Source organism: Catenovulum adriaticum (genome assembly GCF_026725475.1).
In the GTDB taxonomy this organism is placed as follows: Bacteria; Pseudomonadota; Gammaproteobacteria; order Enterobacterales; family Alteromonadaceae; genus Catenovulum; species Catenovulum adriaticum.
This window is the reverse complement of record NZ_CP109965.1, coordinates 1,786,991-1,844,661: the sequence shown is the minus strand read 5'-3', so window position 1 is coordinate 1,844,661 and position 57,671 is coordinate 1,786,991. Positions and strand designations below refer to the sequence as shown.

At 39.4% G+C, this 57,671-nt stretch carries 36 protein-coding genes, 2 tRNA genes, 3 rRNA genes and 1 pseudogene (2 of these 42 running past the window's edge); 21 read left to right on the top strand and 21 right to left on the bottom strand.

The window, feature by feature from the left end:
* Positions 1-914 carry the end of a xanthine dehydrogenase family protein molybdopterin-binding subunit gene (locus OLW01_RS08110; RefSeq protein WP_268073343.1) on the top strand. The gene continues 1,339 nt to the left of window position 1, outside the view, so only the last 914 of its 2,253 coding nucleotides appear in the window; the start codon falls outside the window, past its left edge; the stop codon is at positions 912-914.
* Positions 915-1,049: 135 nt separating this feature from the next.
* On the opposite strand, the gene OLW01_RS08105 is transcribed toward OLW01_RS08110, so the two are convergent.
* Positions 1,050-3,863: a carbohydrate-binding protein gene (locus OLW01_RS08105; protein WP_268073342.1), complete on the bottom strand. Its 2,814-nt coding sequence runs from the start codon at positions 3,861-3,863 to the stop codon at positions 1,050-1,052.
* A 1,083-nt stretch (positions 3,864-4,946) separates the two neighbouring features.
* Here OLW01_RS08105 and OLW01_RS08100 point away from each other — a divergent pair.
* Positions 4,947-5,900, top strand: a complete 954-nt coding sequence (locus OLW01_RS08100; protein WP_326498566.1) for a DUF1186 domain-containing protein — start codon at positions 4,947-4,949, stop codon at positions 5,898-5,900.
* Between the two features lie 144 nt (positions 5,901-6,044).
* Here OLW01_RS08100 and OLW01_RS08090 read toward each other — a convergent pair whose 3' ends face one another.
* The 6 genes from OLW01_RS08090 to OLW01_RS08065 form a co-directional block, all read right to left on the bottom strand.
* Complete coding sequence (locus OLW01_RS08090) at positions 6,045-7,148, bottom strand: glycoside hydrolase family protein (RefSeq protein WP_268073341.1); 1,104 nt, start codon at positions 7,146-7,148, stop codon at positions 6,045-6,047.
* Positions 7,148-8,665: a sulfatase-like hydrolase/transferase gene (locus tag OLW01_RS08085; protein ID WP_268073340.1), complete on the bottom strand. Its 1,518-nt coding sequence runs from the start codon at positions 8,663-8,665 to the stop codon at positions 7,148-7,150. Before OLW01_RS08085 ends, OLW01_RS08090 begins: the two co-directional genes overlap by 1 nt.
* 355 nt (positions 8,666-9,020) lie before the next feature.
* Positions 9,021-9,767, bottom strand: a complete 747-nt coding sequence (locus tag OLW01_RS08080; protein WP_268073339.1) for a phosphoadenylyl-sulfate reductase — start codon at positions 9,765-9,767, stop codon at positions 9,021-9,023.
* Entirely contained in the window at positions 9,760-11,457 is a 1,698-nt protein-coding gene (gene cysI / locus OLW01_RS08075) for an assimilatory sulfite reductase (NADPH) hemoprotein subunit (protein ID WP_268073338.1), read from the bottom strand. Before cysI ends, OLW01_RS08080 begins: the two co-directional genes overlap by 8 nt.
* Positions 11,457-13,259, bottom strand: a complete 1,803-nt coding sequence (locus OLW01_RS08070) for an assimilatory sulfite reductase (NADPH) flavoprotein subunit (protein WP_268073337.1) — start codon at positions 13,257-13,259, stop codon at positions 11,457-11,459. The genes cysI and OLW01_RS08070 overlap by 1 nt, the downstream gene beginning before the upstream one ends.
* A gap of 254 nt (positions 13,260-13,513) precedes the next feature.
* The gene (locus OLW01_RS08065; RefSeq protein WP_268073336.1) at positions 13,514-16,279 is read right to left on the bottom strand and encodes an ATP-binding protein; all 2,766 of its coding nucleotides are present in this window, start codon (positions 16,277-16,279) and stop codon (positions 13,514-13,516) included.
* Positions 16,280-16,487: 208 nt separating this feature from the next.
* Between OLW01_RS08065 and OLW01_RS08060 the strand changes: the two genes are divergently transcribed.
* Together OLW01_RS08060 and OLW01_RS08055 are read left to right on the top strand one after the other, a co-directional pair.
* Positions 16,488-18,602 carry a TonB-dependent receptor plug domain-containing protein gene (locus OLW01_RS08060; RefSeq protein ID WP_268073335.1) on the top strand — a complete coding sequence of 705 codons (2,115 nt, stop codon included), beginning with the start codon at positions 16,488-16,490 and terminating at the stop codon, positions 18,600-18,602.
* A complete protein-coding gene (locus OLW01_RS08055) occupies positions 18,602-19,594 on the top strand; it encodes a hypothetical protein (RefSeq protein ID WP_268073334.1) in 993 nt (330 codons plus the stop codon). Before OLW01_RS08060 ends, OLW01_RS08055 begins: the two co-directional genes overlap by 1 nt.
* Before the next feature lie 224 nt (positions 19,595-19,818).
* Here OLW01_RS08055 and xylA read toward each other — a convergent pair whose 3' ends face one another.
* The 11 genes from xylA to OLW01_RS08000 all read right to left on the bottom strand — a co-directional run bounded on the left by xylA (position 19,819) and on the right by OLW01_RS08000 (position 32,253).
* On the bottom strand, positions 19,819-21,150 hold the full coding sequence (gene xylA, locus OLW01_RS08050; RefSeq protein ID WP_268073333.1) for a xylose isomerase: 1,332 nt from the start codon (positions 21,148-21,150) through the stop codon (positions 19,819-19,821).
* Between the two features lie 107 nt (positions 21,151-21,257).
* The gene (locus OLW01_RS08045; protein WP_268073332.1) at positions 21,258-22,742 is read right to left on the bottom strand and encodes a xylulokinase; all 1,485 of its coding nucleotides are present in this window, start codon (positions 22,740-22,742) and stop codon (positions 21,258-21,260) included.
* 427 nt (positions 22,743-23,169) lie between these two features.
* Positions 23,170-23,793: a bifunctional phosphoribosyl-AMP cyclohydrolase/phosphoribosyl-ATP diphosphatase HisIE gene (hisIE, locus tag OLW01_RS08040; RefSeq protein ID WP_268073331.1), complete on the bottom strand. Its 624-nt coding sequence runs from the start codon at positions 23,791-23,793 to the stop codon at positions 23,170-23,172.
* Positions 23,787-24,563, bottom strand: a complete 777-nt coding sequence (gene hisF / locus OLW01_RS08035) for an imidazole glycerol phosphate synthase subunit HisF (protein ID WP_268073330.1) — start codon at positions 24,561-24,563, stop codon at positions 23,787-23,789. The genes hisIE and hisF overlap by 7 nt, the downstream gene beginning before the upstream one ends.
* Entirely contained in the window at positions 24,545-25,282 is a 738-nt protein-coding gene (gene hisA / locus OLW01_RS08030; RefSeq protein ID WP_268073329.1) for a 1-(5-phosphoribosyl)-5-[(5-phosphoribosylamino)methylideneamino]imidazole-4-carboxamide isomerase, read from the bottom strand. The genes hisF and hisA overlap by 19 nt, the downstream gene beginning before the upstream one ends.
* A complete protein-coding gene (gene hisH / locus OLW01_RS08025) occupies positions 25,279-25,899 on the bottom strand; it encodes an imidazole glycerol phosphate synthase subunit HisH (protein WP_268076188.1) in 621 nt (206 codons plus the stop codon). Before hisH ends, hisA begins: the two co-directional genes overlap by 4 nt.
* Positions 25,899-26,969, bottom strand: a complete 1,071-nt coding sequence (hisB, locus tag OLW01_RS08020) for a bifunctional histidinol-phosphatase/imidazoleglycerol-phosphate dehydratase HisB (protein ID WP_268073328.1) — start codon at positions 26,967-26,969, stop codon at positions 25,899-25,901. The genes hisH and hisB overlap by 1 nt, the downstream gene beginning before the upstream one ends.
* 30 nt (positions 26,970-26,999) lie before the next feature.
* Entirely contained in the window at positions 27,000-28,064 is a 1,065-nt protein-coding gene (hisC, locus tag OLW01_RS08015; protein WP_428980185.1) for a histidinol-phosphate transaminase, read from the bottom strand.
* Entirely contained in the window at positions 28,058-29,383 is a 1,326-nt protein-coding gene (gene hisD, locus OLW01_RS08010) for a histidinol dehydrogenase (protein WP_268073326.1), read from the bottom strand. Before hisD ends, hisC begins: the two co-directional genes overlap by 7 nt.
* 16 nt (positions 29,384-29,399) lie before the next feature.
* Positions 29,400-30,584, bottom strand: a complete 1,185-nt coding sequence (locus OLW01_RS08005) for a hypothetical protein (protein WP_268073325.1) — start codon at positions 30,582-30,584, stop codon at positions 29,400-29,402.
* A gap of 445 nt (positions 30,585-31,029) precedes the next feature.
* Positions 31,030-32,253, bottom strand: a complete 1,224-nt coding sequence (locus OLW01_RS08000) for a multifunctional CCA addition/repair protein (RefSeq protein WP_268073324.1) — start codon at positions 32,251-32,253, stop codon at positions 31,030-31,032.
* Between the two features lie 91 nt (positions 32,254-32,344).
* Here OLW01_RS08000 and OLW01_RS07995 point away from each other — a divergent pair, with 91 nt between their 5' ends.
* Both OLW01_RS07995 and OLW01_RS07990 read left to right on the top strand, forming a co-directional pair.
* Complete coding sequence (locus OLW01_RS07995; RefSeq protein WP_268073323.1) at positions 32,345-33,976, top strand: ExeA family protein; 1,632 nt, start codon at positions 32,345-32,347, stop codon at positions 33,974-33,976.
* Positions 33,976-34,905 (top strand): general secretion pathway protein GspB, encoded by a 930-nt coding sequence (locus tag OLW01_RS07990; RefSeq protein ID WP_268073322.1) that lies wholly within the window; start codon positions 33,976-33,978, stop codon positions 34,903-34,905. Before OLW01_RS07995 ends, OLW01_RS07990 begins: the two co-directional genes overlap by 1 nt.
* Before the next feature lie 103 nt (positions 34,906-35,008).
* On the opposite strand, the gene OLW01_RS07985 is transcribed toward OLW01_RS07990, so the two are convergent.
* The 3 genes from OLW01_RS07985 to OLW01_RS07975 form a co-directional block, all read right to left on the bottom strand.
* Positions 35,009-35,887, bottom strand: coding sequence for a DUF3014 domain-containing protein (locus tag OLW01_RS07985; RefSeq protein ID WP_268073321.1), 879 nt, complete (start codon positions 35,885-35,887; stop codon positions 35,009-35,011).
* Between the two features lie 183 nt (positions 35,888-36,070).
* Positions 36,071-36,799 (bottom strand): esterase family protein, encoded by a 729-nt coding sequence (locus OLW01_RS07980; RefSeq protein WP_268073320.1) that lies wholly within the window; start codon positions 36,797-36,799, stop codon positions 36,071-36,073.
* A gap of 28 nt (positions 36,800-36,827) precedes the next feature.
* Complete coding sequence (locus OLW01_RS07975; protein ID WP_268073319.1) at positions 36,828-37,793, bottom strand: acetylxylan esterase; 966 nt, start codon at positions 37,791-37,793, stop codon at positions 36,828-36,830.
* A gap of 241 nt (positions 37,794-38,034) precedes the next feature.
* On the opposite strand from OLW01_RS07975, the pseudogene OLW01_RS07970 reads away from it, so the two are divergent.
* The 15 genes and pseudogenes from OLW01_RS07970 to OLW01_RS07900 all read left to right on the top strand — a co-directional run.
* A pseudogene (locus OLW01_RS07970) lies at positions 38,035-39,041 on the top strand (response regulator).
* Positions 39,041-40,015: a sensor domain-containing diguanylate cyclase gene (locus OLW01_RS07965; RefSeq protein ID WP_268073318.1), complete on the top strand. Its 975-nt coding sequence runs from the start codon at positions 39,041-39,043 to the stop codon at positions 40,013-40,015. The pseudogene OLW01_RS07970 and the gene OLW01_RS07965 overlap by 1 nt, the downstream one beginning before the upstream one ends.
* A 148-nt stretch (positions 40,016-40,163) precedes the next feature.
* Positions 40,164-41,828 (top strand): alanine/glycine:cation symporter family protein, encoded by a 1,665-nt coding sequence (locus OLW01_RS07960; protein ID WP_268073316.1) that lies wholly within the window; start codon positions 40,164-40,166, stop codon positions 41,826-41,828.
* A 13-nt stretch (positions 41,829-41,841) separates the two neighbouring features.
* A complete protein-coding gene (locus OLW01_RS07955) occupies positions 41,842-42,168 on the top strand; it encodes a zinc ribbon domain-containing protein (protein ID WP_268073314.1) in 327 nt (108 codons plus the stop codon).
* Positions 42,168-42,446, top strand: coding sequence for a YeaC family protein (locus tag OLW01_RS07950; RefSeq protein ID WP_268073312.1), 279 nt, complete (start codon positions 42,168-42,170; stop codon positions 42,444-42,446). Before OLW01_RS07955 ends, OLW01_RS07950 begins: the two co-directional genes overlap by 1 nt.
* Positions 42,436-45,249, top strand: coding sequence for a DUF349 domain-containing protein (locus tag OLW01_RS07945; RefSeq protein WP_268073310.1), 2,814 nt, complete (start codon positions 42,436-42,438; stop codon positions 45,247-45,249). Before OLW01_RS07950 ends, OLW01_RS07945 begins: the two co-directional genes overlap by 11 nt.
* 310 nt (positions 45,250-45,559) lie before the next feature.
* The gene (locus tag OLW01_RS07940) at positions 45,560-47,374 is read left to right on the top strand and encodes an arylsulfatase (protein WP_268073308.1); all 1,815 of its coding nucleotides are present in this window, start codon (positions 45,560-45,562) and stop codon (positions 47,372-47,374) included.
* Between the two features lie 13 nt (positions 47,375-47,387).
* The gene (locus OLW01_RS07935; protein WP_268073306.1) at positions 47,388-49,799 is read left to right on the top strand and encodes an agarase; all 2,412 of its coding nucleotides are present in this window, start codon (positions 47,388-47,390) and stop codon (positions 49,797-49,799) included.
* Between the two features lie 591 nt (positions 49,800-50,390).
* Positions 50,391-51,922: ribosomal RNA gene (locus OLW01_RS07930) — 16S ribosomal RNA — on the top strand.
* A gap of 192 nt (positions 51,923-52,114) precedes the next feature.
* Positions 52,115-52,191, top strand: a tRNA-Ile gene (locus OLW01_RS07925).
* A gap of 110 nt (positions 52,192-52,301) precedes the next feature.
* Positions 52,302-52,377 (top strand) — tRNA-Ala (locus tag OLW01_RS07920).
* A 206-nt stretch (positions 52,378-52,583) separates the two neighbouring features.
* A 23S ribosomal RNA gene (locus OLW01_RS07915) occupies positions 52,584-55,465 on the top strand.
* Positions 55,466-55,598: 133 nt separating this feature from the next.
* Positions 55,599-55,713, top strand: a 5S ribosomal RNA gene (gene rrf, locus OLW01_RS07910).
* Together the 16S, 23S and 5S rRNA genes with 2 tRNA genes alongside form the textbook arrangement of a ribosomal RNA operon.
* A gap of 157 nt (positions 55,714-55,870) precedes the next feature.
* Positions 55,871-56,587, top strand: coding sequence for a sulfite exporter TauE/SafE family protein (locus OLW01_RS07905; protein ID WP_268073304.1), 717 nt, complete (start codon positions 55,871-55,873; stop codon positions 56,585-56,587).
* A gap of 62 nt (positions 56,588-56,649) precedes the next feature.
* Positions 56,650-57,671, top strand: the 5' portion of a protein-coding gene (locus OLW01_RS07900; RefSeq protein ID WP_268073302.1) for a M14 family zinc carboxypeptidase. 4 nt of this gene lie beyond the right edge of the window; only the first 1,022 of its 1,026 coding nucleotides appear in the window; its start codon is at positions 56,650-56,652; its stop codon lies off the right edge, out of view.

The following is a 57,671-nucleotide window of genomic DNA, read 5'->3' as shown; positions in this document are numbered from 1 at the left end:
TTGAAAATATAAAAGCGGGACTTGATGAAAATGGCAATATTACCGCTTGGCATCAACAAGCGGCCTATCCCAGCATAGGGTCAACCTTTAATCACCAAACTAATACGCCACAAGATTTTGAATTGAGTTTAGGCTTTGGTGATTTTGCTTACGATATTGATAATGTATTAATGGAAAAAGCGGAGGCCAAAGCACCGGTGCGTATTGGCTGGATGCGTTCAGTTTGTAATATTCAACACGCATTTGCGTTAAACTGTTTTCTTGATGAAGTGGCTCATGCCGCTAATATACCCACAGCGCAGTTGATGGTGCAGTCGTTAGGGGCTGATCGGGATATTAACCATAAACAAGTTTATGATTTTAACTTTACTAATTATGGTGAAGAATTAAGTCGTCACCCTTATTCAATTGCGCGTTATCGTCATGCTTTAGAAACATTAATCGCAAAAACGCCAATTAATGAAGCATTACCAAAAGGGCAAGGGTGGGGTATTGCGGTACATCGTAGCTTTGTCAGTTATGTTGCTGTGGCAAGCAAAGTGCAGGTGGTTGATAATAAGTTAACTGTTAAAGAAATTCATTGCGCAATTGATTGTGGCTTAGCCATTAACCCTGACCGAATTAAATCGCAGATGGAAGGGGCAATGATTTTTGGTATGTCGATAGCGCTAATGGGCCAAATTGATATTAAAGATGGAGCAGTGGTGCAATCTAATTTTCATGATTATCCGGTGACTCGAATCAATCAAGTCCCCAAAATTGTTGTGCACTCAATTAACCCTAATGAAAATCCGCCGAGTGGCGTTGGTGAGCCAGGTGTACCACCTGTAGCACCTAGTATTGTTAATGCGGTATTTGCTGCGACAGGTGAGCGATACCGCACGTTACCATTAAATCAGCATTTAATGGTTTAAAGGTATTGCGGTTATGGTTTTAATGTAATTAATTGCCAATGAGTCAAAATAAAAAAAAGCCCGATAAATTTCGTTTATCGGGCTTTTTTGTAAACTCAAGGGCTAATTATTTGGCTCTTGAGTTTAACGATTAAATTAGTGGCCTAATTCTAAAATCCCCCAAACTTCAAGGTTGTTTACTGGTAACAGGATATCACCATTTGCATTGGTTGAAACCGCTAGGTTAGTTGTTGTTCCATCGGGTAAATGCAAGGTTGCAGTGGTGATAGTATCAGGGAAGTAACCTTGCGGAATGGCTATTTCAACGCCATTTAAGGTAGGTGTTACGCCACCAGAAAATGGACGGTTAACTAAGTGCACAACATAGGGCGCATTAGCATTTGTTTCATGAATGCGAGATACCGCCGATACTGTTTCGTTTGAAACCACTCCGTTAATACTTACATTAATATCAATGCCCGTTATGCTACCGCGTTGGCCGATATGTCGCACTTTACTGCCTTGCTGATCTAAGAGCGATTGTTGTTCTGTGGTTAAGTATTGTAGGTCACCGTCATAGAAAATATGCTCAAACTGAGCAAAATCTTCATTACGAGGTACGACAGGGTAACCTGCGTCACCAAACACCAGCATATCAAAGTTAATATTATCTTCTGTTAGTAGTTTGACACTTGATTGCACTTGATTTCCACCATCAATAAAACCCGCTTTCATTGATGAGTACATTGCATGCACTAAACCGACTTTAGAGTAAGAAGTGTAGTTATCTAACAAGGTTTCTTTTGCGCGAACAAATTGGTAAAGGTCTCGGTAATTATCTGCACCGGGCGACCAGGTAAATACTTCTCCGCCTACCCATACATTTGCCGGAATGGCGAATAAGCCTCCGTAAGCATAAGCTTGAGCGACCCAACCACGGCCAAAGCGAGGCGCATCTTGAATACGAAGCTCGTCAAACTCCCAAGGGTATGGAAAGTAAGCTAAGGTTTTATCAACCGCTTGCGCGCCTTTTAAGTGAACCAATATATTGGTTGGCAATTCAGCAATTGTGGTTCTTGCACCTAAGTTTAATTCACCTGATAAAAAGGTGATGTTTTCGTTAAAAATATAACCTCTAGATTCGAACAATTGTGTACTCGCACCAATTTCAATGTCTGGGCGTTGTAAACGAATGTAATCTAATACCTCGGCAAATTTTTGATTCCATACATCGCGATTAAAGTAAATAAAATCTTCAAGCAAAGGTACGTTACCAGACAGAGTATCTGCCGCATTTGAGAATGAGGTATGTGTTACGCCTGCATTCAGTAAATGCTGTTTATAGTTAAAGGTACTGATATCGTTAATACCCATAGCGAAAAGGGCTGAGCTACTATACTTTTTATCTAACCAGATGCGGAAATTTTCCATTGCATAAGGTGAGAAATCACCACCAAACGTACGCATATCAGTTGAGCGAGTCGAGTTAGTTTGGGTATCAAACATTAATTTATCTGGATTCGCTTTTAACAGCTGATCAACTTGCGATTTAAGAAAAGGCACAAATGCAGGGCTATGGTTACTTAACCAATGATTGTTATAACCATTGTGGCTTAAGTAGCCCATAAAGGTCATTCGTACATTACGATCATCAAGTGTTTGTACATAGTGTGGTTGCGGGTTAGTTACGTATTCTGTAAACCAACCGTAGCCCCAATCAAACTCACCACGAGCTGTGTATTCAAACCCTTCGCTTTGAAACACGTCAACTACATTGACGGCCCAGTCCATGATTACCGTTTCGTCGTAAAAATCGTGCTCTGGTGGGTGTCCCCAAAACGCACCTGTTGCACCAAAGTTATCATATCCGTCTAGCTCGTGGTTTTGTGGATAGGTGTACCAAACATCTGATTTTAAAACCTGTTTATTAGCCGGAATGTCAACTGGCTTTTTAAGATAGGTTAGTGTTGTTTGAGGGCCTTTAACTTCGGCAACAAAATGATCATTTGGGTTATAATGGCGCGCTGGTACATAGGTGCTGTCATTCACTCGAGTGAACCTGACTTTATCGCCGCCCCATTGCCAATCTGAGCCCCCGATTGCTTCCACTCGGATAGTGGCTGCCCCCGATTGCTCAACCACAAAGTTGCCTCCATAAAGTTCTATCTCTTCAGATACGTCCCAGCTACCTGTTTCGGCAAAATATCCCCACGCCATTGGCTCACCATTTAAATCAACACGAGCGCCATAACTGCCTGCATTTTCTGCGGCAATGGTAATGTAGGCTTTATAAGTACCTGGTTGGGTAAATGTAACATTGTAATCCCCCCAGTCACCGTTCGTTACCCAGTTAACGCCCGTGCTAGTGTCTCCAAAACCTTCGACACTGTCACCACCAACACGGCCTGTTGTACCTGTGGTAACAAAGTCTTCTAGTTCTATTATTATGTCACCTGCTGCAGGTTCAGGCTCAATGGGGGTGACTTGAGTTAATTTGAACGAGTCCATATTCCATTGCCAAGCGGATCCAATAGCATGTAACCGGATGGTGGATGATCCAGCAGGCAAAGTGACTGTATGAGAAGGGGTTAGGGGTTGAAAATTGTTCCAGCTACTTAAAGGTACATTAACAACACCTTGACTGACCCAAGCACCATTTGTATTCACTAGTACTTCAATACTAGGGCCAGATTGAACACTTGTCCCCACAAGGTATTCAATGCTGTATTCACCACCTTCAGCTGTAATGTTGTAATCAACGAAATCTCCAGCGTTAATAAAATTAATGGCTTCAAGACCATTGACACTATATGTACTGACGGGATTAGGTTGACCATCGTTGAAAGTGCCGCCTGAATTATCAAACGACTCAGCTTGTAACACTAAGGTATCCGCGTAGGCCTCTGCACTAAGTAAAGCAATTGACAATGCAATGCTTGACCTTAGCCATGAGCGTTTAGCTTTAAACATCTTAATCTCCTATTGTTTATTTAATACTTCCTAGATAATTGTTTAACCTGATTACCAGATATCAGTGTTATTTTATTAATTACACTCAACTGGTGATGGTTAAAAATTTACTGTTAATTGATAACAATATTTTAGTGCACAAAAAAATTGCCCTCGCGTTTTGAGAAACCTCAAAATGCGACGGCATATAAAACGGAAAAAATTTACAAACGATATTTTTGTGAATTTTTTGTTTTTATTGTTTGTTTTTTTTGCATAATTAGGTTAGATCATGAACGTAAATTAAACAATGATACTTATGTAATATTTCTTAAATATTATATATATAATTGATTTTAAATGATTAAATTATAATAATTTCATTATTTGCATAATGTTAATTATTTTTTGATTTTTGTTTACATTATTTTGGAGGTGAATTGCTTGTTACAAATATAAATTGCCAATAATTTGTGACTTTGTTTCTAATTGTGATCTGGGTCACAAGTTTTATAGGCTGGATAATTGAAGCTAAGATGATTTTATAATCAGGGGTTAATAGTTAACTTGATAAAAAAAGCTAAATTTTCATTAATAAAATTCAGTATAAGTGTAGCTATAACACGGTTGTTAAGCGATTGAGCGTTAGCAAATAAAGAATTTTAAAGGCAATTTTTATACCATTTTTTTAGGTTTGGTTTTTTATAACTTATAGGGTTTATATATAAATTTAATTTGTCTTTAAACGCAATAAAAATGATTTTAACAGTCACGATTAAGTAATTGCTTATATACCCGTGAAGCTTCCGAAGGGCTGGGTTAAAAATGCCTGATACTGAGTCAAATTATTTTTACGTACGACTGCATGGGGGCGGGAGATAGAATAACGTAGGAGCAGTTATCGAGAATGACTATATTGACAACAATTTTTCTTGCCTCATGCATTTTTTCTCCGGCTGCAATCAGTATTTTGAAGTAACACGGGTATATGTGCCAGAAGAGATTAATTTAAAGTTGTTGTATTACAATTCACTCAGTAAACTAGTACGCATTTCTGGTGAGCTTATGCTCACCGCATTTTTAATGCGTATTTTGGGATAAGCAATGAATTTAGAACAAATCTTAAATGCTTTAGTTAATGTACAGGCTGAAGATGACTTGCCCTTGGTAGGGTTAGAGGCGGCAAAAGCTAATTGGCCTTTATTTTATCCTGAATTAATAAAAATTATGGATGAATTTATTGCCAACCCTAAAGCAGTCACACCTGAAAGACAAAATATTTTATTTTATGGCACTTGGCTGTTGGCTGAGCTTAAATATACCCCGGCATTAGATAAAGTTTTAGAGTTATTTGCTTGCCAAGATACTTTTTTAACGCCGATTGAAAGCGTATTTGGGGATGCATTAACTGAGCTGGTACCGAGCCTATTTTATATTTTAGCAAATGGTAATCCAGAAGTTTTATCTGATTTTGTTTTAGGCGACCATTTTGCTATGTATAGCAAAGGCTCAGCAATAGAGGTAGTATTTGCCCAATATGAAGCGGGTATTGTGAGCAAAACCGAATTAACAGACTATGTGTCGCTGTGGCAAACTTCATTTTTAGCATCGCCCGGGATGACAAGCAGCTTTTTATTAAGTGTATTGGCAACATCTTGCATTGATTATCAATTAGATAGCTTTAAAAACGAATTTAATGCGCTATGTAGCAAAAATGTGTTTGATGAAGATAGAGCTTCATTAGACGAGATTAAAGCTTGGGCTAGTATAGATGGCGGAAAGTTACTTGAAGCGGGCTTAATTCAAGAAGATTTCAATGTTGTTGAAAGCTTAACTTATTGGGGCATTCAAAAACCTGATCATGAAGAAAAGAGTGCGCAAGTAGAAGCAGACATCGCTCAGATAATGTCTGAAAACGGGCTGTTAGATAATATAATGTATGATGAACAATTTATTTTAGAAAACAGTGTGCCTGTGACCAGTTTAGCTAAAGTCGGGCGTAACGATCCTTGTCCTTGCGGTAGTGGCAAAAAGTATAAAAAATGCTATTTGCATTAGGATGTGGGAATCTTTGTACTCTTTTTTAGCAATTGATGCTTGGTAAGGGTAGTAAGCTGCTGGGTAAGTATCAATAAATCATCTAGACCATCTATTGTCTAAACCCAGCGGCTTGGCTTTAAATTAGCTTAGGTGAACTTATATTTATTGCGCTTTTTCAAGCGGGATAACAAATCCGCTTGAAGTATTATGCTTTCCACCCATTAAAGCTAAAAATAAGTAGTCAGGCTGACCTTTTTCCATTAGTACCTGTGGTCTTTCCATGCGTTCAATTTTTTCTTCATTTGTATAAAATGTATTAGTACGATAACCCAGTAAAGGTTTAGACCAATTAATACCATCGTCAGATTCAAGCATTAAACCAACATGGGGATGAATAACCCCCATGTCCCTCATTACCATATAAAATTTGTTGTTTGAGTGATAAACAAAGGCATCTTCAACCTGCCGTTTTATATCAGCAAAACTTACCAGTGGATTGTTAGGGTGTTTGATATAAGGGCCTTTAATATTTTTTGCGATAGCGACGCCCATTTTTCGCATACCATCGTTATATTTATCCCAAGCTTTGTAATAAAGCCAATACTCACCATTTGGATGTTGAAGTAAAGCAGGGTTAGTTGTGAGGTAACTGTCCCAGTCGGTTTTATTTTCACTAATCTCTAAAATGGGGTCTTCGCTTACCCGGGTAAATGGGCCATAAAGGCTGTCTGATAGGGCTAAACCAATGCGTTGTGTGGATGCATGATGCCCATCATATTTCTCTGCATCAGATAAGTTATTACCAATAAAAAATAATGCGTATTGGTCGCCTACCTTTTGAATAGTTGGATTGTGAATGGTATCAGCATCCCAGTGTGAGCCGCCACGGCCAGTTAATACTGTGCCTAATACGGTATAGGGGCCTTCGGGTTTATCGGCGACTGCATGTGCAATTTCACTATGACTGAGCCAATGATGATGTGTGCCTCGCCAGCGTGAGAAAAAAACATGAATTTTACCGTCGTCACCTTTTATTGGCGAAACGCCCCATACATTCCAATTTTTATGTTCTAAAATACGTTTGCCAGATTTAAGTGATTGACTAAAGTTTGATTCAACAATGTCTGTTTTTGATAAATCATTAGGCAAAGCCTGCTTTGAGTTGGCTTGACTAACCGCCGGATTAAGCAGTAAAAGGCATGCAGAAACTGTTAGGTTCATCAGTGGCTTTAGCAAACTGGTCGATATTTTTTTTATTAGGTGCATTATTTAGACTCCGGATAAAACTGAGCAAGTAGCGGATCGTTTGTAGCTAACATTTTATCGAAAATAAGATTGTCAAAATGGTTGATGATGACTTGTAGTTCAGGATCAGCGGTTTGAATTAAATTAGTAGATTCGGCTGGGTCTTGCGTTAAATCATAAAACTCATCACGGCCTTTATTTAGGTAATCTTTAATTAATTTATAGCGTCCGTCACTATACATGCGCATTCCGCTAATAGACTGATGTTTAGTGGTATAAGCTGCGTAATAATCTGTACTGGATACATTTTGGTCGCCGATTAATACAGGCAATACATTTTGTCCTCGAATTAAAGTATCGTCTGATTTATTAACTTGGGCAGCTGCAATTAAAGTGGGGAACCAATCTAAATTTGATACCGTGGAGTAATTGGTGCTGTTGGCTTTAATCCGATTTGGCCATCTGACAATTGCAGGTACTTTAAGTGAGTTGTCGTACATGTTAGGTCGTTGATTATCTGGCAAATTAGGTGATTGATTTGTCACTGTATTTTTTAAAATCCAGTGGCCGTTGCCTTTGTGCCATATTCCATTGTGGCCCATGTTGTAACCATGATCTGAGGTGAAAATGACTAAGGTGTTGTCAGTTAAATTTAACGCTTCTAACCTTTGCATTAGCACACCTAAATTACGGTCGACACTGCGCACGCTTGATAAATATTCTGCCATGTAACGCTTAACTTTTTTTGTATTTAAATTAGGGTAATTTGGGTTGGGGATTTCTATTTCTCGGTTTGTATAAGGGGCTTCATCTTCTGGTGCTACAGGTAGCCAAGCGGTATGAGGCGCTCTAAAGTGCAGCGATAATGCAAATTTTTTATCTTTATTTTGTTCTAAAAACTCAACCGCATAAGCTGTTAACACATCGGCGGTATAGCCTTTTGTTTTGGTTGTTTTGCCATTTATTTCAATCACAGGATCTATTGGTTTTGCGCCGCCGCTTCTAAAACCGATAAATTCATCGTAGCCCTGTTGTGTTGGGTGGTATTTATCTTTGATACCTAAATGCCACTTACCAATTAACCCAGTATGATAACCCGCGCTTTGCAATAATTCTGGCCAGGTTTCATATTGAGGATCTAATCCCAGCTCAGGTTCCAGCGGGTTTAAACCAAATTTTGCATAATTGGTATTGATCCAGTCATCTATACCTAATTCATACCCATACCTTGATGTCATTAGTCCTGCTCGTGAAGGGCTGCACACTGGGGTTGTAGTATAGGCGTTCGGTAGCTTCATACCTTGTGAGGCGAGCTTATCCATATTAGGCGTTAATGCTTGCGCATTGCCTGAAGCGCCTAAAGCCCAACTAGCTTGATCATCGGTGTAAATAAATAAAATATTTGGTGTATCGGTTTGAGTTTGTTGATGATTGTTAGGCTGAACACAGGCTAACATGAGTAATGGCGTTGAGATTAATGCCAGATAAAGTTTTATTAATTTTGGACATTCTTTTATTCGGTTTTTTATTTTTACCATAGCGGGCTATCCTTAACTTGGTAGAATTCTTTGATTTATCTTGTTGTAAATTTAACCTAAGTGTAACAGATAAGTAAACTGTTATATATAAATTTATATAATCACATGTAAAATTTAGGCTTGGGTATAATTAAATGTTTGTATATGACTAAGTACGTGAAGTGATCAATATCGAAAAAAACGCTGCAATTAAATTATCTAGGTGTGAACCTTTTAGTTTGAAAAAACGTTTAGTTTTAAATTATTTTAAGCTATGTCGCACTCTAATATTGAACCATAAACCAATATAAACAAAAAAGCCTATGCAATTGCATAGGCTTTTTGAGCTAAGCTTAAATTCGATTGAACAGGCTGTTTAAATACCGCTGCCGCCTTCGTGTAGACCGCATTCGCGTTTTAAACCAAAGAAGCGTGTTTCTTCTTCTGTCATACCTAATTCAAGTGGACGAGAGGTGTGCCAGTCACCAACTGAGACATAACCCATATCCCATAAAGGGTGGTACGGTAAATTATGCTCTTTTAGGTAGTAGTGCACATCTTTATTGGTCCAGTCGATAATAGGATAGAACTTATAACGGCCACCACTAATTTGTAGAACTGGTAAATTAGCTCGTGAGCTAGACTGGTCACGGCGTAAACCGGTAAACCAGACTTGGGCATCAAACTCTTCAAGCGCGCGTTTCATGGGTTCAACCTTGTTGATTTGATTGTATTTTTCAATCCCTTCAACACCTTGTTCCCATAATTTACCAAAACGCTGCTCTTGCCAAGCGGTGCTAATATTGGCCTGGTAAACTTTTAAATTTAAGTTTAATCGCTCAGTGAGTTGATCGATAAATTCATAAGTTTCAGGAAATAAATAACCTGTATCGGTTAATATAACCGGAATGTTATTTACTTCACTGTTGACCAGATTAAGCATAACTGCAGCTTGAATACCAAAACTAGACGATAATATTTGCTTGCTAGGTAAATGCTTAGCTGCCCACGCAACCCTTTGTTGTGGGGTGAGTGACTCTAGCTCAGCATTTACGCTTGCCAGCTTTTCGTCTTGCTCTGATTTTTCTGCTTTAAGTAACGCATTAAAATCTATATCAGGCATGAAACTCCCGACCATCATAAACTGCTTTAACAGCGCCAATACGTACAACATAATCACCGAATCGTTCGCCTGATTCGCGCTCTTTGCTGTAACGCTCGAATAAACCGTCTAATTCAGATAAAATTTCGGTTTCACCAATGTTCTCTTTGTACATCTGGTTTAAGCGAGTACCTTTACCGTCTGCGCCCAAATACAGGTTATATTTACCCGGACCTTTACCAACAAAGCCAATTTCAGCTAAGAAAGGACGGCCACAACCATTTGGACAACCTGTCATTCGGGTGACGATTTCTTGATCTGCAATGCCGTGTTTTTCGGTTAATACGTCGATTTTTTCAATTAATCTTGGTAAATAACGTTCTGATTCAGCCATTGCTAATGCGCAAGTCGGTAGCGCAACACACGAAATGCTGTTTAGCATCATAGGCGATAATACTTTGCCTAATAAACCAAATTTGCGTGCCAAGCCTTCAATTTCAGCTTTGTTTTCAGGTGCTACGTTGGCAATCATAATATTTTGATTAGCCGTCATACGGTATTCACCTGTGTGTACTTTTGCAATTTCGCGAAGTGCTGTTTTAACGGTACGTGTTTCGTCATCGACGATACGGCCAGCTTCTAAAAATACAGTTAGGTGCCAGTTGCCGTTAATGTCTTCAACCCATCCAAACCGGTCTGATTGACTGGTGAATTCAAAATCACGTGCTGGTTCAAAGGTTTTGCCTGCATGTTTTTCAGTCGCGGCGCGAAATGCTTCTACGCCCATATCGTCAACTGTGTACTTGGTACGAGCACGTTTTCGATCGTAACGATTACCGTTGTCACGCTGAGTTAGCATAACGGCTTGGGCAAAGTCTAATGTGTCTTCAGGTTTACAAAAACCTAATACACGAGTTAGCTGTGGGTAAGTGTTAACTTCACCATGTGTTGAACCCATACCCCCGCCAGCTGCTACGTTAAAACCAGCTAATCGGCCATTTTCGTCTTCAATAGCGATAAAGCTTAAATCGTTAGCGCTAATATCAACATCGTTGTATGGCGGTACCGCAACCGCTATTTTAAATTTACGAGGTAAATAAGTTTTACCGTAAACAGGTTCTTGCTCTTGATCCGCTGGTGTTTCAACTTTTTCTTCATCTAACCATAGTTCGTAATAAGCACGCGTTTTTGGTAATAAATGTTCAGAAATTTTAACTGACCAGTCGTAAACATCTTGCTGTAATTGAGACTGGATTGGGTTAGTGGTTGCCATTACATTACGGTTAACATCACCACAAGCTGCAATTGAGTCTAATTTAACCTGATATAAACCTTTAATAAGCGGTTTTAAATCACGCTTTAAAATACCGTGGTATTGAAAGGTTTGACGAGTGGTTAAACGAATCGAGTTATAATCGGTTAACTCTTTGGCAATATCATCAATGGCTAACCATTGTTCCATACCAATTACACCACCCGGTATACGGGCACGTAACATAAAGGTATGTTTAGGTTCTAATTTTTGCTTTTTACGCTCATTGCGAATATCACGGTCGTCTTGCATGTAAAAACCGTGAAATTTGGTTAATTGAGTATCGTCATCTGCAACCGCACCGGTAATTTGATTCGCTAGGCTTTCTTCAAGCGTACCGCGCAGATAGTTACTGTTAACTTTTAAATATTCGTTGGCTGCTAGTTTCTTTTCGCTCATTAGTAAACATCTCTCTGGTAACGTTTGTTTTTACGTAGCTCACTCATATAAGTTTCGGCATCTTCACGTGACTTACCACCTTGCTCTTGCGCAATTGTGATTAAGGCCTCGTGTACATCTTTAGCCATACGAGTTGCATCGCCACAGACGTAGAAATAAGCCCCGTTTTCTAACCATTGCCATAAGCTTTGAGCTTGCTCTAACATTCTGTCTTGAACATAAACTTTTTCAGCTTGATCGCGCGAGAAGGCTAAATCGATTTTGTTTAGCGTGCCATCTTTTAAGTAACCTTGCCATTCAACCTGATATAAAAAGTCTTCAGTGAAGTTAGGGTTACCAAAGAATAACCAAGTATCGTTTTCACGTTCAGCAGAATCGATTTCTTGCATGAAAGCACGGAATGGTGCGACACCAGTACCTGGACCAACCATGATAACGGGTGAGTTATCTTCAGGTAAACGGAAATGGCTGTGTTCAACAAACACGTCAACTTTGCCGCCTTCCTCTAAACGCTCAGCCAAAAAGCCAGATGCGCCGCCAAAGTGTTCTTCACCAAAAGCTTCATAACGAACAACGGCAATTGTTAGATGAACTTCTTCATCTACTTCTGCTTGGCTTGATGCAATTGAATATAAACGTGGCGTTAAACGACGTAAACAAGTGACAAATTGCTCAGCTGATAAGCTAGCTGCATGTTCACGGATAATATCAATGAGCTGACGGCCATCAATATATTCACGTAAAGCGGCTCTGTCTTCTGCTAATTTGGCAAGCTCTGCGTTGTTAGTGAGCTCCGCAAATTTGCTAACAAAAGCAGGGTGGCTTAATGTCAGTTCATAGTGGCGAGTTAATGCCTCTTTTAAACTAACTGTGTCTTCATCTACTTTAAGCTGGGCGTTTGCATCTAATGATAATTTTTCAATGATTTCGTTAACGATTTTCTCATCGTTTTTAAACCAAATACCTAAAGAATCACCCGGCTGATAAGTTAAGCCAGAACCTTCAAGTGAAATTTCAAAATGGCGGATATCTTTACCCGAATCACGACCAGTAATTTTTTGGTTGGTTTCTAACGTGGCCGTAAAAGGATGTTTTTTACTATACGCAGAGGTCGTCGCTGTTGGTGTTGCCGCAGCTGATACGCTTACTTGTGCGGCACCTGATTGCATATCGGTTGCCATTGCGGCGACTGCGCGCTCAATCCAAGCGCTTGCATCTGCTTCATATTCAACGTCGCAATCTACTCTAGGTTCAATTGCAGTTGCGCCTAGTTTAGCTAAACGTTCGTCGAAATCTTTACCGGTTTGGCAGAAAAATTCGTACGATGAATCACCTAAAGCTAAAACAGAGTATTTTACGTCTGCTAATTTAGGAGCTTTTTTACTTGCTAAAAATTCATGAAAATCAATTGCATCATCTGGTGGATCGCCTTCACCTTGGGTGCAACTGGTCACCAATAAATGCGTTTCTGATTTTAGCTCTTTTGGTTTATAGTCGCCCATTGAGACGCAACGAACTTGTAAACCAGCGGCTTGTGCAGCTGCCGCAGCTTGTTCAGCGACACCTTTTGCATTACCGGTTTGAGAACCAAATAAAATTGTTAAGGTTTGTGCTTTAGCTGGTGCGGTTGAACCGCCAGCAGGCGCTGAGCCACTTTGGCCATTACCGGCTTGTGACAAACCATATAAATAACCACTAACCCAAGCAAGTTGGTTAGTGGACATTGAAGCTGTAATCTGATTTAACTGGCTTAATTGCTCATTTGCCAGTGGGCTGGTTAGCTCTGTATTTTGCGAAGACATAATCCCACATTATCCTAAACATATTTTCAGGTGGGTATTCTATTGGGGATAAGCCAAACTGGAAAGAATAAATACTCATTTTTTATTCGATAAAAGTATATTAATAACTTAAAGCTATTAAAAACTAATATTTATACCTTTAAGTTATTAATAAAAGAGCGCACTTTTGTTTAAATTTATTTTTTTATCGCCAATAAACTAACTTTTGTTTGTTTTGTGCACTCATTTTTTGCATTTGTCTGATCATTGGGTGGTTAGCGGTAATTTTGCGACAATTTAGTCACTAATGCCATTTCGTTAAATAGTTCGTTAATTAGCTCATCTAAATTAATATAAATAGATTTTTTTAATTGCAGTTCAATATTATTGGCTAAATATTTTAAGTAGGGCACACCCGAGTAACAAGTAGAGCCATGAAATTTATGAATCGCGGCTAATAAAGCTGAATGATCATTGGCTTGATGAGCCTGATTAATTTCGGTGATGACCTCGTCAAAAGTATCTACCAGCATAATTAGCATTTCAACCGCAATCTCGTGTTGATTACTTGCGCGCGCAAGTGCGAGTTGCCAATCAATACCGTGGCGTGGCTTTGAATTATCGGTCGGTAAGTTTTCTTCGTGTATTGAGGCGCTTTTTGAACTAGAGAAGACCCATTTGTTAACTAGACGATTAAATTTTTTGATATCAATCGGTTTTGCTAAATAATCGTCCATTCCGTTTTTTAGCAGCTTTTCGCGTTCTTCTTTAAATGCATGTGCGGTAAATGCGACAATAGGCGTTTTTTTATTTAAATGGCCTTGTCGGATTTTAACGGTTGTTTGAATGCCATCCATTTCAGGCATTTGTACATCCATTAAAATTAAATCAAATACGTTTTCTTCAACACTATGACAAGCTTCAATACCACTTGTACAGCAAGTGAGTGATACATTTTGATCTTGCAATATTGCCGTTAATAACTTGAGGTTGGTTTCATTATCATCGACCGCTAAAATATGAATTTGACTACTATCTGTTGTCGGAGTGGTAATAATATTGGGTAGTGCTTTGGGTTTAGTTTGTGCCAACTGGCATTTTTGATTGTAAAGTAGTTCAAATTTTCGGTAAGTAAAAGGTTTTTCTATAACAGGCCAATCGCCTAATAAACTTTGTTGTTCACGTGATAAGCAGCTATACAGTGGCAAGCATAAAACCACATAACAGTTTTCCTGTTGTTTACGAGCAAACGCCGCTTGTAAAGGCAGTAACTCAAGAGATTCTTCATCACTTTCACTGGCGATAATCATTAAATCATAGTCGTCGGATTGATATAATTTGCTTTCCCATTCTTCAGTTGTGCCGCAAATATCAGCTAATACACCCAATGGATGAAATAATCGATCGTAACTTTTATGGGTTATTATTTTGCTATCTAAAATTAACACTTTATCAATGTCTTTAGGCTTGTCGAATTGATTTGATTTTGAGGTGGTAATAGGGAGTTTTAAACTGAAAATAGACCCTTTGCCTAACTCACTTTTTAAGCTAATGATACCGTTCATTTTTTGAACTAAGCCATGGGTAATCGCTAATCCTAGGCCAGTTCCTCCGTATCGTCGTGTGGTACTCGCATCGGCTTGATTAAAAGCGCTAAAAAGCTTGCTTTGTTTTTCTTTGCTAATCCCGATACCTGTGTCTTCAACATCAATAATGAGTTGATGTTGCGTTTGTGATATTGAGCTGAGCGATAAACGCAAAATGATATGCCCGTGCAGTGTAAATTTAATGGCATTAGACAATAAATTAGTGAGTATTTGTTTAAATCTGTGTTGGTCGCCAATTGCAGAAATAGGTAAAATATCAGATTCTAATGAAAACTCTAGACCTTTGCTAAAGGCTTCACGAGACATTAGCTTACTAACGTCTTCTACCATTTGGTTTAAATTAAAAGCTGAATAGTCGAGCTCGATTTTACCGGCTTCAATTTTTGAAAAATCCAGAATATCATTCACAATGGCAATTAAGTTATCGGCCGAGGCATTAATTGTGGTGACATAATCTTGATATGGGGTTGGTAAATTTGCTTTATTTAGCTCTTTGGTAAAGCCGACAATTGCATTGAGTGGAGTACGTACTTCGTGGCTCATGGTAGCTAAAAATTGTGATTTAATTTTACTGGCTTCAAGCGCTTCTTTACGGGCAATATCAAGCTCGGCATTTTTTTCTTCAACTAATAGTAAGTTTTGTTGAAGATCGTGAGTAGCGACCTCAATTTCAGATTCAAGTTTAGCTTGATGATGCTGCAGTTGCTCAGCCATCACATTAATGCCGTCTTTTAAATCATTAAATTCATATTGAACCAGCATATTTAATCGATATTTTAAATCACCGCTTCCAATGCGTTTTACTGCATCTACAAAGGTTTGCACTGGGCGTACAATCCGATTAACCAAAGCCAACATTAATATCGCTGAAACTAACGCAGATAAACCAATTAGCAAAAATAACGTAAAATTAGTTAAAAATCTTTGGTAAGAGTCAGTTGATAAATTTACGATGAGTAAGATTTGACCGATTGGCTTTTGTAAAGTTTGGCTGCTGCTCCATTGCGAGGTTTGGCTAAAACTATTATCAAAGGCATATATAGGCGCTATTAAAGCCATGCCTTTATCATCCCGGTTAATAATTTTAACGCCTGCTGTTTGCTGCTCTTCAAATTTATATTGAGTATCCTGATAATTTGACGCTGCAAAAATTTCACCGGCTTCATCGTACACAATAATATTTTTAATCGATAAAGATGAGGTGGTATGTATATCTCGTAATTTATTTTGCAGGCCAACTTTGTTTAAGCTGACCAAATTAAACTCACTAGCGTAAGCTATTGACTCGACCAGTGTTTTTGCTTGTTCGTGAATAAGCTCGTTACGCTCTTTAGCTGTAACATGCACAATAAATGCTGAAATACCAACGGTCATCAAAATACTGGGGATAATGGCGTAAACAATTGCATTAAATAAAATGCTGGGCTTGAACATATTGGATCTAAACATAATAAAGGTATTTATCCTACTTCATCAGCTGGCAAGCATAGTACAACATTCAGGTTTTAAAACTGCCTAATAGGCTTGACGCTAGCGAGATTTCCAATTGATTAAATATCATAACTAAGCGTTTATGACTCAAGCATAATGTAGAAAAATATGATTTAATAGCGTTTTTTAATTTTAGTGTTCTATATTGCTAATGTTTAACTCAAGTTTCAGTTTACAAACAAAGTCAAAATCAATTATTTGTTGGATGTTGCTTGGTGTTACGCTCCAAGCTTTTAGTTTTCCTCTTTATGCTGAATATGATTGGCTATTAGAGGAGCAGCCGTTGTTAGCCGCGGCAATTACCCCAACCCGAATTAATAAATCTTTATTGGAACAACCCGTCGCCGTTAGTGTCGTTGATCGCCACTTTATTGAATCATCTGGGGCGGTTAGCATTTCAGAGCTGATGGCATTTGTGCCTGGCATGGCGCGTGGATTTCGCCCAAATCGAGAAACAAGTATTGCCTATCATGGTTTAAACTCTTTAAATCCTAGACGCATGCAAGTATTAATTGATGGAATGTCTATCTATGAACCGGGTTTGTCTCAGGTTGATTGGCGACATATTCCGTTAACACCAAATCAAATTGAACGTATTGAAGTGACTCGCAGCCCAAGTGCTGCGGTTTATGGGAGTAATAGTTTTAATGGCATCATTAATTTTATTACGCGTAAAATACCGGAACAAGCAAAACTGAATGTGCATCTGTATCAAAACAGCGAACAAACTAAACAAGTGAATGTTTCTGGCAAATTAGGAGATGCGGATAACGCAATTGCGATGCATTATCAGTATCAAGCTCATCAGGGATTTGATGACGTTGAGGATAACTCACGCCAACATAGGTTTAAAGCGCAACATCAGTTGCAAAATCATCATTGGCAAAGTGTGACACAAATTTCGTATGTAAAAGATAATTTTGATGGCGATAAACCTGAAGAAGTTGAACAGTCTGCTGCTCAAGCAGAAGATTGGTATATACAAAATCAAACTAATTGGCAAATTAGCCAAAATTTAGAATTACAACTTAATCAGCATATTTATAAAAAAAACCAACAAACTGATTGGCAATCTTGTTTCCACCCCAGTTTTTTATCAACTGAATTTGCCCAATTACATCAAGCTGAGCCCAGCCTTTTAAACGGCTTGTTAGCCGGTGAAATTAAACTTGAACAAGTTAATGAGTTATCAGAGTTAGGTCAGGCTGCGGTAATGAATTATTTATCGTATGGTGGGCCTCAGGCTCAATCTGTTTGTGGACGAGCGAATAATTATACTGAGCAAATGCGTAAGCAAATTGAACTGCAAATGACCTGGGTAGTAAACCCTAATCTAAAAATGGTGACAGGCGGTTATTGGCGACAAGATAAGGTTGATTCAAATGTTTATTTACAGCATTCAGGCTGGCAAACCTTTGATTCGTTTGTGAGCTTCGCTAATATTGAATATAGAGCTCACCCAGATTTACTAATTGATGTTGCGTTAATGAACGAAAAACATCAGCAAGGGGCTGACAGCTTATCCCCTAGAATTGCGTTTAATTACCAAGCCTGCGAAAATTGCTCGTTTAGATTTAATTATTCGTATACTGAGCGTCTTCCGGGCGAGTTTGAGCAAAATGGGCAATTTAAATACCATATTTATCAGCTTGACCCTAATCCTTATGAACTGACTGAAGGACAGTATTTTTTATCTTCGCTTGCACAACAGCGTTTGAACGCTGAAAAAATGAAAGCGGTTGAACTAGGTTTTCATTACTATAATTGGCAAACAGGCTTAGATTTTGATGTTAGTTTTTTCCACCAATCAATGACAGATTTAATTAACCAGAGTGCGCAGTTGGATAATTTTCATTTTGAAAATGATTTAAATGCTGATTTATCCGGTATAGAGATTGAAATGAATTGGCAGTTCAACCCACTAAATCGAATTAAAGTGAGCGGCTCAGCACTTAATTGGCGGTTAAAACAAGCAACGTCAGCAAACGATAATATGTTTTCACCTACGGCTAGTTTTGCGGTTTTTCATGCCTATAAACCCCAAAATTGGCGTTTAGGGTGGGGCGGGGTGTTTCAACATGTAGAAGAAGCCGGCGATTTAAGTCAACTACAAATGTATGTTGAACGACCACTGACCTTGTTTAAACAAAATGTGACTGTAGGCATTAATAGCTTTTATCGAATTGATACGAGTCGAAAGACTTATCAATTATCTGAATATAATAATGATTGGCTAGTGGCATTGAATTTGGAGCTAATTTGGTAATGATGCCATTTTTAACGCTAAGGAAAGCAGTTAACTGCCATTTTATGCGGGTTGCCATCGGCTGTTTCTTTTTATATTTGTTGCCATTGCAAAGTGTCATTGCGCAGACATCTTTGATGGCCAACCCTCAAACCCTCAAGCAGGTCCAGCAAAAACTAAAAAATAAGCATCAACACAGTAAAAAGACCGTTGCTTTGTATTTTCCGCCAAAGCAATTTTCCAAGAGTATGTTTGAATATACCCAAGTTATGTTATCGCCAGAATATGAATTGCAAAGCTATCAACCAGATTTACCCGATGATACTTTGGTTATTATTACAGGTTATGATAAAGCTTATCGTTTTATTGCGAACAAATATCAGCATGATGCTATTGTGTTAGGGGTTTCGAGCCAGCAGCAAATAATGCTTGAAGAAGCACGTTGTATTCAATTAAAACACTGTGCCGTTTGGCTGTATTTAAATAACCAAGCGTCTCCGTTACGGGTTAAAGCGTTACAGGAACATTTTTTTAAAACCAAGCGATTAGGAATAGCGACCATTGATTGGCCTATGTTGCCTGTTTGGCAGAAAACACTACCTGATTTGTCTTGGGTTGAAGGTTCACAACAAGATAAACCCTTTAATGTAATGAAAAAAAGTGTAGAAGAAGCGGATGTATTTGTTTTATTACCTGACCGATATATGATTAATAACACAACGGTGCGAGCAATATTACAATATTTATATCGTCAAAAAATACCAACAATTGGTTATTCAAACTCAAGTCATGTCGCGGGATCTTTACTATCTAGCTATGCCAATTACACCCAATCGTTATTGTCAGTGAAATACTATTTATCTCAGCCTCAGTCTAACTGGCCAAAAAGTAGTTATGTGTGTTATCAAAGCTATTATTATAACGAGCGCTTAGCCCGTTCACTTGGTGTTAATATTTCAGTTGAAAAGCTGAATCAGTTAAGTGAACAGTTAGATGATATGTGTTATCAATAAGTAGGTTTCATTTAGTTTGAACGAAAATAGTTAATCTCAACTCGGATTAAGGTTAGTTATAAAAAAGCCAGCTTAGTCATAATCGATAAGTTTAAGGGTTATGACTAAGCTGGCTTTTTGTTATTTCAATTAGATTTATTTTGATTCAGTTAAAACTGAATCATGATTGGCGAGCGAGCTACTAAACATTGCCGATATTAACTTTCGCCAATCTATCTATTTAATTAAATGTATTGGTTAACTATGTTTTCAAACAATTCTTGCTTACCAGACATTTGCTCTGGTTCACCAACAGCAGCCCCGATTTCAGCTAACTCTTCTAGTGAAATTTTACCTTCAGTGAAATCTTTACCTTTACCAGATTGGAATGTCTCGTAACGTTGAGCGCGTAACTCTTTATAGCGAGATTTAGTTAAGATTTCATCTGCGATAATTAAACCACGTGCAAATGTATCCATACCACCAATGTGGCCTAAGAAAATATCTTCCATATCAGTTGATTCACGACGTGTTTTAGCATCAAAGTTAACACCACCCCCTTGAAGGCCACCCGCTTCAACAAATACCAACATTGCTTCAACGGCTTCGTTTACGTTGTTAGGGAATTGGTCAGTATCCCAGGCATTTTGATAATCACCACGGTTAGCATCAATTGAACCTAATAAGTTGTTGTCGGCTGCAACTTGAAGTTCATGTTGGAATGTGTGATTAGCTAATGTCGCGTGGTTAACTTCAATGTTTACTTTAAAGTCGTCCTGTAAACCATATTTGTTTAAGAAACCAGCAACGGTAGCAGTATCAAAGTCATACTGGTGTTTTGTTGGTTCCATTGGTTTTGGTTCAATGAAGAAGTTACCAGTAAAGCCTTGCTTACGAGCGTAATCTTTAGCTGTGTGTAACCAAGCAGCTAAATTATCTAGCTCTTGTTTCATATTAGTGTTTAATAGTGAAACATAACCTTCACGGCCCCCCCAAAATACATAGTTTTCACCATTAAGCTTAATCGTGGCATCAATGGCTAATTTTAATTGAGCACCTGCACGCGCTAATGTTGGGAAGTGTGGGTTAGTACCAGCGCCATTCATATAGCGAGGGTTGGTGAATAGGTTTGACGTACCCCATAATAATTTTACGCCTGATGCATCTTGCTTTTGTTTTGCGTAATCTGTAATAAAATCTAATTTTTTACCAAACTCTTCAACTGATGAATCTTCTTCGTCAATTAAATCAACGTCATGAAAACAGTAGTAAGGCAAGTTCATTTTTGTGAAGAACTCAAACGCTGCATCCATTTTTGCAGTAGCACGGCTTTTTGCGTCTGAAGGGTTATTCCACTCAAAACGTTGTGGACCTGGACCAAATGGGTCATGGCCTTGGCCACAGAAAGTGTGCCAGTAACAACCAGAAAAACGTAACCATTCTTTCATGGTTTTACCCGCAACTACACGGTTTTCATCATACCATTTAAATGCAAATGGGTTATCAGAATCACGGCCTTCATATTTAATTTGGCCTACTGATGGGAAAAACTCTTTATCACCTAATACTACGCTCATAAAACACCTCTGTTAGTCAATGTTTGTTTCAAATGATTTAATTTATAAACTGAAGTCATATTGAATTTTTTGTTTAAATCAAAATGACTTTAGTTATTCTTTAGCTATTACAGCTCTAAATATTGCTTCCAATCTTGATAAGCTTTTGCATATTGTTCAGATTTATCAGCTTGAGGTTCAAATCGCTCAACCAGGGTTAAGCCATTAAACATTTCGTCTCGGTTTGTGAAATAACCTAACCCTAAACCAGCAGCACGTGCTGCGCCTTCGGCGCCATCTGTATCATATAATTCGACACTGGTTTGGCAGCTATTTACAAATGCTTCAACAAATATTGGACTTAAAAACATGTTGCCTTTGCCTGCTCGAACAACTTGGCTGCTTACACCCATTTCAGTTAATACGTCAAAGCCGTATTTAAGCGCAAATACGATACCTTCTTGCGCGCCACGAACTATGTGTCCTAACTGATGACGGTTAAAGTCGATATTACGCATATGACCGCCCATATTTTTATTTTGTAGAACGCGCTCTGCGCCATTACCAAATGGATGTAAAACTAAACCGTCTGAACCTATATTTACTTTTTCAGCCATCGCATTTAACGCTGGGTAGCTAGGGGCGCTATTTTGGGTATTTAATAAGCTTCTAACCCAGCTATATAATCGACCTGTACCATTAACGCAAAGGAGTACCCCGTTACGTTTTTCTTGTTCAGTGCTTGAAACATGTTGGAATGTGTTCACTCTTGATTTTGGATCGTAGGCATTTTTATCAGTTACGGCATAAACGACGCCAGATGTACCAGCTGTGGCAGCTACTTCGCCTGGTTCCATGACATTGAGTGACATGGCATTATTAGGTTGGTCGCCGCCGCGGTAGGTCACTTTAATGCCGGCACGTAGGCCAAGCTCTTGCGCGGCACTTTGGCTAACCGTGCCTTGGTCAGCAAAACTAGGCACTATGTTGGGAATTAGGTTTGATTCAAAACCGTACTCTTCTAATACGCTGTGGGCAATGGTATTTTCGGCAAAATTCCATAATACACCTTCACTTAAACCGGATGGAGTCGTGGTAATTTCACCGGTTAATTTCATGGCAATAAAATCGCCTGGCAGCATGATTTTATCAATTTGTTGATACAGATCGGGTTGATTTTCTTTCACCCATTTTAATTTTGAGGCGGTAAAATTGCCGGGGGAGTTAAGTAATTGAGATAAGCAGGTTTTTTCACCGATAGATTTAAAGGCTTTATCACCAATTTCAACGGCACGGCTATCACACCAGATAATGGCTGGGCGAATAACTTCTTGTTGTTTATCAACACAAACTAATCCATGCATTTGATACGAAATACCAATGGCTTCGATTTGTTTAGGATCAAACTCGGCATTATCAAATAGTTCAGCACAGGCCGCTTTTACTGCCGACCACCAACTATTAGGATCTTGCTCAGCAAAACCCGCTTGTGGTGCATTAATTGCTAACTCTGTTTTAGGATAGTGAGTCGACGCTATACTTTTACCTGTTTTTGCGTCCAGCACAGATACCTTACTTGATGAGCTGCCAATATCTAAACCTAAAAAATACATGTTGCTTAACCCTTTGTAATTTTAATGAATGCATTTTTATGTAAGCAACCTGCTTGCAATAAAAATGTTTAATTAATGTAAACCAAGTATCACTACGTTGGAGAGATTCTAGGTGGGATTATGAAGGACAACAAGTATTAGATTTTGTTATCTTGTTATAATTTTTCATAAGTTTAGTTTTGTGGGAATAAAATCAAATTTTGGCTGCACTGACTGAGTGCAAATAAGCTGGTTAGGTGAAGATTATTTAATCTCAACTCGGGTTAAGATGTATTCTAACTAATTGGATTATTTATCTAGAGCCGAAGTGATATAACAAAAAAGCCAATCTAAATTAGATTGGCTTTTAAATAAAATTATTAGATATTAAACAGCTGCACTTACTGTATTTAAACCATCCGAAGACATAACTGGCTTGAATATTAGCTTATTTAGCGTGGCGCTCTTTTAGTTTATTAATGACATCGTTTAATTCTAAATCCATTGATTGTAATAAAACCGTTAAGTGGTATAACAAATCAGCAGATTCACAAATAAGTTCGTCTTTATCACCTGAGGTGGCGGCTAGTGCAACTTCAACACCTTCTTCACCTACTTTTTGTGAAATACGTTTTACCCCTTTTGCGTACAGGCTAGCTGTGTAACTAGAGTCTGCATCAGCGCCTTTACGGCTGGCAATCACATTTTGTAAGTCGGCTAAAAAGCTTAAATTAGGTTGAGCGTCACCATCCCAACAAGTTTCTGTGCCTAAATGGCAAGTTGGGCCTGCCGGTTCGGCAAGGGCAATTAAGCTGTCTTTATCACAATCGGTTGATAGTTCTTTTAAACTTAAGGTATTGCCAGATTCTTCACCTTTAGTCCATAAACGGTTTTTGCTGCGGCTATAAAAAGTCACATGACCGGTGGCGAACGTTTTTTCAAGGGCTGCACTGTCAGCATAACCTTGCATTAATATTTTGCCGGAAAATACATCTTGAACAATCAGCGGGAGTAAACCGTTGTCTGCTTTATCCCAAGCAAGTTCGTTAATATTTTGCTTTGTAATTAGCACGGTCTGATCTCCACTTTGTTATCAATTAATACTTTTTTTAGTTCTGCCATTTCAATCACTGACTTATGAAATACACTGGCGGCAAGCGCGCCATCAACGTCTGCTTGCTGATATACATCAATAAAATGCTCAATGCTACCTGCGCCGCCTGAAGCAATTAACGGCACCTTGCAAACTTCACGTGCTTGCTTTAATTGGGTTATATCATAACCTTGACGAACACCATCTTGGTTCATACAGTTTAAAACTATTTCACCGGCACCCATTTCTTGTACTTTTTTAATCCAATCAAAAGTACTCCAATTCGTTTTTTGGGTACGTTTTTCATCACCGGTAAACTGGTAAACTTCGTATTGGCCTGTCTCTTCATTAAAAAATGAATCAATGCCAATTACGACACATTGCTGACCAAATCGACGATTTAACTCAGTGATTAGCGCAGGGTTAGCCAGTGCAGGGGAGTTGATTGATATTTTGTCAGCACCCATTTCTAAAATAGTGCGAGCATCTTCAATGGTTTTAATACCACCAGCAACACAAAAAGGAATATCAATTTTTTCGGCAATGCGAGATACCCAGCTTTTATCAACGACTCGGCTGTCGCTTGATGCGGTAATATCGTAAAAAACCAGTTCATCTGCGCCCATGGCTGAATATTTTTCAGCCAAAGGGACTATATCGCCAATAATTTCGTGGTTGCGGAATTTTACGCCTTTAACTACTTTTCCATCTTTAACATCCAGACAAGGAATTATGCGTCGTGCCAGCATTGAATTGCCTCCTCAATATTAAATTTCCCTTCTAATAATGATCGACCTAAAATAACGCCACTGACGTTGGTTGGTTTTAATGCTGCGATGTCGTTTAGGTTTCCGATACCACCAGACGCTTGCCATTCAATATGAGGAAACTGGCTGACGACTTCTGAATATAAATCAACATTAGAGCCTGCTAATGTACCGTCTTTAGAAATATCAGTGCACAATACGTGACGAACACCGACCTCTGCATAGTCTTTTAACATTGCTTCTAAAGTTACACCTGAGTTTTCTTGCCAGCCGTGGGTGGCAATAAACTTTTGGCCATTTTCATCAATATTAATATCAAGTGCTAATACAATATGTTGAGGGCCATAAGTGTCAATCCAGTTTTTAACTAGCTCAGGTTGTTTTACCGCTAATGAACCAATTACTACCCGTTCAACACCAGCTGCGAGTAATTGCTCGACATCTTGTTTTCGACGAATGCCACCACCAGCTTGAAAGCGCATTAAGCCCGTATCAACCATAGATTTTATTAAATCTAATTGGCGCTTGTCAGTATCTTTTGCGCCAGTTAAATCTACAATGTGAAGCCATTTAGCGCCGCCTTTGGCGTATTTAGTCAGTACGTCAATTGGGTCAAATTGGTATTCAGTTTTTTGGGCATAGTCGCCTTGGTATAAACGAACGACTTTACCATCAATTAAATCAATCGCAGGGATGATCATGCTTTCATCTCCAAAAAGTTTTGAATGACACGAGCACCAGCAGAACCAGAACGCTCAGGGTGGAATTGCACCCCCATAAAGTTGCCATTACAGAGTGAGGCTGAGAATGCTTGTCCATAATCGCATTGCGCTAATGTATAATCAGACGGCGCAACGCATAAGCTATGAACAAAATAAAAATAATCCTGTTTTGTGATACCTTCAAATAATGGGTGATCACTAATATGCGACAGGGTATTCCATCCCATGTGCGGTAATCGCAAATTTTCTGCTTGAATTGGATTAACTTGGCCGGGGATTAAGCCTAAACAATCAACATTACCTTCAGCAGAAAACTCTGTCATTAATTGCATCCCTAAACAAATCCCTAAAACAGGTTGGGTTAAGTTTTTAACAATATCAGGGATGCCTTTTTGATTAATAATTTCCATTGCGGCACCTGCAGCACCAACACCCGGTAAAAATACTTTATCGGCAGCTTGAATAACGTCTGCTTGGTCGCTAATTTCAACTTGGTAGCCTAAACGTTCAATCCCAAATTTAAGCGATGCTAAATTGGCGCAGCTGGTGTCTATAATGACAATTTTACCTGCATTTGATGACGTGGTTAATGACATCATAGAACTCCTTTACTGCTAGGCAATTCTGAGCCTTCAATTCGGATGGCTTGGCGAAGCGCTCGGCCAAATACTTTAAATAAGCTTTCCACTTTGTGATGGTCGTTATCGCCATCAGTCGACAGATGTAAAGTAATTAACATGCTATCAGCTAATGAACGGAAAAAATGTGGCACCATTTCAGTCGCCATTTCACCTACTTTTTCAGTGGTAAAGTTTGCTTCAATTTTAGAAAACGGACGACCTGAAATATCCATAGTACATTGGGCTAAACATTCATCCATTGGCAAGCTAAAACCAAATCGACCTATGCCGCGTTTGTTGCCTAATGCTTGTTTCAACGCTAAGCCGAGCGCAAGGGCCGTATCTTCAACTGAATGGTGATCGTCAATGTGCAAATCGCCATTGACTTGGATATTCATATAAAACCCACCATGCGTTGAAATTTGATCCAGCATATGGTCAAAAAATCCAACACCGGTATGAATGTCCGCTTTGGCTTGTTTATCTAGGTTTACTTCGACTGTGATTTGAGTTTCGCTGGTATTACGTTCAATTTTAGCAGTACGCGCTTGTACTGTTAAAACTTCAACAATGTGCTGCCAGTCAATACCTGGTTGACCAAATTGAAAGCCAGGAAGACCCATATTAGCTGCTAGTTGCATATCGGTTTCTCGATCGCCAATCACATATGAGTTTTCAAAATTCACTTTACCTTGTTGTAAATATTCAGCCACTAAACCCAGTTTAGGTTTACGGCAGCTACAGTTATCGGTTGGAAAATGAGGGCAAATGAGCACATCATCAAAAGTTACGCCTTGAGATGCGAAAATATCCATCATTTTATTATGCGCTAAATCAAAATCAGCTTGTGGAAAGCTGTCTGTGCCCAAACCATCTTGATTGGTGACCATGACTAATTTAAAACCAGCCGCTTTTAGCTTTAGCATGGCTGGAATTACATTTGGCTCAAAAACCAATTTTTCTAAAGAATCTAATTGGTAATCTACGGGCGGCTCTTTTACTAAAGTGCCGTCTCTATCGATAAATAAAATATCTGCTCTTGCCATTGTGGTTAACCTAAAATTATTTGTAAACGTTTATGCGTTAAATGCTTTCATCACAGACAATAAAGCGTCTGTTTCTTCTTTATTGCCAACAGAAATACGTAAACTATTGTCTAGCATCACTTGGCTTGAGTAATCTCTAATTAAAATGCCTTGTTCGATTAAAGTATCAAATAAGGCTTTTTTATGTTCTGTTCTAAACATAATAAAGTTTGATGCACTGGGTAGCACTTCATATATGTAAGGTAGCTCTGTTAAGGCTTGTGCAATTCGAGCCTTTTGTTCGTTGATGCAGCCTAATTGCGATTGCATGCGCGCAATACCGTCAGCCGATAACGCTTGGCAGGCAATTTGTGCCACAGGCCAGCTAATTGGGTAGGGCGGAATTACTTTGCTCATCGCTTCAATAATATGCTGATTTGCTAGGGTAAAACCACAGCGAATCCCAGCGAGTGCAAACGCTTTTGACAATGTCCGCATCACGGCTAAATTGGGGTACTGAGATACCCAACTGGCGACGCTGTTTTCAGGTGAAAACTCTATATAAGCTTCATCAATTGCTACTATGGCTTGTCCTTCAAACATGTCTAAAACCGCTTTAATTTGTTCGTGCGATATGACACTGCCAGTTGGATTGTTAGGGGTGCAGATAAAAACAACTTTCACCCCAGATTTTTGCTGAGCCATGGCATCCAAGTTTAATGAAAAATCAGCATTAAGCGGGACTTTTTTTGTATTGATATTGCTTGTTTCTGCACTGATAGCGTACATGCCATAAGTAGGCGGACAAATCATAATAGATTCATCGTTTTCACAAAATGTACGAATCAGCAATTCGATGGCTTCGTCTGCGCCGCGGCTCGCTATAACTTGATTGGTTTGAACGCCAGCAAATTGAGCATAACTTTTAATTAGCTCAGGTGGCTGAAAATCTGGGTAGCGATTTAAAACTGAGCTATCAAGTTGATAGTCGTTGGCAAATGGCGATTCATTTGCATTAAGCCAAATACGACCACCCGACATGCTGCGACGAGCAGAAGCATAAGGTACTAAACCTTTAATATTTTGGCGCGTTAATTGTTCGGCTAAACTCATGATTGTGTTCCACCTGTAGACTGCTTAGCTAAATGTTGTAAACGAACGGCAACTGCATTTTTATGAGCATCAAGGCTTTCTGCAGCGGCTAAATTCATAATGGCAGGGCCAATTGCTTGAATACCTTGTGCGGTTAATTCTTGCACTGTATAGCGTTTGGTAAAATCGGCCAAACTTAAACTGCTATAGGTGCGGGTATAACCATAAGTTGGTAATACGTGATTGGTACCACTAGCATAATCGCCCGCCGATTCAGGAGAATATTCCCCTAAAAAGATAGAACCGGCATTTTCAAGTTGCGGCAGTAAAGCTCTTGCATTTTGAGTTTGCACAATTAGATGCTCAGGTGCATATTGGTTGCTGACTTTAATTGATTGCTCAATTGACTCGGTAATGATTACCCGGCTATGCGATAGCGCTGCAGTAGCAATTTCTTGTCTGGGTAGCAAAGCAACCTGACGGTTAACTTCGGCTTCACATGCTTTAGCTTGCTTAGCTGAATTGGTCACTAAAATCACTTGAGAATCTCGACCATGTTCAGCTTGAGATAGTAAATCGGCAGCAACAAATTCAGGATTTGCGTTTTCGTCTGCAATCACTAACACTTCTGACGGGCCGGCAGGCATATCAATGCTAGCACCTTGATGATCTTGACTCACTTGTTGTTTGGCTTCGGTCACAAAGCTATTACCCGGACCAAATATTTTCAATACTTTTTGAATGCTTTGCGTGCCGTAGGCTAAAGCTGCAATGGCTTGTGCACCCCCAACCATATAAATTTCGTCTATTTGACAAATTTTGGCTGCGTAGCGTATTTCAGCTTTAATTTTACCGTCTTTACCCGGCGGGGTGGCTAATACTAATCGTTTACAGCCTGCGATACGAGCAGGGGTGGCTAACATTAGCACGGTTGAAGGCAAAGGCGCTGTTCCACCTGGAATATATAAACCAACCGATTCAATCGGTTGCGTGTGAAGTTCACACACTACACCAGGGCTGGTTTCAACTTTAATCACGGGCGCAACTTGTGCTTGGTGAAATTTATCAATTTGATCTTTTGCCAGTTTGATTGCCTGTTTTATCTCGTCGCCGAGTTCATCTTCCGATGCATCAATTTCGGCTTGACTGACTTGTAAATGAGGTAGCTCTAACTGGTCAAATTTCGCCGTTAGTTCACGCAGTGCATCATCCCCTGTACTTTTAACTTGGGCAATAATGTCGCTCACTAAAGCGCTTAATTTAGCGCTGTCACCCAAAGCAGGGCGGGCTAAAATTGCATTTTGTTGACTGTTATCCAGTGCGTTCCAAACAAGCGTTTGCATGATTTACCTCTAAATCTTAAAGCCGACCATTAATAACGTCGGTGTATATGTCTTGCAACTGATTTAATGAGCTTTCTACAAATTGAAAAGCATCGTCTCGTTTATAGCTGTCTGAAGGTGTCCAATAGCGCGTTTTTAAGCTATAAGGCCTTAACCCTCTAATGGCATCTTGTTGGCTACAAAAAATATCAGTAATTTCGGGTTTGTTTATCCAGTTGTCGGCCAAGTTTTCTTGCAGGGCGTGATACCAAAATGCAAATTGCACGAGGCGTTGCTCTTCAAAGTAACCAACCGGACCTAACATGTCTAATAGTTGAATTAAGCCTTCATCGCTTTTCTTATTATATTTATAATAATCAACTACATATAAACTTTCGGATAAAAATAATGGTGCGCCCAATAAAACTAAATTTTTGCGTCTAAGGGTTGAGCCAGTTTGAACAATTTCTAAACCTACATCGCCGGTTTGGCTATCGTTCACCGCATCTTCAACATCGTGCACAGGTTCAATATTGAGTTTTGGATAGGTTTTATGGACTTTTTCTGCGTAACGACCTTTTACAAAAACTTTATTTTTATGATGTTCTAAATGTTGCAAATAGTCTTTTGGATAGCTGCTGTTTACCCCATCTGGCTTTTGTTTGGCAATTAAGAAAAAACCAACCATATCCTGTACCGGGCGACCTATTACATCGTTAAATCGCGTTAGCATCGCTGAGCCAGCAACACGCACTTTATGTTCTTTTTTTAAATTATAATTATACATGCCCCATTTAGTGGCTGAGGCGTTTAACGAATTATGAGTAACGGCTAGTAGTTCATCTAAACCTGCTACGGCAATATCGGCTTCACCTAAACCAACCAATGACGAGCAATTATGTGGTTCATCACCTTCAACTCGAACATTTAGCCCTTGGATATTAACATCAGCACCTAAAAAACCGACTCGGTAAGGTCGTTCTTCACGTTTTCTGTCAATAAATAATCCAAGATGATTTGCAACTGGGCTGGTTTTTAATTCTGATAAGTACTGGCTTGCCACTGCATAATCTTGATCTTTTCGTTTTTTGCCTGCTTTTACGGCTTTGATTAGCTCAGACGGTTCAACTAAGCCTGTGGCTTTAGTACTAAGCGTATCAATAAAATTTTCAAATGTTCGGCCACTTCTTGGAATGGCCATAACAGCGTCGTATATTGACATCTGTTGCTACCTTTTTTATTCAACTGTTTGTGTAAATTAGCAAGCCGCTTTTTTGATAATGGCGTTAACTTAAATTATCAGCACATCGAACAATAAAGCGTTTAGGCTGCAATTATACCTATCAAGTATGAAAATGCAGCTTTATTGACTTGGTTTTGCATGATTCGCTGTATTTTCTTGTTTTATCGAGCGTTTTTTAACCAGAGTAGGGCTGTGTTATTTATTGGCCCATAAAAAAACCCTCGAAAGTTTCCTTCCAAGGGTTTATGTATTTTTACGCTCTGGAAGGCTTAAACGAGTTAACCTTCCATATAATCTGAAGGTTATATAGAAACTAAATGATGATGGTGTGTCGGTAATGCCTTCAGTATATTCATATAATTTAAATGCTTTGATTAAAAAATTGAGAGAACAGCTCATAAACTACCTTAATTAGCGGCTAAAATCAATTTTTTTGCTGGCTTTTCTTAACGGCATCAACTCGAGCATCAAACATGGCTTGTTTGATTTGAGCGCCTTTTATACCAGATTCAACAAAGGGTTGAGCTGTAATATTTTTGCAAATGGCATAATAATTTTCTATAGCCGATTTTTGCGGGTAGGGTTTATCGTTAAAGTTAAGTCTGCCCTGAAAATCCGCTTGGCAGCAGATTAAAAACGCTTTGAATCGCTCGGGTTTACGCCAAGCATCTATTTTATCCAGTAGTGTGACAATCTCGTCAGCTGATAATCCATCGAGTTTATGAATTTTGTTGTGAAAAGCACTCACAATCTTGGCTAAATCTTTACAGTTATTTGGTACTTTTAATCGTTTACAAACCGCCTCAATGATAGCGATACCTGCGTCACCATGGCCCGGATGCGACGGCCACTTGGCTTGTGGGGTTGCTGCTTTGCCAAAGTCGTGACTAAGCGCTGCAAATCGAATCGCTAAATCATCGCTGAGCCTTGATGCCGTTTTAAGCGCCATCATAGTATGTACGCCTGAGTCTATTTCAGGATGCCATTTTTTAGGGTTTGGTATCCCCCACAATTGGTCGAGTTCAGGTAAAAAACAATTTAGCGCGCCAACTTGTCGTAAAACTTCAAAATAGATTTGTGGGTTTTGGGTTGAGAGCGCTTTTTCAGTCTCTAGCCATATGCGTTCTGGCGTTAGATAATCTAGCTGTTGGCTTTGCGCGATTTGTTGCATTAAATCAAGTGTTTCATCGGCAATGGTGAAGCCTAAATGATAAAACCTAGCGGCAAATCTGGCGACCCTTAATACTCTAAGTGGATCTTCTACAAACGCGGGGGAAACATGGCGTAAAATGCGCTTTTCAAGATCGGCTTTGCCATGGTAAGGATCAACATAATGGCCACTTTGATCTTGGGCAATGGCATTAATGGTTAAGTCTCGGCGTTGTAAATCTTCTTCTAAACTGACGGTTTCATCTGCTTGACAAATAAAACCTAAATAACCATCACCTTGCTTTTTTTCAGTTCGGGCGAGCGCATATTCTTGTTTTGTTTTTGGGTGCAAAAATACAGGGAAATCTTGTCCCACTTGCTGGTACCCCATCTCTAACATGGCTTTAGTATGGCTGCCTACAACCACCCAATCTTGGTCTTTTACCGGTAAATTTAATAGCTGATCTCGTACCGCGCCACCAACTAAATAAATCTTCATATTAACGCCTCTTATGATTGCCTCTTGGAATTTGTCTCGTTCCGGCCTACTATTGTGCCACTTTGTTTTCAGCAAGCCTAATCATTATATTATGTATCAAAGCTTTTTTGGTTTAAAAGACATTCCATTTTCTATCGCGCCCAACCCAGATTATTTATATATGAGCGAGCGTCATAAAGAAGCGCTCGCCCATTTAAGCTTTGGTTTACATGAAACGGGCGGCTTTGTGTTATTAACTGGAGAAGTGGGTACCGGTAAAACGACAGTGTCGCGTTGTTTATTGGCTCAAATTCCTGAGCAAACCCAAGTGGCTTTTATTTTAAACCCTACTTTGACTGAACATGAATTACTGGCAACTATATGCGATGAATTTAAAATACCCTACAATAAAACTCAAAGTAGTATTAAAGATTTAACAGACGCGATTAAAGCGTATTTGCTGGATAACCATCAATCGGGTAAAAGCGCTCTATTGATTATCGACGAAGCGCAACATTTAAAAGCTCAAGTTTTGGAGCAGCTTAGGCTGCTAACGAACCTAGAAACAAATACTAAAAAATTGCTACAAGTTATTTTAATTGGTCAACCTGAATTGCAAGCTTTATTAAAGCGCCAAGAACTAAGACAGCTTGCTCAGCGCATTACAGCTAGATATCATTTGTTGCCACTTAACCAGTCTCAGGTATCGTCCTATATAAATCACAGATTACAAGTGGCAGGTTGTCAGCAAGCTTTATTTACAAAAACGGCGGTAAAACGCATTCACCAAATTAGTCAAGGCATCCCTAGGGTCATTAATTTACTTTGTGATCGGGCTTTGATGGGCGCTTATGTTAAGCAACAAGACAGGGTAGATGTTAAAGTGGTTGAGCAGGCCGCTACGGAAGCATTAGACTACGAATTTAAAAAAGTGGGTTTAACCGAGTATAAAAAACCTGGCTTGATATTGGCCGGTATTTTTGTCATGGCCACCTTAGGTGCTGCTTATTTATTTCTTTTTGCAGACCATAGCTCACCTGTTGCTATACCAAAAAAGGATGGGCAAGAAGTTCAAATAACGTTACCCGAAAATGCAAAGCCTAAGCAAATTAATTTGCCAGCACAGTCAGTGCTGACATCTTTAACCGCGGAAAACGAACATTTAGTTCAAGCTTTTTCCCGTTTAGCCCAGCTTTGGCATTTGCCTGAAAATCAAGCTTGGCAATCGCCTTGTGTTGATGTTGTTGATTATGATTTAGCTTGTTATCAATTTAGCGGCAGTTTCAATCAGCTTACAAATTTAAATACGCCCGCGTTATTAGAATTTTATCAAAGCGATGGGCAAGTTTTTTATGGCGTTTTAACTGTATTAAATGACCAATTTATCGTACGTTTTTCAAATGAGACACTGACACTAGAGCTTGATTGGCTGGAACAAGCTTGGCGAGGCAAAGCACTCTTGTTATGGCATCCGCCTGCAAATTTATCACTTGAGCAAACCGTTCTTAAAATTGATTCAAATAGTAAACTGACACAATTGCAGTGGCTTGATAATCAGCTGTCTGTACTATTGGCTAAACCTCGTAAAAAAGTTGAACGTTTTGACACCCAACTTCAAGCTAAACTTAATCAATTTCAAAATAAGCATAAATTAGCATTAACCCCATTTGCTGATACTCAAACGTTGATCTTAATACAGCAATTAACGTCAGCCACGGCGCCAAAATTACATGAGGGTAAATAATGTCATTTTTAATGGATGCGTTGAATAAACAAAAACAAAATGAAGCGGGTGATGCGAATCGACCCGTATTTGCAGAAGACTCGACACAAGAGCGTTTGCATAAAAGCATCAAATCGGGTGCGCTAATGGTATTGGGCTTAATTGCCACCTTTATTGCCGGTTTTTATCTTGCTTCATTTTTAAATCAATCAAGCCAACAGCCAGCAGAAAACTTAGCGAATAAGCAAAACCAACCAAGCAAACCGTTAATCACTCAATTAGCTGATGATAACGCCAAGCAAACTGAAATTGAACAAGTGCCGTTAGAGCATGCTGAAAAACAAACTGAAAGTCAGACTAAAGCTTTTATGACTTTGTCTGAACTCACTATGCCAGTTATAAAAAAAGAGCAGGCTAAAACAAATCATCAGCCTAAAGTTCAAAGTGCTGAACTTGACAAGCTTGCATCCAATCAAGCCAACAAGAGTTCTCAAGAAAAGGATATTAACGGCACGGGTGATCCTAAAAACAATGCACAGACTGAAAACTCGGTCGCGTTAGAGCAATCTCAAACAGATTTTAAACAGCTTAATTCAATTGATGATGAAAACGAAATTTCGGCAGATTTGTTGGCTAAATTTAATGCCGCAGTTGAGCAAACCATGGCGCTAAGTGATAGTGAAATATCTCAACAATCACCATCTCCATCTCAGATCGTGAAATTAACTGAATTAGATGAGTCATTTCAAAGTCAAATTCCAAGTCTTAACTTTCAAACGCATATCTTTTCAAGTGAAGCTAATAAAGCTTGGGTTAAAGTGAATGGGAATATTGTTAAAGAAGGGGATAATATAGCTCAAGGTTTACGCCTGAGGAAAATAACCCCTCAAGATGTGATTTTAGAATATAAGCAAAAAACATTTTCGTTACCTGCATTGTCAACTTGGTAAGTTAGCTTAAAAAATAACAGCTTGCAGGTGTTAGTGGTATATAAATGATACCTAAAAGCAGTGAGTAGCGAGGTAGCAACTCACTGCTTGAAGATACATGACACTAGCGTTGTTTAATGAGCTCTTTTCTGACTTTTTCTAATGCCGCTTGCACTTTCAACTGATTTTCTGGTCCCATTCTAATTAATAATTTTTGAATCGGTTTTAAGGCCTCTAAATCCTCATCTGCAAATTTATACATGGCCGAAGGGGCAACCAGGCGAATTTCTTTATCGACTAAAGGCGTTGCCAAAGCCACATCAATAGCATCAATTAAACTTTCCTCAAAATCTCTGTCTTGATAGCCGATTTCGGTATAAGCCTGAGAAATGAGAGGTTCAAATTTTTTAAAATAATCAATTAAAGTTTGAGCATTTAATAACGTGAGCATATTCACGTAAGAGTCGTAACGTTTATATGATTCTGGATCGAGTATGTATTCATTATCATCAACTGGGATAACTTTAAAATCGGATTCAGGTAGTTTAACTGGGCTGTGTTGCTGAGTTAACGTACCTTGGCCTGCATTATCAACAAAAACCACAAACTTTCGAATAAGATCTTGTTTATCAAACAAAGATTCAATTTGTGGTTTTTGATAAGCTTGTTGCAAATCTTCTTTAACTAAATTATCACTTTCGTTTAATGATGGTAGCGGTGGTGGCGCAGGCTTTTGTGGCTCGGCCACCGGATTTGACTCTGGTTTTGTTGATGAGTCGGTTTGAGATTCTAGTGTTGGCCGTTCAGATTCAGGATTTGGTGCGTCTGGCGTCTCTACTTTGGGCACGGGGACAGGCGCAACCGTAACTGGTTGAACGGGCATTTCAGGTTTTATTGCATCTTCATCGTCGGATGCAACCCAATAAATAGCGCCAAGTCCGACAATGACAGCGGCAGCAACCGCCGTGTAAATACCTGTTTTGCTGGTGCTTTGTTCTGACATAAAAGGCCTTTTGGTTATTAGACTGTTCAATTAGGATAGTTGATTTTGCTAAAAAATACTAAGTTTATAGCTGCATTTTGCGTACTGGTTGACCACTAGCTATAAAATTAATTTTGTGATCTCTAATATAAACTTGGGGCTTGTTGGAAGCATATTCAAGTTTAAGTCGTCAGGTATACTGACTTAAAGGTACAAAGGCGCCATTCGACGCCAATAATAACCTCGGTGAGCTCGTTCTTTCCACACATACAATTTATGCGCAATTTGTTTGTGAGTTAAAATATCGCATAAATGACGGTTGTTTGGATAGAAAGGATCCTGTTCACCAATAACAAGTGTAATTTCCATTTGCCTTAAATGCGTTAAGTAATATGCGTTTTGTAAATTGGGTAAAAAATGAGTCGGGGTATTAAAATAGACAGCTTCGTTGTAAAAACCGTCAAATAAATCTTTAAAATATTCTACATTCAATGTTAAATCGAAGCGTCCACTAAATACCACTAAACGTTTAAAGTGTTGTGGGTGTCTAAACGCTATATTTGCAGCGTGAAATGCGCCTAAACTGCAGCCATGTGCGACTAAAATAGGGTGGGGATTTTTTCGATGAATAAATGGAATGGCTTCGTTTAAAATATAGTTTTCGTATTGCAAATATCGCTGAATGCGACCACTCGGATGAGCCCAAAAGCAATAAAAGGATTCACTATCAACGCCGTCGACGCAGAATAATTGCAACTGACCTTGCTCTATTTTAGTGGCAAGATGCTGGGGAATTCGTAAATCTTCATATTCATAAAAACGTCCGCCTCGAGTTGGAAACACTAACACTTTTTGACCTGAGTGGCCCAGTATTATCATTTCCATATTTCGCTCAAGTTCTGAGCTCCATTGCTTGTGGTATTCACGCTTCATCCCAACATCCATCTAATGTTTAGTGGTTCTATAAACGACTAAAGTATTGTTCCAATTGATTTAAGAGTGTTTTTTCTTGTACTTGTTGTGCACTATATTCTGTATGGCCTGCGTCTAAAATAAACAAACTTTTATTATTATCAGGAAGCGCATTGTAAATTGAAAATTGGCTAGGCGGCGCGACAACAGGATCGTATAACGCGGCCGCAATATGTACTGGCATTTGAATGTATTTGGCTGCTATGGCGGCATCGTAATAGGCTAAAGTATCTAAAACGTTGGGGTGTTTAAGCGCATACTCTTGTACCGCATTTGCACTACCTGTGGTTTTTAGTTTCATTCTGAGCCAATGGTGGCCAAAACTAGGTACATTAAAGTGCGCTTTTTGAATTCGGTTTTCCCATGCCAGCGCTAACGCGCCTATGCCGCCTGAAAAGCTAATTCCTAAGTAGCCTAAATGTCCACTTAACTGCGGAAATAATCTAAGTAAACAACTAGTTGCGATCCAAGTATCTTCAACGCAGCCAGCTAAAATATAGTCTTTTGGTTTGTCAATATCGTGGAGCACGTGAAACGCTGGGTTAGATGAAAAAGGGGCGCTTTTACTACGTGATATACCGCGGCAGCACAAAAATAGACAAGCCGCGTTTTTAAACGGTAGGTGAGTATCTGGTGCATCACGCCCGCCATAACCATGACCGACAATAAAACCACGCTCTACTTGGCCTGAATCAGGTAACGTTAACCAGCCACCGATTGTTAAATTATCTGTTGTTTGATATTCAATATCGAAAATTCGATGCCTGTTTATGGTCTTGCCTGTGTCTTTAAGGCTAGGTTGGGGCTGAATGCTTAAAGCTGATTGGTACTTTTTTTTCCAAAATGAAACGAAATTTTCAGGCTCGCTCGGGGCGCTAATATTAAGTAATTGCGTTAAGCTAAAACCATAACTGGGATCAAAATTAAACGCTGAATCATTAATAGTGTTGAACATAGCAATTATAAATATATTATTTGAACCCTATAGCTTTACTATACTGTGTTGTAAGACTATTTTGCAAAAGCTAATTTGAATAAATTGATTAATATGATGGGCTGTTGACGATTAGGACGAACCCAAACGGCTGCAAAATTGTTCCCAAAAGTTCAACAGCCACTAGCTTGAACAAATTCTAGTTGTAGGTAAGACTAAAATCAGATAAATTCTTTTCATTGATGTTAAATAAAATAAAACTATGACGATATCTGTTTTAATCTGTGATGATTCAAGGTTTGCACGAAAACAAATGGCTCGGGCTTTGCCCGATAACTGGGATATAGAGCTAAGTTATGCCTGCAATGGTGAAGAAGCTTTATTAGCGATTAAAGAAGGCAAGGGTGAAGTTGTATTTTTAGATTTAACTATGCCTGTTATGGATGGCATTCAAACCTTAACGTATATTCATGAACATGATTTAAACTCAATGGTTATTGTGGTTTCGGGTGATATTCAGCCAGATGCACAAGCTCAAGTAATGAGTTTAGGTGCGCTTGATTTTATTCAAAAACCCATTAGCAAAGAAAAATCAACTGAAGTTTTAAAACGCTTTGGGTTGCTATAATCGCTAGGAGTGAAGGTTTGTCTGTGAAAGAACTGCATGTTTCCATTTCAGAAGATCAACGAGACTGTTACCAAGAAATTGCAAATGTCGCAATGGGACAAGCGGCAGCTCTCCTTGCTAAATTACTCGATGTGAAAATTATTTTACCCATCCCAGTTGTAAATTTAATTGAAGTCAATGAGTTGAAGATGGCATTAAGCGGTATTGAAAACTCAGATTCTGTGTCTGGCGTTTGCCAAGGGTTTATTGGTAATCGTATTTCAGGCGAGGCATTATTGATATTTAATGATACGAGTTTATCGGATATATCAGAACTACTTAATTACCCAAATGATTTAGATACCCCATTAGAGCTGGAGCTGTTAATGGATGTTGCTAATATTTTGATAGGCGCATGTCTTAGGGGTATTGGCAGCCAGCTAGATGTGAACTTTAGTCAAGGGCATCCAGTTGTTTTAGGACAACATGTTAATTTAACTGATCTTATCTCGACTAATAATTATCGCTGGCGAAAAACCTTAGCTGTTGAAATTAATTACAAAATCGAAGGTTACAATATCAATTGTGATTTGCTTATTCTATTTGCTGAAGACGCAATTGATGTCTTAAACAATAAAGTTAATTATTTACTGGAAGATTAATGTCAAACCAATCCATCGCAGGCAATGAGTTTCAAGAATTTCATTCATTTATGGGCATGCTTCAAAATTTGGATGTGGGCTTGGTTGTATTGGATAGAGCTTATAATATTCAACTGTGGAATAACTTTATGGAAAGCCACAGTGGTATTAACCCTTATGAAGTCAGAAATAAAAACCTATTTGAGGTGTTTGCAGAAATAAACCAAGACTGGTTTAAGCACAAAGCTGAATGCGTATTTCAGTTAAATACTCGGGCTTTTACGACTTGGGAGCAGCGACCCTTTTTATTCAAGTTTAAAAATTATCGCCCCATTACTGGTTCGGCGGAGTTTATGTATCAAAATATCACCATTATTCCGCTAGATTCAGCGACAGGCATTGTCGAAAAAATCGGAATCATTGTATACGATGTGACAGATGTGGCTGTTAATAAACTGGAATTAAAAGCAATTAATGCGGAATTCAAAAAGTTATCCAGAACAGACAGGTTAACCGGATTGTATAATCGTGGTTATTGGGAAGAGTGCTTAATTCACGAATTTAAACGAGATAAGCGAACTAAATCAACCAGTAGCTTAGTGATGTTAGATATTGATCATTTTAAGGTGGTCAATGATCGACATGGTCACCCGGCTGGTGATGTGGTGATTAAATTTGTTGCCGATGCGATTACCATGAATATGCGAGAAACTGACATTGCAGGTCGTTATGGTGGTGAAGAATACGCTATTATTTTAATAGATACGCCAGCGCACGCTGCCAATATATTTGTTGAACGATTGAGAGAGTACATTCAAGGCAGCGTTATAAAATATCAAGGCATTGAAATAAATTTAACGATTAGTATTGGTATTGCTGAATTGACACCTGAAATGTCGAGTTACAAAGAGTGGATTGATTGCTCTGACCATGCTTTGTATTACGCTAAAGAACATGGCAGAAATCAGGTTAAAGTTTACCAAAAAGGTGATTAGTAGGCATCAAGCTTATTTTAACTTAGAGGGTACATAAGCAATTTAATTACTTTAATATCATTCAAATATATATGGTTTCTATAAAACTTAAATCGTAAGCATCTTAAGCTTAATCTCTTACATGTAATAAAAATAAAAGGCTTTTAACGTGCAAGCAATCAATGACTTTTTACTTTTTTTAGATGGGTACTTAGGTAGCGCGTTTTATTTTCCATTTGTATTACTTGCGGTTGGTTTCTTTTTTACCCTTTATTTAGGGTTTCCTCAAATTCGCTTTTTTAGATCAGGCTGGCGTATTTTATTTGGTCAATCTGATAAAAAACATCTTGGCGAAACGTCTCATTTTCAAGCGCTAGCCACGGCTTTATCAGGTACGGTTGGCACCGGCAATATTGGCGGAGTTGGTTTAGCTATCTATTTAGGCGGCCCGGCTGCGTTATTCTGGATGTGGGTGACTGCATTTTTGGGTATGACAACAAAATATGTTGAAGTAACCTTATCGCACAAATATCGAATAAAATCTAAAGATGGGAGCTCTGCCGGTGGACCCATGTATTTTATGGATCGTAAACTTAACGCAAAATGGTTAGGAATTATTTTTGCCTTAGCCACTGTTGTTAGCTCGTTTGGCACTGGTTCAATGCCACAAATTAATAATATTGCGATGGGTATGGAATCTAGTTTTTCAATCGAGCCCATTGTCACTGGTGCCGTATTATCTTGTATTTTAGCCTTTGTTATTATTGGCGGGATCACCCGCATTGCAAAAATCACCTCAAAAATAGTGCCTTTTATGGCTGTTATCTATTTTATCGGTGGTGCGGCGGTTATTTTATATAACATAGATAATTTACTACCCGCTTTTAAGTCTGTTATTAGTGATGCGTTTAGCGGTAGTGCCGCCACTGGTGGTTTTTTGGGGGCTAGCTTTGCTTATGCGTTTAATCGAGGTGTGAATAGAGGTTTATTTTCAAATGAAGCAGGGCAGGGCTCTGCACCAATAGCGCATGCAAGTGCAAAAACAGATGAACCTGTTAAAGAAGGCATTGTCGCAATTCTTGAACCTTTTATTGATACTATTTTGTTGTGTACATTAACGGGATTAGTCATTTTATCGTCAGGTGTATGGACACAAAAATATATAAACGAATTTGATCGTGCGGATATGTTTTTTGTGCAGGGGCAATACCAACAAAACGTTGCGAAAGACAAGCAAATGTTAGGTCAATGGCTTAATCAGGCAGATAACCATCAAGTAAAGCTCTACACAGGTACTATTTTAGTCAAAAATGGGGTGATGGATAATAATGAACTAACGCTAATTAATGCGCGATCAATTGCAGAAGATGTTCATTTTGAATATATTGGTGGACATCTATATAACGGTGACATTGAAATTAAAGATGGTAAATTATTAACGCCAGATACGAGAGTAAAAGGAAAATCGTTACTGCATTCAACCACTTTAACGGCTAAGGCTTTCAGCCAGAGTTGGTTTGGCCAGTATGGCGAATACTTAGTGAGTATTTGTATTTTATTATTTGCGTTTTCAACCGCAATATCTTGGAGTTATTATGGCGACAGGGCTATCGTATATTTATTTGGCAATCAGGCCGTTATTTATTTTAGAATAGTTTACATTGCGGGCTTTTTTATTGCAGCTATTGTCGATACAACTATTATTTGGAACTTGGCAATGGTCAGCGTAGTCTTAATGGCATTGCCAAATTTATTTGCACTAGTATTATTACGCAAAGATATCAAAGCAACTCAACAAACCTATTTGGCTAAAGTAGGCCAAGAAAAAACCTAAAGAGCAGTAGTTTATGGCATTAATGCATTGTCCAAATTGTGACAAACGAATCTCAGATAAAGCAGAAACCTGTCAGTATTGTCAGCATGTGCTGGTTGCTGATCCTGAAAAAATAGATAGCGAAAGACGAATAAATCGAATTAAAAAAGCATCCAGCTTAATGACTCAATCTTTTATCGCACTTATTTTATTTATTGGCGGCTTAGCTTATTCTGCTTGGTACAGTGATACAGGTACATCAACAGATAAAATTGTTGCACAGGCTATCACGGCAATTTCATTTATTTGGTATTTAATAACTCGAATTAGAATTATGTTATTTAAGCGAGCTAAGCAATAATGGATTTTATTAAAACAATAGATATCATGCCTGAATCTGTTTATTTAAAACTAAAACAGGCTGTAGAGCTCGGGAAGTGGGAAAATGGTAGCCCATTAACTGAATCTCAAAAATCGGCTAGTTTACAAGCGGTAATGGCTTGGCAAGCAAAACATTTAGATTCACAACAACATTTTACAATAGGCTCCAATGGTAAAATAATTGAACGTAGCAAAGCTGAATTACAAAAGGAAATGTCACAGCAGCAGATAATCAGGTTATCCCACGATGATTTTTAAAAAACTTTTTAAACCTAAATGGCAACACAAAGATCCAGCAGTTCGAGCCCAAGCCTTACAACAACTTACTGACGAACATATTTTAAATGAGATAGCGCGCAAAGACGTTGAAGTTAACGTGCGGCGTAAAGCCCTTGAAAAAATGGCTTCGTTTTCTGCTTGGGTACAAGCGATGGAGCATGAGTCAGACCAACACTTAAAAAAAGTTGCTATAGAAAAAATTAAATTGGCAGTTTTAAACTCAAATGCCAATAGTATTAAAGTAACCGATGCACAAAAAAATACTTTTTTTGAAACCTGTAAACAAAATAGCTTAATAGAAGACGTGATCCGTCATAGCGCAGACACTGAATTAAGGTTAAAACTGCTTAAGCGTTTAAATAAAGAAAACCTGTTAGCAGACTTAATATTTAGAGAATCAGAACAAGAAATATCGCAATATTGTTTTGATTCAATGGAGCATCGTTATAAAGACGATTTAAAGCTACTAGAAAAAATAGCTAATAAAGCGGCCAATCATAATATTCAGCAACAAGCTCAAGTCTTATTAACAAAGTTTAAAGCCGAACTGCAGCATCCTGTTGAGTTAAAAAAAGAATTAACGTTAATATTAAGTAAATTGTTAGCGCTTAAAGACAAACAAGATTTTTTAATAGTTGAAGCTGCAAACGAAGAATTAGTAAACCAGTGGCAACAAAAGCAAAAGGCTTTTGCATGTTTATCTCAAGCTGAGCAAACGAGCTTTAAACAAAAATATGATGATATTCTAGTCAAGGTAGAATCTGCTAAAGACGTTTTAAAGCAGTCATACCTTGAACAAAAAGCGGTTCAAGATGCAATTGTGAAGCGCGAAGAAACCATAAAACAAGCAAAAGCACAACTGCAACACATTGATAGCAAAGTCAGTGGTGCAATTGAAAATTCACAAGACGAGTCACACAATGACATTTTAGTTTTGATTGAGCAGGCAAAAACTGAATTAGAACAAAGCCATGAGACAGGCCGTGAAATAGAAGCTTTATTTCATGAGTTAAATCTATACCATAATAATGTGCAGCATTTAGATGAGTTTTTTGAACAAGTTTCGCAAGCAACACGCCACCTTACACAACTTACTCAAATGCAAATTCCAACGACAGTTAGTGAATACGATGAAGTTCAAGCTGAACTTACTCAATGGCATAAAACATGGAAACAAAACCAAAAGCGTATGCTTTTTGCGCTACCTGAAGCGATAGCCACAAGTGCAGAAACGCAGATTAAAGAGTGGCGAGAAGCCATTAAATCAATTGAGTTGGAACAAAGTAAACAAACCAAGCGACTGTTTGCTAAATTACGAGAATTAAAAAGCTTAATTCGTTCAGGTAAATATAACGCAGCGTTTGGTTTATATCGCAAAATAAATGAATGGAACGATGAATTATCGCAAGTAAACAAAGCGAAATTTGAACATGAATTAGCCAGCATTAATGAGCAAATTGCAGATTTAGAAGATTGGAAAGCTTATATTGGCTTACCTCGTAAACGTGAATTGCTTGAAGAAATGCAAGCCTTAGTTGATCAGCCATTATCTGATTTGCAAGCTCAAGCCAACAAAGTTAAATTTGCACGCCATACTTGGTTATTATTGGGCAATGTGGAAAGTGAAGAAAATACCCATTTAAATGCTAAATTTGATGAATTAACAGAGCAAGCATTTGCACCTTGTCGTGCATTTTATGCAGAGCTTGAACAACAACGTAAAGATAATTTACTGAAAAAACAGCAACTAATAGAACAAGCTGTACAGCTATTGAATAATTCTAATGAATCAACGGCGGATTTTAATCAGATAGGGAAGCATTTATATCAGCTACAAAATGATTGGCGTACAGTAGGTCCAGTTGATAAGAAGATATATAAATCAATTAATGAACAATTTTATGAAACCATTGAACCGATAAAATCAAAAGTTCATGATTATCAACAGCAAAATGAACAAAAAAAATTGGCATTGATTAACCAAGCGAAGACCAAAATCGCTGAATGTGACGATTTAAATGAAGTGTCTGAAACGTTAAAATCGCTGCAAACACAATGGAAATCTATTGGTTTTGCGGGCAAGCGTAAAGAAAATAAGCTTTGGACTCAGTTTAGAGCTATTAATGACGATGTGTTTAAACAAAAACAAATGAATTATGAAAATTCAAAAGTTGAAAAAGCACAGGCGTTTGAACAACAAACTAACGTTTTAAAACAATTAGAAAGTGAAATAAATGCTGGAAGTTTAGATTATGCTAGTTTGACTGAACAAATTAATGCGATTGATTTATCTGATTTAAATAAAAATCAGCAGATCAAACTCAGTAAATGGCAAAATAAATTGTTAAACATGCTCAGCAAAGCCAAAAATCAGCAAAAGCAAGCGAAGGAAATCCAAGCACACACACAATTGTTTGAATTATTGTCTGAAATAACGGCATCAACCAAAGAACATGAGCTAGACTTGGATAAACTCAGTTCAACTATTCAAAATCCGGATTGGGTACAGGCGATTCGTTTTGGAGCACAAGTAAATGCAGGTGACAATAAGGACCAACAAGCCGAACTAACAACTCAAATTGAAATTGTTCAAAATGTACCTACCCCCGAACTATTTCAAACCCAGCGGATGCAACTTCAAATGAAAATGCTTTCCGAGAAAATGAATTCCGGTAGTTATCAAGCCGCAGATGAGATGCTCCTCATATGGTTGAAATTGGGTTTAATCGATTTAGATAGAGAGTTGTTAGAGCGAACTAAAGTGGCATTTACCCAACAATAAAAATAAACCTAACTTTTTAAAACTTGATAGTATTTGATTTAAAAGCGGCTCCGGCCGCTTTTTTGTTTGCTCATTGACATTGGTTACCTCGTTAGGTTGAACTCAATTTGAATCCGCAGAAACAAGGGAGTGATGGAAATAATTTAAGTTTCAGGTCGTAACGAGCTAACGGTTAATTTAATTTTTTAAGGCATCGTTTAAAGATACTCGTATTCTTTGGCTGATAAATAATTAAACTAATACTTCAAATTCTTCAACACACCCTATACAATTGTTAACAATTGTCATTTTGTGTGTTTTAAGGTTTGATATGAAAGTTGTTATGCTAATCTATTTGTTGCTTATTACTTTTTCAGTAAGTGCACAACGCCTCCAGCCGAATGTTATTGTGATTGTGTCTGATGACCAAGGTTATGGTGATTTCTCAATTCATGGTAACCCAATATTAAAAACACCAAACTTAGACAAGCTCGCCAATGAGGGTGTCAGATTAACCGATTTTCACGTTGATCCTACTTGTTCGCCTACTCGAGCCGCATTAATGACTGGTAGATACTCAGCCAGAGTGGGAGCATGGCTTACCTTTGCTGGCCGCAATCATGTCTATAAAGAAGAAATTACAATGGCGGATGTATTCAAGCATAACGGCTACCGCACTGCGATATTCGGTAAATGGCACTTGGGCGACAATTACCCTTTCCGTCCAACCGATAGGGGATTTGATAAAAGTTTTATTCACGCTGGTGGCGTGGCGGGGGAAATTCCGGATTATTGGAAAAACGACTATTTTGACGACACCTATTTTGATAATGGTCAACCAACCAAAGTATCTGGTTATTCAACCGATATCTGGTTTGAGCAGGCTAAAACTTTTATTACAGAACAAAAATCTAATCCGTTTTTTATTTATCTAGCAACCAACACGCCGCATGGCCCTTTTAATGTACCAAACGAATTTGCTGAGCCTTACCGAAAGTTAGGCGTGCCAGAAACACGCGCGCGCTTTTATGGCATGATAAACACCATTGATAATAATGTTGGCAAGTTACGTACGTTCTTAGAAAAAAACAAATTAGCTGATAATACCTTGGTTATCTACTTAACAGACAATGGCACCACCGCAGGCGCTGATGGACCCAATAATGGTCAAATAACAGGTGGTTACAATGCCGATATGCGAGGCCGAAAAACTTCACCTTTTGAAGGAGGGCATAGAGCTGCGAGTTTTTGGCATTGGCCAAATGGTGATTTGACCGGCGGCAAGCAATATCATCATTTAACCGCTCATTTAGATTTACTACCAACATTTGTTGATATGTTTAACATGAAGCTACCTAAAGCCGTTAAATTTGATGGTTCAAGCATAAAAACTATTTTAACTGGTGATGACCCGATCGAAGAACAAAACAGAACATTAGTTGTTCATAATCAAGCTAGATTTGGCAGCTCACTTGGAGATGGAAGCTTAGTGAAATACCGTGATTATGCGGTGATGCATAACCATTGGCGGTTAGTCGATAAACAGCTATTTGATTTATCAAACGACCCATCTCAAAAGAACAATTTAGCTAATCAGTATCCTGATTTAGTTAAACAATTTTCGTCCTATTATGAAAACTGGTGGCAAGACGTAACTCAAAACGAAAGGCTTTCACCGACCGTTTTAGATACGCAACAACAGGCAGAAGTATTACTTACCGCACAAGCATGGAAAGGTGATAAAGCTACTTACGATCAATCTCATGTAATAGCAGGTGTACCCAATCGAGGGATCTGGCATTTAGACGTAAAAACATCTGGTCGTTACAAAATAAGCTTTGCTCGCTGGCCACGTGAAGCAAATCTTGGATTTAATGAAGGTTACGTGCGTCCGATGGATAACCCAGGTCTAGATCCAAACTTTACGCTTTATCAATATAAACCTAAAACCCTCGATATTGATTCAGTATTATTTAAGCTAAACGATAAAACGATCGCCAAAGCAAATGTTTCTCGTGATAAACAAACTGAAGTCAGTTTCGAATTCGATTTAAGCACTGGTTTACATACATTGGAAGGTGTAATGCAAACTAGCAGCGGACAGCTAATTAGTGCCTATTATATGTATATCAAACCAAGTAATTGAGATATAAAATAAAATGTTAAAAACTAACCTATATAAATGGTCTGTTATCGCCACAAGTTGTTTGCTAAGCACAGCTTGCTTTGATAACGATCCAAGCTCAGCCTCTCAGTCAACAATGACTGAAAAAAACGCTCAAGCCGACGAAGCTCAAGCGGGAACTGAAATTATTTATGATTTTGAAGGCAATAGCATTCCTGCATCCATCAGGTTTGGCAACGCCGAAGGCGAATTGATTCAATCAAATGGTGTAACGGAGGGTAAAAAAGCGTTAAAAGTTAAATTCAATTCAGCCAACAAACCCTATTCCTCCATTAGTTTTGAGCCAGAAACCCCATGGGACTGGAGCCAATACGATAGTTTTAATATTGCATTTGATATTGCCAACGAGGGTGAAGTTTCGGTGTTTTTGAAACTAGGTGTTACCGATATTGATGGTAGCAATTATACGCGTTCGGTGGTGGTGCCGGTTGGTAAGTCGAAAACCTATTATTCAAAGATGGCCGGACATGATGTTGGTAGCCCAGATTCAGATTTAGGCGATAGTGTTGAGCTTAATCTCAGTTCGGGCTTGCGTTCGAATCCACCAACATGGCAATCAGATGATGTCCAATTTGTTTGGATGTGGGGCAATAAAAACCTAAATTTAAAAGGTATTAAAAAAATTAATTTTACGCTTGAACACAACCTGCGTAATAAAGAAATCATTATCGATAATATTCGAATTCGTCCAAACCCAAAACTCAAGCCAGATTATTTAGCTAACATAGTTGATAAATTTGGCCAATCGTCAAAACAAGAATTCGAAGAAAAAGTACATTCTGAAGCAGAATTAATTGAAGTTAAAAATAAAGAACTCGCGCGTCTTAACGATGGTGAAATGCTTGATGGGCGCTCTCGTTTTAGTGGTTGGAAAGACGGCCCTAAATTTGAAGCGACCGGTTATTTTAGAACTCAAAAAATTGGCGATAAATGGTCGCTGATTGATCCAGACGGCTATATTTTCTTTACCTCGGGTATCGCCAATGTTCGAATGTCTAACACCACTACAGTGACAGGTTATGACTTCGATAAAGATACCATTAAACAGCGCTCAGCGGACGATGTAACGCCGGAAGATTCAGAAGGCTTAAACACCCCACCAGCAGAAGCCATCCCAACCAGACATGTGGTCTCTAAAACACGTAAAAACATGTTTCAATGGTTACCAGATTATACAGACCCGCTTGCCGGTAACTATGGTTATCGCCGTGAAGTTCATTCCGGTCCAGTTGAACATGGTGAAGTGTTTAGTTTTTATATGGCAAATTTAGAGCGAAAATACGGTGAAACAACCCCATATTCGTATGTAAATGACTGGGGTAAAGTTACCTTAGATCGCATGCGTAGCTGGGGATTTACCTCGTTCGGAAACTGGGTAGACCCAATATTTTACGATAATAAAAGAATGCCATATTTTGCCAATGGCTGGATAATTGGTGACTTTAAAACAGTTTCTAGTGGCAATGATTTTTGGTCTCCTTTGCCGGATGTATTTGATCCTAAATTTGCTGAACGAGCGGATGTAACCTTAAAAGTGGTTGCAGATGAAGTAAAAGGCAGCCCTTGGTGTGTGGGTGTGTTTGTTGACAATGAAAAAAGTTGGGGCCGACCGGGCCGACCTGAAAGCGAGTTAGGTATTGTCATTCACACCTTAAACCGCGATGGTGCAGGCGTGCCCACTAAAAATATGTTTACCCAAACGTTAAAGAAACAATATGGTGACATTAAAAAGTTAAACCAAGCATGGGGCTTATCTCTAACCTCGTGGGGTGCGTTCCAAAAAGGTGGTTTTGATACCGCACCATCTAATAAAAACCGCATTGCAGATTATGAAAATTTACTTTATCTCTATGCTAAACAGTACTTTAAAGTGGTTGACGGTACGTTGGCTAAATACCTGCCGAATCACTTATATATGGGTGTTAGATTTGCAGGCTGGGGCATGCCTGCGCCTGTGGTGAAAGCGGCCTCTGAATACGTAGATGTATTAAGTATTAATTTATATAAAGAGGGGTTAACGCCGTCAACCTCGAAATTCCTTAAAAAATTAGATATGCCGGCGGTTATTGGTGAATATCACATTGGTACCACGGCTTCTGGTTTCTTCCATCCAGGGTTAATTGCAGCGGCTGATCAAAAAGATAGAGCACGTATGTATAAAGAATATATGCACTCAATTATCGATAATGATTATTTCATTGGTGCACATTGGTTCCAGTATATAGACTCGCCTATTACAGGCCGAGCTTATGATGGTGAAAATTACAATATAGGTTTTGTGTCTGTTACCGATGTCCCATACAACGCTATGGTTGATGCAGCAAGAGAAGTTAATGGCACATTATACCAACGACGTTTCAACGAACTGTTAAATCAAAAAGAGTAGTTAGATCAATTTTTCCGTTAATCTTAAAAAGGCTTAAATTAATTTAAGCCTTTTTTGTTTTCAAGGCACTGCTGATAATTTTTCAGATTATAAAAATTTTAATCTCTCAAGTTGGAGTGTGATAGTTCGACAATTTTGTACTGCAAAGTTAATAAAAGTACATAAAATATGCAAAAAAAAGCAGAATAGTTGTTTTTATAAGCAAACAAACTTTAATTTCAAATAAATTCAAAAAAAGCGTTGACGGGGTTTAATTAGTCCCTATAATGCGCCCCCACAACGCAGCAACACGCAGACAAACATCAGCGAGTGAATGCGCAGCTCAATAGAGTTCAAACCGTTGAAAAGGCCTGTTTAACGTTAAATATCAATAACGAAAAATAAAGGCTTGACAACAAAAGAGGACAGCGTAGAATGCGCGGCCTCGCTTCGGTAAGAAGCAGCGGAATATCCGCAACGTTCTTTAAAAATTAGGTAACCTTATTTATCTGTGTGAGCACTGGCATAGATTTGATGAATGAACAATTTATCAATTTATTCAGGCTCACATGAAAATGTGATTTTGAGTTAATTGAGCAAGATTTAAAAACTTTTTTGAAGAGTTTGATCATGGCTCAGATTGAACGCTGGCGGCAGGCCTAACACATGCAAGTCGAGCGGAAACGATGAGAGCTTGCTCTCAGGCGTCGAGCGGCGGACGGGTGAGTAATGCTTGGGTATCTGCCTCGTTGTGGGGGATAACCATTGGAAACGATGGCTAATACCGCATAATACCTACGGGTTAAAGGGGGCCTTTATGGCTCCTGCGACGAGATGAACCCAAGTGAGATTAGCTAGTTGGTGGGGTAATGGCCTACCAAGGCGACGATCTCTAGCTGGTTTGAGAGGATGATCAGCCACACTGGGACTGAGACACGGCCCAGACTCCTACGGGAGGCAGCAGTGGGGAATATTGCACAATGGGGGAAACCCTGATGCAGCCATGCCGCGTGTGTGAAGAAGGCTTTCGGGTTGTAAAGCACTTTCAGTCAGGAGGAAAGGTAAGTTGTTAATACCAACTTACTGTGACGTTACTGACAGAAGAAGCACCGGCTAACTCCGTGCCAGCAGCCGCGGTAATACGGAGGGTGCAAGCGTTAATCGGAATTACTGGGCGTAAAGCGCACGTAGGTGGCGTGATAAGCTGGGTGTGAAAAACCGGGGCTCAACCTCGGCCGTGCATTCAGAACTGTCATGCTAGAGTAAGGGAGAGGGGGGTAGAATTTCAGGTGTAGCGGTGAAATGCGTAGAGATCTGAAGGAATACCGGTGGCGAAGGCGGCCCCCTGGCCCATTACTGACACTGAGGTGCGAAAGCGTGGGTAGCGAACAGGATTAGATACCCTGGTAGTCCACGCCGTAAACGATGTCTACTTGCTGTTTGTGGATTTAATCCGTGAGTAGCGAAGCTAACGCGATAAGTAGACCGCCTGGGGAGTACGGCCGCAAGGCTAAAACTCAAATGAATTGACGGGGGCCCGCACAAGCGGTGGAGCATGTGGTTTAATTCGATGCAACGCGAAGAACCTTACCATCCCTTGACATCCACGAGAGCTAGAAGAGATTTTAGTGTGCCTTCGGGAATCGTGAGACAGGTGCTGCATGGCTGTCGTCAGCTCGTGTTGTGAAATGTTGGGTTAAGTCCCGCAACGAGCGCAACCCTTATCCTTAGTTACCAGCGATTCGGTCGGGAACTCTAAGGAGACTGCCGGTGATAAACCGGAGGAAGGTGGGGACGACGTCAAGTCATCATGGCCCTTACGGGATGGGCTACACACGTGCTACAATGGACAGTACAGAGGGCAGCTAACTAGCGATAGTGTGCGAATCCCTTAAAGCTGTTCGTAGTCCGGATTGGAGTCTGCAACTCGACTCCATGAAGTCGGAATCGCTAGTAATCGCAGATCAGAATGCTGCGGTGAATACGTTCCCGGGCCTTGTACACACCGCCCGTCACACCATGGGAGTGGGCTGCAAAAGAAGTAGGTAGCTTAACATTGGGCGCTTACCACTTTGTGGTTCATGACTGGGGTGAAGTCGTAACAAGGTAGCCCTAGGGGAACCTGGGGCTGGATCACCTCCTTACAAAAATTCATTAAACATGCACAGTGTTCACACAGATAAATAACTGGTTACTGAAAGAAAGACTTCGTAAGGTCAACAGACCGAATGATGAAAGTCATAAGATAGGTCTGTAGCTCAGCTAGTTAGCACCCCAATCCCTTGTAAAAGCGGTGAGGTCGGTTTGCCGACAAGTTGAAGTGAAAGATTGAGTATAGGTCTGTAGCTCAGCTGGTTAGAGCGCACCCCTGATAAGGGTGAGGTCGGCAGTTCAAGTCTGCCCAGACCTACCAAATTCACATTACTTCTGCGTTATTTTAATATTCGTTTAGCAGGCTAAACGTTCGCATTAAAATGCCTGGAATTAAAGTGAATTACATTTACGAAAAAAGACTGCAAAAATGGGGCTATAGCTCAGCTGGGAGAGCGCCTGCCTTGCACGCAGGAGGTCAGCAGTTCGATCCTGCTTAGCTCCACCACTTTTGCATTATTATATAAAACGAAGTCAGGTACACAGAAACCAAACAAAATAGTTAACGCTAATTATTTTGTTTGGTTTTTTTAACCACGCTCTTTAACAATCTGGACAAGAAGTAATAAAGAAAAACGAATTCAATCAAGTTGAATTAGTATTCAAAGTAGCAAGCAGTCCTACGTACAATCTGGATAAACATTCGGGTTGTATGGTTAAGTGACTAAGCGTGCACGGTGGATGCCTAGGCAATTGGAGGCGATGAAGGACGTGTTAATCTGCGATAAGCTATGACGAGTCGATAAAAGACGCTTAAGTTATAGATTTCCGAATGGGGCAACCCACTCTTTTTAGAGTATCTTGCACTGAATACATAGGTGTAAGAGGCAAACCGGGAGAACTGAAACATCTAAGTACCCCGAGGAACAGAAATCAACCGAGATTCCCCAAGTAGCGGCGAGCGAACGGGGAACAGCCGATGAATGATAAATTAGTAGAATGCACTGGAAAGTGCAGCCATAGAAGGTGATAGCCCTGTATATGAAGATTTATCATTCACGCATTAAGTAGGTCGGGACACGTGATATCTTGACTGAAGACGGGGGGACCATCCTCCAAGGCTAAATACTCCCAATTGACCGATAGTGAACCAGTACCGTGAGGGAAAGGCGAAAAGAACCCCTGTGAGGGGAGTGAAATAGAACCTGAAACCGTGTACGTACAAGCAGTGGGAGCAGACTTGTTCTGTGACTGCGTACCTTTTGTATAATGGGTCAGCGACTTATATTTAGTAGCAAGGTTAACCGAATAGGGGAGCCGTAGCGAAAGCGAGTGTTAACTGCGCGTAGAGTTGCTAGGTATAGACCCGAAACCCGGCGATCTATCCATGGGCAGGTTGAAGATTGAGTAACATCAATTGGAGGACCGAACCCACTAACGTTGAAAAGTTAGGGGATGACCTGTGGATCGGAGTGAAAGGCTAATCAAGCCGGGAGATAGCTGGTTCTCCCCGAAAGCTATTTAGGTAGCGCCTCGGACGAATACCTCAGGGGGTAGAGCACTGTTAAGGCTAGGGGGTCATCCCGACTTACCAACCCTTTGCAAACTCCGAATACCTGAGAGTAATATCCGGGAGACACACGGTGGGTGCTAACGTCCATCGTGAAGAGGGCAACAACCCAGACCGCCAGCTAAGGTCCCCAATGCTTATTAAGTGGGAAACGATGTGGGAAGGCTTAGACAGCTAGGAGGTTGGCTTAGAAGCAGCCACCCTTTAAAGAAAGCGTAATAGCTCACTAGTCGAGTCGGCCTGCGCGGAAGATGTAACGGGGCTAAATAAGCAACCGAAGCTGCGGATTTGAACTTAGGTTCAAGTGGTAGGGGAGCGTTCTGTAAGTGGTTGAAGGCAAAGCTGTAAGGCATGCTGGACATATCAGAAGTGCGAATGCTGACATGAGTAACGATAAAGGGGGTGAAAAACCCCCTCGCCGAAAGACCAAGGTTTCCTGTCCCATGCTAATCAGGGCAGGGTAAGTCGGCCCCTAAGGTGAGGGCGAAAGCCGTAATCGATGGGAAACGGGTTAATATTCCCGTACTTTTAATGACTGCGACGGAGAGACGGAGCAGGCTAAACTAGCATGGCGTTGGTAGTCCATGTGAAAGTGTGTAGGTTGGAGATTTAGGTAAATCCGGATTTCCTTAAGACTGAGACACGAGACGAGCCCCCAAGGGGGTGAAGTAGTTGATGCCATACTTCCAGGAAAATCTTCTAAGCTTCAGGTCATTAAGAACCGTACCCCAAACCGACACAGGTGGTCAGGTAGAGAATACTAAGGCGCTTGAGAGAACTCGGGTGAAGGAACTAGGCAAAATAGTACCGTAACTTCGGGAGAAGGTACGCCACGTTATTGTGAAGGGCTTTACGCCTGGAGCGAGAGGTGGTCGAAGTAACCAGGTGGCTGGAACTGTTTATTAAAAACACAGTACTGTGCTAAATCGAGAGATGACGTATACGGTATGACACCTGCCCGGTGCCGGAAGGTTAATTGATGGGGTTAGACTTAGGTCGAAGCTCTTGATCGAAGCCCCGGTAAACGGCGGCCGTAACTATAACGGTCCTAAGGTAGCGAAATTCCTTGTCGGGTAAGTTCCGACCTGCACGAATGGTGTAATCATGGCCACGCTGTCTCCACCCGAGACTCAGTGAAATTGAAATCGCAGTGAAGATGCTGTGTACCCGCGGCTAGACGGAAAGACCCCGTGAACCTTTACTACAGCTTGGCAGTGAACATTGAACCTACATGTGTAGGATAGGTGGGAGGCTTTGAAGCATCGTCGCTAGATGGTGTGGAGCCGACCTTGAAATACCACCCTTGTATGTTTGATGTTCTAACGTTGTTCCCTAATCGGGAATGCGGACATTGCCTGGTGGGTAGTTTGACTGGGGCGGTCTCCTCCCAAAGCGTAACGGAGGAGCACGAAGGTTGGCTAAGTACGGTCGGACATCGTACGGTTAGTGTAATGGCATAAGCCAGCTTAACTGCGAGACAGACACGTCGAGCAGATACGAAAGTAGGTCATAGTGATCCGGTGGTTCTGAATGGAAGGGCCATCGCTCAACGGATAAAAGGTACTCCGGGGATAACAGGCTGATACCGCCCAAGAGTTCATATCGACGGCGGTGTTTGGCACCTCGATGTCGGCTCATCACATCCTGGGGCTGAAGTCGGTCCCAAGGGTATGGCTGTTCGCCATTTAAAGTGGTACGCGAGCTGGGTTTAGAACGTCGTGAGACAGTTCGGTCCCTATCTGCCGTGGGCGTTTGAGAATTGAGGGGGGCTTCTCCTAGTACGAGAGGACCGGAGTGGACGAACCACTGGTGTTCGGGTTGTTCTGCCAAGAGCATTGCCCGGTAGCTAAGTTCGGAATCGATAACCGCTGAAAGCATCTAAGCGGGAAGCGAGCCCCAAGATGAGTTCTCACTGAGCTATAAGCTCCAGTAGGGCCCTTGTAGACTACAAGGTTGATAGGTTGGGTGTGTAAGTGCTGTGAGGCATTGAGCTAACCAATACTAATGACCCGTGAGGCTTAACCATACAACGCCGAATGTTTATTAACATGACGTGAAGTGTGACTGCGCGAATGAATAAACAAACTTGATTGACTCTTTATTATGTATTGTCCTGATTGGTTAATTGACTGAAAAGTGAATTAACAGACCGACTTATGCCTGGCGGCCAAAGCATTGTGGCACCACCTGATTCCATTTCGAACTCAGAAGTGAAACACAATAGCGGCGATGGTAGTGTGGGAGTTCCCATGTGAGAGTAGCACACTGCCAGGCTCTTTATTTTATCCTTTAGGATAAGGTCTAAACAACGCATCCATGCAGTTTAGACATACCGTACATCCGGTACATAAGAATTTGATGTGAAAGCATCCCAAGATTCAGCCCGATTCGAAAGAGTCGGGCTTTTTTCGTTTCCGCTTTGCAGGTTATTATGTCAATTGAATTAATTATTTTAGTCAACGTAATTGTATTACTCGGCAGCTTAATCCAGGGCGTGGTCGGTTATGGTATAGGTATGTTTTGCGCACCTTTACTATTTATGATTAATCCAGAATTTGTTCCCGGTCCTATGGTATTAATTTCTACCGTGATGACGGTGATTATGTTAATAAGAGATAAATCAGATTTAAAAGTTGATCAAGTTTCTTGGACTATGCTGGGTGGTTTTTTTGGCGTTGTGATTGCTGGTGTTATCTTAAACATGGTAAGCGTTAAACAATTTCAAATTGTCTTTGGTTCGCTGATCTTATTGGCTGTTATTATATCTATTATTGGTTACTCGCCTAAAATAAATAAACTAACGACGACATTGGCCGGATATTTGTCGGGTTTTATGGGTACTTTAACCGCGGTGGGTGGTCCACCGGTAGCTTTACTCTATCAAAATGTGAAAGCGGCTCAATTAAAAGCAAATTTAGCGGCTTTCTTTTTGTTTTTAAATATTGTAATCGTGAGCACTTTATTGTGGATTAATAAGCTCTCGTTCGAGCATTTATATTTATTTATTATTGCTATCCCCGGGCTTATATTGGGTTTTTATTTATCAAGTATAGCTTCTAAATATGTAGGGCCGGCTCAATTAAGATATTTTATTTTGTCATTTTCTGCACTTAGCGGTTTAGGAACCATAATAAAAGCATTCATATAAGTGTCATTTAAATTACGTAGTATCTTGAATAAACTTATTATCCATTTATTCAAGAGGTCCTATTGCATAAACCTTTTATAGATAGCTACTTACCAGAACTAAAGCAAATAGAGTATTTAATTGATACTTCCAATGGTCATTTATCTCATGAAATTATCTCCCACGTTACTTACCAAGATATCAATCTACCTATATATGCGTTAAAACTCGGTGCAAGTGACGCTAATTTACCTTGTTTATGTTTTGTTGGTGGGGTTCATGGTTTAGAGCGAATTGGTACTCAAGTTATTTTAGCGTTTCTAGAAAGTTTGTTAGGACGACTATCTTGGGATTTGTCATTAAACGATTTGCTTAAGCATTTAACCATTCTTTTTATACCATTAGTTAATCCCGTTGGTGTTGCTTTACATAAACGTTCAAATGGCAATGGTGTTGATTTAATGCGAAACGCGCCTATTGAAAGTACCGAAGCAACTTCCTTTCTAGTTGGTGGTCATCGTATTTCTTCGTCTTTACCCTGGTATCGTGGCAAGTACGGTTTAAAATGTGAAACCGAAACGCTGGCTTTAACGAATTATATTCAACAACATTGTTTTAATCGGAAGTTTAGCGTGGTCTTAGATTGCCATTCAGGATTTGGTTTACATGATCGAATTTGGTTTCCGTATGCAAAAAGTAAATTAAAACCAATACACCATATTGGTGAGATGTATCATATTCGAGATTTGTTGTTTCAGGCTTACCCCTATCAAAATTACATTTTTGAACCTCAGTCTTTGCATTATTTGTGTCACGGTGATATTTGGGATTTTTTATACGACGAATCTTTGAAATTAAATACGATATTTTTACCATTAACATTAGAAATGGGATCTTGGAGATGGGTGCGGAAAAATCCCGCACAACTCTTAAAAAGCTTAGGTTTATTTCATCCGATTAAGCCACATAGAGTGAAACGAGTATTAAGATCTCATTTAGTTTTAATGGAATTTTTAATGCGATTAACCGTGTCTTATGAAAGTTGGTTAGACGACGGTAAAAGTTTTAATATGGCGCAAAAAGCGACTCAACTTTGGTATGGAAA

What these genes read in the sequence shown, in the direction of transcription:
- OLW01_RS07950 (WP_268073312.1), top strand. Translation starts at nt 42,168, where the DNA reads ATGGATTTTATTAAAACAATAGATATCATGCCTGAATCTGTTTATTTA.
- OLW01_RS07985 (WP_268073321.1), bottom strand. Translation starts at nt 35,887, where the DNA reads ATGTCAGAACAAAGCACCAGCAAAACAGGTATTTACACGGCGGTTGCT.
- OLW01_RS08000 (WP_268073324.1), bottom strand. Translation starts at nt 32,253, where the DNA reads ATGAAGATTTATTTAGTTGGTGGCGCGGTACGAGATCAGCTATTAAAT.
- OLW01_RS08005 (WP_268073325.1), bottom strand. Translation starts at nt 30,584, where the DNA reads ATGTCAATATACGACGCTGTTATGGCCATTCCAAGAAGTGGCCGAACA.
- OLW01_RS08100 (WP_326498566.1), top strand. Translation starts at nt 4,947, where the DNA reads ATGAATTTAGAACAAATCTTAAATGCTTTAGTTAATGTACAGGCTGAA.
- OLW01_RS08055 (WP_268073334.1), top strand. Translation starts at nt 18,602, where the DNA reads ATGATGCCATTTTTAACGCTAAGGAAAGCAGTTAACTGCCATTTTATG.
- xylA (WP_268073333.1), bottom strand. Translation starts at nt 21,150, where the DNA reads ATGAGCGTAGTATTAGGTGATAAAGAGTTTTTCCCATCAGTAGGCCAA.
- OLW01_RS08045 (WP_268073332.1), bottom strand. Translation starts at nt 22,742, where the DNA reads ATGTATTTTTTAGGTTTAGATATTGGCAGCTCATCAAGTAAGGTATCT.
- OLW01_RS07945 (WP_268073310.1), top strand. Translation starts at nt 42,436, where the DNA reads ATGATTTTTAAAAAACTTTTTAAACCTAAATGGCAACACAAAGATCCA.
- hisD (WP_268073326.1), bottom strand. Translation starts at nt 29,383, where the DNA reads ATGCAAACGCTTGTTTGGAACGCACTGGATAACAGTCAACAAAATGCA.
- OLW01_RS08085 (WP_268073340.1), bottom strand. Translation starts at nt 8,665, where the DNA reads ATGGTAAAAATAAAAAACCGAATAAAAGAATGTCCAAAATTAATAAAA.
- OLW01_RS08065 (WP_268073336.1), bottom strand. Translation starts at nt 16,279, where the DNA reads ATGTTCAAGCCCAGCATTTTATTTAATGCAATTGTTTACGCCATTATC.
- hisH (WP_268076188.1), bottom strand. Translation starts at nt 25,899, where the DNA reads ATGTCATTAACCACGTCATCAAATGCAGGTAAAATTGTCATTATAGAC.
- OLW01_RS07990 (WP_268073322.1), top strand. Translation starts at nt 33,976, where the DNA reads ATGTCATTTTTAATGGATGCGTTGAATAAACAAAAACAAAATGAAGCG.
- OLW01_RS08105 (WP_268073342.1), bottom strand. Translation starts at nt 3,863, where the DNA reads ATGTTTAAAGCTAAACGCTCATGGCTAAGGTCAAGCATTGCATTGTCA.
- hisB (WP_268073328.1), bottom strand. Translation starts at nt 26,969, where the DNA reads ATGGCAAGAGCAGATATTTTATTTATCGATAGAGACGGCACTTTAGTA.
- OLW01_RS07995 (WP_268073323.1), top strand. Translation starts at nt 32,345, where the DNA reads ATGTATCAAAGCTTTTTTGGTTTAAAAGACATTCCATTTTCTATCGCG.
- OLW01_RS07905 (WP_268073304.1), top strand. Translation starts at nt 55,871, where the DNA reads ATGTCAATTGAATTAATTATTTTAGTCAACGTAATTGTATTACTCGGC.
- hisA (WP_268073329.1), bottom strand. Translation starts at nt 25,282, where the DNA reads ATGATCATCCCTGCGATTGATTTAATTGATGGTAAAGTCGTTCGTTTA.
- hisF (WP_268073330.1), bottom strand. Translation starts at nt 24,563, where the DNA reads ATGCTGGCACGACGCATAATTCCTTGTCTGGATGTTAAAGATGGAAAA.
- OLW01_RS08080 (WP_268073339.1), bottom strand. Translation starts at nt 9,767, where the DNA reads ATGCCTGATATAGATTTTAATGCGTTACTTAAAGCAGAAAAATCAGAG.
- OLW01_RS07935 (WP_268073306.1), top strand. Translation starts at nt 47,388, where the DNA reads ATGTTAAAAACTAACCTATATAAATGGTCTGTTATCGCCACAAGTTGT.
- OLW01_RS07975 (WP_268073319.1), bottom strand. Translation starts at nt 37,793, where the DNA reads ATGTTCAACACTATTAATGATTCAGCGTTTAATTTTGATCCCAGTTAT.
- cysI (WP_268073338.1), bottom strand. Translation starts at nt 11,457, where the DNA reads ATGAGCGAAAAGAAACTAGCAGCCAACGAATATTTAAAAGTTAACAGT.
- OLW01_RS07965 (WP_268073318.1), top strand. Translation starts at nt 39,041, where the DNA reads ATGTCAAACCAATCCATCGCAGGCAATGAGTTTCAAGAATTTCATTCA.
- OLW01_RS08090 (WP_268073341.1), bottom strand. Translation starts at nt 7,148, where the DNA reads ATGCACCTAATAAAAAAAATATCGACCAGTTTGCTAAAGCCACTGATG.
- OLW01_RS07940 (WP_268073308.1), top strand. Translation starts at nt 45,560, where the DNA reads ATGAAAGTTGTTATGCTAATCTATTTGTTGCTTATTACTTTTTCAGTA.
- OLW01_RS07955 (WP_268073314.1), top strand. Translation starts at nt 41,842, where the DNA reads ATGGCATTAATGCATTGTCCAAATTGTGACAAACGAATCTCAGATAAA.
- OLW01_RS08070 (WP_268073337.1), bottom strand. Translation starts at nt 13,259, where the DNA reads ATGTCTTCGCAAAATACAGAGCTAACCAGCCCACTGGCAAATGAGCAA.
- OLW01_RS08060 (WP_268073335.1), top strand. Translation starts at nt 16,488, where the DNA reads ATGTTTAACTCAAGTTTCAGTTTACAAACAAAGTCAAAATCAATTATT.
- OLW01_RS07980 (WP_268073320.1), bottom strand. Translation starts at nt 36,799, where the DNA reads ATGAAGCGTGAATACCACAAGCAATGGAGCTCAGAACTTGAGCGAAAT.